Source organism: Streptomyces sp. NPDC045678 (assembly GCF_056432085.1).
Genome location: NZ_JBWKJS010000012.1, coordinates 111,762 through 169,432, shown reverse-complemented (window position 1 = coordinate 169,432; position 57,671 = coordinate 111,762). Strand labels below are relative to the sequence as shown.

Sequence of the window (57,671 nt, the reverse complement as noted above, 5' to 3'; positions counted from 1 at the left end):
CATGACGCCCAATCAACGCCGGCTGCTGGAGCGCCTGGTGCGCCGCTATCTCGACCGCGCGCCGACGGCGTACGCACGGCAGTGCTGGGACGACACCGTGGCGCGCGGTCTGGACACCGTCACCTTCGCCTGGGCCGGCGGCCGCGCGCCGGGGAACCGGCACTACTACTGCGTGCGAGCCCCCGACTTCCTCATCGAGTACGACAACACCCAGGACGACGGCAACCACGCCCACTCGGTCTGGCGCCACCTGCGCCACGACTGGGGCATCGACCTGCTCCGCGCGCACTACGCGGAGCAGCACGGGTAGGCCCCGCCTCCCGGTAAAGGACACCCCTGGCGCCCCCCGTGGGGCTCACCGACAGACCAACCGGCTCCGATATGTCAGATGTGTTCACAGTGGAGCACATTTATCACCAAAAGCGAAGAACGGGCACTTTCAGCGCTTCGTGACGGTTCCATGGATCAAAACAGTTCCATGGATCAAAGCGGCTGCACGCGCCGGGTCGGGCAGCCGCGCCCGTGGTCACAGAAGACAGGTGAGGCACATGCGAACCGAGGCTGCCAAAAGGGTCGAGCTGGTTTTCTCCCTCTTCGACGCCAACGGCAACGGAGTCATCGACTCCGCCGACTTCGACCTGATGACGGGCCGGGTCCTGGAGGCGGCGACCGCGTCGGACGACGGTGCCAAGGACGCCATTCGGGCCGCGTTCCGCCGCTGGTGGACAACGCTGGCCACTGAAGTGGACACCAACGGCGACGGTGTGATCACCGTGGACGAGTTCCGCCCGTTCGTGCTCGACCCCAAGCGTTTCGGCCCCACGATCGCCGAGTTCGCCGAGGCCCTCTCCGCACTCGGCGACCCCGACGGGGACGGCCTGATCGAGCGCCCCCTCTTCGTCTTGTTGATGACGGCGATCGGCTTCGAGGAGGCGAACATCCACGCTCTCTTCGACGCCTTCGATCCGGACGCCGAGGACCGCATCACCGTGTCCACGTGGGCCAACGGCATCGTGGACTACTACGCGCCGGACATGGCGGGGATCCCGGGCGACGAGCTGGTGGCGCCTCGGGCCGTCGCCTGACGCACCGCGCACACCGTCGCCGTCCACACGCCCTCACCATGCACACGTCTTCGCTTCCCACACGTCTTCGCTTCTCACACGCCTTCGCCTCCCACACGCCGCAGTGAGCGCTGCGGACGTCACGGTCGCGGCTTGTGCGCGAAGACCCACCGGTTCCCCTCCAGCGCGTCGTTGGACTCGGGGAGGGGACCACGCCCGTGCCGTCGGGTGAAGTCGAAGGGCGTGTGCACCGAGGCCGACCAGCCCTTGGCCGTCAGGTCGCTCACGGATCCGGGCCGTGGCCCCTTGTCGAAGAGGTGGAGCAGGTCGATGCCGATCTGCTCGCGCGTCGCCGTATAGATCGGGCTGTCGCGGTACGCCAGCAGATCCTTCTCCAGCTTGACCTCGAAGGCCAGCGCACTGCCTCCGGTGGTGAGCCTGTCCACCATGTCGATGAGGTACGTCTCGACGGGGCCCGGCAGGTAGAAGAGGAGCCCCTCGGCCAGCCAGACGCTCGGCGCGGCAGGGTCGAAACCCGCGACGGCCAGCGCGCCGACCCAGTCCGCGCGCAGGTCCACGGGTACGGGGACGCGCTTCACCTTCGGGACGGCCGACAGGCCCGTGAGCACCCGCTGCTTGAAGTCCAGCACGCCCGCCCTGTCGATCTCGTAAACGACGCAGTCGGACGGCAGGTCGAGCCGGAAGGCACGGGTGTCCAGCCCGGCGCCCAGCAGCACCACTTGGCGGACGCCGACACCGACCGACTGCTGACCGGCCGACTCCAGACCGACCGACTGCTGACCGGCCGACTCCAGACCGACCGACTGCTGACCGGCCGACTCCAGACCGACCGACTCCAGGAGGAAGTCGTCAAGGACCCTCGTCCGCAGGCCGAAGTAGCGGGCGAACCGCCCCCACAGCGGGTTGTTGTCGCCCTCCGGGACCTGTTCGATGCGCACCGGCCAGTGGGCGCAAGCCGGGGCCGCGCGCACGAAGTGCTCCGCATAGGCGTCCTGGGCCAGGCTGTCTTGGCGACGGCTCTCGATCGCCCGTGCCGCGGCGACGAGGAGGGCGGTCAGGCCCACACCTCCGTCGACGCCGTCCCTGCTTCCTCTGTCGGCGGGTGCGGGGTGATCGCTCATCGGCTGGTCCTCTCCGGGAGCAGGACGGGTTTGACCACACGGCCCGCTCCACAGTCGCGTTCGGCCTGGTTGATGTCGCCCAGTGGATAGGTGCGGATCAGCTGGTCGAACGGGAAGAGCCCGGCCCGCCACAGCGTGATCAGCCGGGGGATCAGCACACCGGGCACGGCGTCCCCTTCGCAGATGTGGCGGATGCCGCGGCCCCGGTCGAGCGTGCCCGGCTCGAGAGACAGCGGAGTGCGGAAACGCGCCACCAGGCCGAGGGTGCCCTTGGGGTGCAGGGCGTGGAGCGCGTCGTTGATGAGCGGCGGCGCGGCCGTGGTGTCCAGTGCGTACCGTGCCCCGCCGTCGGTGAGGCGGCGTATCCGGCCGGACAGATCGGGGGAGGCGGCGTGCAGCGGCGTGGCGCCGAACCGCTCGGCCAGGGTGAGCCGTTCAGAGTGCCGGTCGACGGCGAGGGTCAGCACGCCTGCGGCCGTGGCCGCCATCACCGCGGCCAGGCCGACGGCCCCCGCGCCGAAGACCACGAGCGTGTCGCCGGGCCCCGCACGGAAGGTGTTCAGGACGGCCCCGGCGCCGGTGAGGAAACCGCAGCCGAGCGGCCCGAGCAGTTCGAGGGGTAGCGCGGGGTCGACCCGTACGGCGTTGCGGACCGGAACGAGTGCGTACTGGGCGAACGAGGACTGTCCGAACCACCGGGGTGCCAGCGCCCTGCCGGCCGCGTCGGTGAGCCGCGGCGGGTGCTCCTCGCGGCCCCCGAAGAGGTTGAGGGAGGCGAAGGAGCCGCAGTAGGCGGGGGCGCCGCCGCGACAGTTCGCACAGTGCCCGCAGGAGTCGAAGCTCAGCACGACGTGGTCACCCATGTCGATCGCGGCGTCCGGACCGCCCGCCGCCCGCACGACGACGCCCGCGCCCTCGTGGCCGAGGACGGCCGGCAGGGGACTTCGCCCCCCGGCACCGCGTACCGCGAGATCGGTCCCGCACATCCCGGTGCCCGCGATCTCGACCAGGATCTCGCCCACGGCGGGCTCGGTCCGCAGCAGCACGTCCTCGACCGTGAACGGGCTCTCGTACGAGCGCAGTACGGCCGCCTGGAACTTCACGGACTCGCCTCCCGCGGTCGGTGGACGACGAACGGCCGAGGGCCGCGGCGGAATCCCCACGGCAGACCCCCCCAAGACACGGCAGCCCCCAAGCCATGGCAGACCCCCAAGACGAAACCCCACGGCAGAGCCCGCAGGGGAAGCGGGCCGCGACGCAACAAGTACGGCTGTGCGGCTGTACGGCTGCCCTCACGGGCGTTCAGCGCGCGGAGGGGGCGTCGGCGGTGTGCTCCCGCGCGTGCCGGTCCATCTCCGCCCGGAAGGCGGCCACCAGATGCGGCCGAATCCTTCCTGCGTTGCGGTCGCCGCCCTCACAGACCGCGCCCCGCACGCCCACGATGTCCGTGCCGATGCGGGTCAACGGGCCGAGGTCGGCCGCTGTGACACTGCCCGCGAGGGCCGCGCGCAGCCCGGACGCGTGGGCCAGCCGGACGAACTCGGCGCAGACGTCCGGCGGAACGTGATCGAACAACCGCGTCCCGTCCTTGACGGCGGTATCGAGCATGGCCGCGTCGGCGCCGGAGCGAGCGGCGATGTCGGGTATGGCGAGCGGATTGACGCAGCCGATCCGGTGAGCGTCGGCATAGCCCGAAGCGACGACGAGCGCGTCCGGGCGGTGATCCTTCACCGCTCGGACGACCGCGCGCATGACCTCGATGCCTTGGGCGGGCGTCGTGCACCCATAGAGGCCGACCTTGATGTACGTGGCCCCCGAGACGACGGCGCCGAGCGCCGCCTGGGCCACCGTGCCGGGCTTGTACGGGACATCCCCCACGGTCGCGGACACCGGCTTGTCCGCCGGGATCGCGTCACGGATCTCCTTGATGACCCAGGGGAAGTTCGCACCGAGCGAGCCTTCGTCGGGCTTCTTCACGTCGACGATGTCGAGATGCTCCACCGCCTTCGTGCATTCGAGAGCTTCCTCGACGCTGTCCGGGGAGATGAGAAGTAACACCATGACCTCCTTCCGCCGCCGTGCCGCCCTGTCGCTCACCGACCGAGTACGCCGAGTACACGGATACATCGAGTACGCCGATGAGCCGAGAACGTCGGGTACGTCGAGTACGCCAATGAGCCGAGTACGCCGAGTACGCCGAAGGCAGGGGGCCGCGGGTCGCCTGTTTCGTGTGCGGTGGGTTCATCATCCCCGTCACCCCGGAGGACGGGGAGGCGCACAAAGTGCTTGTTGGGTGCTCGAGGCGACGTTCGGTGCGCCGTGCACACCGGAGCGACTGGCCCCACCCGCACCGTCCGACCCGGCCGGGCGGGACCGGAGGCGGATCCGCACGAGCACGACCAGTACGGAGGGCGAGCCCCGCGAGTGGTAAGGGGCAGGGTGCACGAGGCGGCAACCGTGCCGGTCTCGGCGAGCAGAGCCGCTGCCCACGCGGGGCCGTGTCCGGTCTCTGTGGCGGGGGCTACCAGGTGGTGGCGCCGCCGTCGACGGGGAGGGTGGCGCCGGTGATGAAGGAGGCGTGGTCGCTGCAGAGCCAAGCGGCGGCCTCGGCGACTTCTTCGGGTTCGGCCATGCGGTTCTGAGGTGAGGAGGCCTTGCTTCTGGCTTCCTGGGCGGGGTGACGGGTGAACCAGTCCTCGACCATTTCGGAGCGGGCCAGGCCGGGGGCGAGGGCGTTGACGCGGATGTGGTGGGGGGCGTATTCGACGGCGGCGACTTTGGTGAGGCCGATCACGGCGTGTTTGGCGGCGATGTAGGGAGCGGCGACGGAGGTGGCGACGAGGCCGGCGACGCTGCTGGTGTTGACGATGGCGCCGCCGCCGGTGGTCAGCATGGCGCTGATCTCGGGGCGCAGGCAGTTCCACACGCCGCGTACGTTGGTGTCCATGATCAGGTCGTAGGTGCTGTCGTCCATGAGGTGCAGAGGGCTCTTCTCGGCCGCTGCACCGGCGTTGTTGAAGGCTAGGTCCAGGCGTCCGTAGGTGTCGACCGTGTGGGCGACGGCGCGTTGCATGTCGGTGGCGCTTTGCACGTCGGCGGTGCAGTAGGAGGCGTCGGCGCCGGCCGCGCGCAGTTCTTTGACCAGGGTCTGCAACCGGTCCTCGCGCCGGGCGACCAGAACCACACGGGCACCCTCGCGGGTGAAGACGCGGGCGGCGGCCGCGCCGATGCCGCTGCTGGCTCCGGTGATCAGGGCTGCCTTGCCGGCGAGGGTGCCAGGGTGCTGGGTCATGGGCCGGGGTTCTCCTTGGCTGTGGCGGTGCATGCCGGGGGCGCCGCTTCTGCGCGGGGCGGGATGATCTGCCGGTAGCCTAGTGTGCGCGTTCGATAACTGGGCTTATGTTTCCGCTTCTTGGCCTTCACCCTGTGAGCCCGGCCATCAACTCGCCCCGACGCGTCGGGTGTTGTCTGCGGGCGGCGTGTTTTCGCCTTGTCCGGTTGTCCGGTTGCCCTGCTGTCCTGCCGGGTGTCCGGTGTTGCCTGGTTGGCCTTTGCCGGTCATGCCTGGTCATGCCCGGCCGTGCCCTGCCCGGCCCCTGCCCCTGGGGTCGGCTTGCCCTGCCCTGTCCGGCCCGTTATGACCTGCCTGGCCTGGGGTGTCCGGTCCAGTCATCCCGCCCTGCCCCGATCACGGCTCGGCCCGCCCGCCCTGTTCTGCCCGTCCCATCTCGGTCGGGATCCCGGTCCCGGCCGACGTGGGATCTGTTTTGGCTGTGGCTGTGGCTGCGGCTGGGTGGTTGGGGTGGGTTGTGTGGGGTTGCAGGAGTTGGCAGAGCGTGGTGAGGGGGGTGGGGGTGTGTTTGTGGGGGTTGGTGCGGTGGAGTATTTCGTGGCCGATGGTGGTGGCGAGGATGGTGGTGGTGAGGTGGTCGGGGGAGATGCCAGGGGCGAGGGTGCGTTCGTTGGCGGCGCGGGTGGCGAGTTGGTGGAGGGTGGCGTGCCATTGGTGGTGGAGGTTGTGGGGAGTGTGGGGGCCGGCGTCGTAGTGGAGGCGGAAGGCGGCGCGGACGATGGTGTTGTGGTGGAGAAGGTGAGCCATGCGGTGGGTGAGGTCAATGAGGTTTTGGATTGCGCTGGTGTGGGTGGGGGGTGTGGCCTCGGTGGTCTGGCGCAGGGTCTGGGCGGCGGCATGTTGCACGGCGTCGGCGAGCGCTGCCTTGTTCTCGAAGTGGAAGTGGAGGGCGCCGCGGCTGACGTGGGCGCCCGAGCTGATTTCTTCGAGGCTGGCGCGTGTGTAGCCGTGCCGTTCGAAGAGCTCGGCGGCGGAGAGGATGAGGGCGTTGCGAGTGCGGGTGGCCCGTTCCTGCTTGCTCACTGGTGACTCCCGTCACGGATGGTGTCCAGACCGCGTATAAAACCAACTCGCCGGTTTGATCTCCAGGGGGAGGTCGGTCCTGGTTCTGGTATCGGTCCGGTGTGACGCATTCCGTTTGCCCCTTGGTGGGGGTCTGGGGGGTGGTCACCTCGGCGGGTGTCCGTGGGGCTGGCCGGGGGTGGCGGGGGACGCTTTGGCCGGAAGGCGGGGGTTCCGTTCCGGCTGTCCGGGGGGCCGGGTGGGGCGGTGGCTGCGGGGAACATGCCCGTGACATTAACCCCATTAAAAACCGTACGAGCGGTTTTAATGAAAGCGCGTGTCGCTTTTGGCCCTTGGGTCCGGGGTATCGCGTCGTCGCGCGCGGTGCCGAGCGAGGCGAACGCCTGGCCCGTCGCTTCGGTTCGGCTTCTGGGGGCCGCCCGTAGGGGGTGGGCTTCGCCGACGGCTCGCGCGGGTCTGGTCGATGACGTCATCGACCCGGCCGAGACCTGTGAGGTCCTCATCCGGGGCCTGGCCGTGCTGCGCACCAAACACGCCGGCCTGCTGGCCTTCGCCTGCCTTTCCTGTTCGGCCGAACACGGCAGCTTGCCCGGGTTGTTGTGTTTCTGGGGTTGTGTGTTGCGGTTGGTCGGGGGCCGGGGGCCGGGGGCCGGGGGCCGGGGGCCGTTGGTCGTGCGGTTCGGGGGTTGGCCGTGCCCGGGACGCCGCCTCTGGCCTGTTCTCCCGGTTTTCCTGGGTTCTTGGGTTGTGGGTCTTGGTGTTGTGGTGGGTGGGTGGTGGGGGGTGTGGGTGGGTGTTTTCTTGAGGTGTGGTGGAGGGGTGGTGGGTGGAATGCCGGAGGTGGGGTGTAGGGGGACTAGAAACCAGCTACGCGGTTTTGTATTGACAGGGCGTGGTGGATGGCTTTGAATCTGGGTGCGGTATAGGGGCTCGGCTCTGTGGTACGGGTGCGGGTGGCTGTGACCACTTTCAGCTTCAGGGGGATGCTGTGGATATTGGGGTGCTGGGCGCGCTGGCGGTGCGGGTGAACGGTGTGTCGATTGTGCCTACGGCGCCCAAGCCGCGGCAGGTGCTGGCGTTGTTGGCGTTGCATGCGGACCGGATGGTGCCGGTGTCGGTGCTGGCGCAGGAGTTGTGGGGTGCGGCGCCGCCGCGCAGTGCGCGTACCACGTTGCAGACGTATGTGCTGCAGTTGCGGGAGCTGATTGCTGTTGCGCTGGCGGGGGAGGAGGGTGCGGGGCGGCGTGGTGCCAAGGAGGTGTTGGTGACGATGCCCGGCGGGTATCTGCTGTGCGGTGGTGGGGGCGGCAGTGATGTGCGGGCCTTTGAGCGGTTGGCGGGGGCTGGTTACCGGGCCATGGATGCCGGGGACTGTGCGGGGGCCGCGGGTCAGCTGCGTGAGGCGCTGGGTTTGTGGTCGGGGTCGGCGCTGGCTGATGTGCAGGCCGGTGCGCAGCTGCAGATGGAGGTCAGGCGTCTGGAGGAGAGCCGGTTGTGTGCGCTGGACCGGCGTATTGAGGCGGATCTGCGTCTGGGGCGTCATCGTGAGTTGCTGGCGGAGCTGACGGTGCTGGTCAACGGCTACCGTGCCCATGAGAGTCTGCATGCCCAGTACATGCTGGCGTTGCACCGTTCGGGGCGGCGTGGTGAGGCGCTGGATGCCTATCAGCGGTTGCGGGCCACTCTTGTGCGCGAGCTGGGTCTGGAGCCCTCGGCCAGGCTGCGGCGTCTGCAGCGTTTCATTCTGGGCGCCGGCCATGACCTCGCCGCCCCCGTGGCGCCCGCGGCTGCCACGGCCGCGGTGTCCGGGGTGCCGGTGCGGCTGTTGCCCACCGGCTGAATCCTCCCCTTTTGGCCGGTGTGGCCGGCAGCGGCCGCCCCCCCCGGGCGTCCCGTCCCCGCACCCCCGTCCCGGGGCGTCCCGTCCCCGCACCCCCGTCCCGGGGCGTCCCGTCCCCGCACCCCCGCCCTGGGCGTCCTGTCCCTGTCTGTTGTCTGTTTCTTGCTTCCCTTCTTTTCGTGTATTCGGCCGCCGGGGGTTCTGCGGTGGGCGAGTCGTGTCGATGGGTGTGTGCCGCTCTTGCCGGCCATGCCGTGTACCACCGCGTACCACTGCCGGCTGTCGCGCCCCCCACCGCGCTGCCGGGGCCGTGCACCGGGCCGGTGTGCCGGCGATGAAGCCGTTCAAGGATGAAGCCGTTCAAGGACGTGAGGGCCCAGCGGGGCGAGGAGGGGGGTGGGTGATGCGGGACAGGGTTTCTTTGCCGGCTGTGCGGATGTCGTTCCGGGCCGGGCACACCCGGCCCGTGCCGCCTGCCGTGCAGGCCGCCTGCCCGCTGCGGCACCTGACGCCCCCTCACCCCGGCCCCGCCTCCCACGCCTTCCCCAGCCCCAGCCCCAGCCCCAGTCCCAGTTCCTTCCCCGGCCCCGACCCCAGTCCCAGTTCCTTCCCCGGCCCCGACCCCAGTCCCAGTTCCTTCCCCGGCCTCAGTTCCTTCCCTTACCCCGGCCTCAGTCTCTTCCCCGGCCCCAGCCCCGGCCCCGGCTCCTTTCCTCACTCCGGCCTCAGCTTCTTCCCCGGCCTCAGCTTCTTCCCCGGCCTCAGCTTCTTCCCCGGCCTCAGCTTCTTCCCCGGCCCCAGTTCCTTCCCCGGCCCTAGTTCCTTCTCCTTCTCCTTGTCCATCTTTTTCTCCTGCGCAGGGTCCTGCGCGGGGTCTCCTGCGGCGAAAGGGGGATGCTCCGCATCCGAGACGAGAGCGCCCGCGGCGACGGAATGCAGTCAAGACAAGAACTCGACGAAGTACGGAGAAAACCCATGAAGATTCAGGTTCTGGGTCCGTTGAGCGCCGAGGTCAACGGGGGATCGATTGTTCCGACGGCACGTAAGCCGCGGCAGATCTTGTCCCTTTTTGCCCTCTATCCCGGACAGGTCATGTCCGTGCCCACGCTCATGGAGGAGCTCTGGGGCACCGAACCGCCTCAGAGTGCGCTGACCACCCTGCAGACCTACATCCTCCAGTTGCGCCGGCATCTGGGTACCGCGTTGGGGCCCGACACCCCCGGCACTGCCAAGGAGGTTCTGGCCACCCGGCATGGCGGCTATCTGATGCAGATACCGGCTGAGGGGGTGGATGTGCATGAGTACGACCGTCTGGCCGCCGAGGGTCGTAGTGCCTTCGACAGTGGTGACGATGCGCGTGCTGCGGACCATTTCCGCCGGGCGCTGGCGCTGTGGCGCGGGCCCGCGCTGGTCGATGTGCGGGTGGGTCCCATTTTGGAGATTGAGGTCATGCGTCTGGAGGAGTCGCGTCTGGGCGCCGTGGAGCGGCGTATCGACGCCGATCTGCGCCTGGGCCGGCACTCCGAGCTCATTGCCGAACTCACCGAGCTGACCGCCCGCTACCCCCAGCACGAGGGCCTGCATTCCCAGGCCATGGTGGCGCTCTACCGTTCGGGGCGGCAGGCCTCGGCGCTGGAGATCTACCGCAAGCTGCGTATCCGCATGATCGAGGGACTGGGGGTGGAGCCTTCCCCGCAGGTGCAGCGGCTGCACCAGGCGATGCTGGCCGTCGATCCCCAGCTGGATGTGACCGCCGGGCCGCGGCGCACCTCCACCTTCGACCTCTACGCCGCCTGAACCACCCCCGCGCCACCCGCAGGGGCGGTCCGGGCCGGGGCGGGACGGGACACCACCCGCCCCCCCCCGGCCGGTCCTGCCCCGGCCAGGGCGGTCCTGTCCCGCCCTGGCGCGGCCAGTGCTGTCCCGGCGCGGGGCGGTCCTGCTCCGCTCTGTGCTGTCCCTGGTGCGGCCGGTTGTGCTCTGTCCCGCTCTGGCGCGGCCGGTCCTGTGCCGGCGCGGGGCGGTCCTGCCCTGCCTTGCCCTGCTCTGTCCTGTCCCGTCCTGGTGCGGCTGGCCCTGTGCCGGCGCGGGGCAGTCCTGTCCTGCCTTGCCCTGCTCCGCCCTGTGCTGTCTCCGGTGCGGGCGGTTGTGCTCTGTCCTGTCCCGTCCTGGTGCGGCTGGTTCTGTCCTGGCGCGGGGCGTTGCGGGGCGGGGCGGGCGTTGCGGGGTGGGCTTGAGCCGGGTCCGGGTGCGTATCGAGTGGGTCCGGGCAGTCTTGGGGGGATCGCTGCCGGCCGCATGCCGGGACCGCTGTCCCGCGCCGATGGCGTGCGGGGCCCGGGGGAGGGGGGGAGCTGCGCGGGCGGAGACAGGGGGGTGCGGTGACCGGGGAGCGTATCCACCAGCTGGCGCACACGGTCGAGGTGGCCGCACCCGCGCACGTCGTTTATGCGCTGGTCGCCGATCCGGAACGGTGGCCGCTGCTCCTGCCCCGTACCGTCTACGCCCAGCGCCTGGACTTCGACGGCGTCCATGAACGGCTGCGGATGTGGGCGCTGGCCGGGGGCCGGATCGCCACCTGGACCTGCGCACGGGTCCAGGACCTGAACCGCCGGCGTATCACTTTCCGCCAGGACCAGCTCATGGACGCAGCCGCCCCGATGGCCGGGGTCTGGCAGGTCCGGGCGCTGGCGCCCGGCCGCTGCCGGCTGAGTCTCAGCCATGAGTTCTCCGCCGCGCGCGAGCGGCCCCGGGACGCGCTGTGGCTTCGCGAGGTGGTCACCGCCAACAGTCTCTGTGCCCTGCGCAGTCTGCGCTTCCTGGCCGAGCAGGGGTCCCGTCTGGACCGGCTGGCCCTTTCCTTCGCCGAGTCCATCCGCGTCAAAGGGCCCCCCGAACTCATCTACCACTTCCTCTACGACGTGTCCGCCTGGCCCGGCCGCCTCGCGCATGTCCGCCGGGCCGCTGTGGAAGAGCCCTGCCCGGGCATCCAGAAAGTCGTCCTGGACCTCGCCGCGGCCGACGGCAGCACCCCCACCGTGGCCGGCCTGCGCATCTGCTTCCCGCACGCCGGACGCATCGTGCACAAGGCGACCGTGCCCCGCCCGCTGCTCGCCGCGCACTGCGGCGAGTGGTCGGTGCTGCCCGACGAGAGCGGCGTCACCGTCCTTTGCCAGCACCACGTCCTGCTGCGCGAGGACACCATCGAGCAGGTCCTGGGCCGCGGCGCGGACCTGGCCGCGGCCCACCGCCACGTCCGCGCCGCCCTCACCCACGAAAGCCGCCAGACCCTGCGCCTGGCCCGCCACCATGCCGAATCCTCCATCCGCACCCTGTAACCCCCGGCCCCAAAGGAAGAGAAAGGGGCAGGTAGGGGCAGGGGCGGGGTGGGGGTGGGGAGGGGGCGGGATGCCCGAGACGTCTCCCGCCGGACCCGCACACCCGGCACCGGCCCCTCACCCCCACCCCGTCACTACGGCAGCCAGGAGCCGCAAAGGACACTGCCCCACCACCGCCCAGCCCCTGGCCACCTGGCCCGGCGCACACTCTGCGCGCGCCCACCCTCTGCTCCCGCTACTCCTGCGCCCGCCCACGCCTGTGCCCGCCCACCCTTGCGCCCGCCCACCCCTGCGCGCGCCCACCCCCTGCTCCCGCTACTCCTGCTCCCGCCACGCCTGCGCCCGCCATGCCTGTGCCCGCCCCACCTGTGCCCGCCCACCCCTGCTCCTGCCATGCCTGTGCCCGCCCCACCTGTGCCCACCCACCCCTGCTCCTGCCACGCCTGCTCCCGCCCCACCTGTGCCCACCCACCCCTACGCCTGCCCACCCTTGCGCCCGCCCCGCCATGCCTGCGCCGGGGGAGAGGGGGTGCATGTCCCGTCCGGTGCGGGCCAGTTGGCCCTCGGGGGTGCTTCGCCCGGTGCTCCCCGCCGGTTTGCCCGGGGCCGTATCCCGGCGCCCGCCCTCGCCTCCGGGTCCGGCCCGTGGACCGCGGGTGCGGACCGGCCCGGGGTCTTCGCGGCGTGCCGGGTGCCGCCCGGGAGCCCGCCACCCGGCCCGTGACCTACGTCACTTTCAGGGGCTCTTGGTGCGGGGACGGCATCCGTGTCACTATTTCCGCACGACTTCCCTGCCCAAATCCGGTTCTGCGGCGGCGGGTCGAGCGTCGTATCTCCCGCCCCGTACGGGCCATGCCGATTTCATGCCCGTGCGGTGCTGCTTTTCCTCACCGTTATTTCTTTGCCCGTATGCCGTGATGCCGGTGCTGTGATGCCGGCGGCCCGCGGGTCACGGCGGGGAGCCCTGTTTCCCGCGGCGCCCGGCGATCCGGGTCCGAGGGGGGCGGCGTATGTGGCCCAATCGCCTGCGCAGGAAACCGAGTTCCCCGCATCGAGTCGCCTGCGCACCGTTACCCGCGCGACGGCGCGGCCGCACCCGCCGCCACCGCCTTGCTCTCTTCCCTCCCGCGCATCCCCGCCCGCCACTTGCTGCCGCCTCGGCCTTTCCCCTTCTTCCCCCCGTCCGCCCGGTCGATCCGGACCGGGCATGCAAGCGGGCGGAAGGGCGGCCCGGGCGGGCGGGGGCGGACGCTGCGCGAGCAGAGCAAGGCGGCAGCGGGGGGGGGGTGGGGGAGCGGCGGCCGGGACGGGGTTGGTCACGCGCCGGACGACCCCCGCACCCCCCGCCACCGGTGGTGGCCGCACCCCCGACACCGGCGGCTCCGGCCACCCGCCACCACAGGCCCGCCACTGCACACCCGCCCCCGCGGGGCTCGCCCCCCGCGGGGGCGAGCCCCGCGTCGTCCGAGGTCTTCGTCCCGGGGCAGGACACCCTGCCGGCCGGCACCTGGCGGCGGGCAGCCCGGCAGCCCTGCCGCGCCCACACTCCTGTCCGCAGGCCCCGGTTGGCCCTGTGATGTGCCGGGCCGGGCCCGCGCGTACCGCGAACAGCCCGTTCACCTCCCCCCCCCGGGGGGGCGCCGGGCCGGCAGCCCGGCGCCCCAAGAGCCATGCCCCAGACCCAAGGCCCAAGAGCCGAGACCTCAAGACCTCAAGGCTCAGGCCCCGAGCCGCGGTCCAGGCCACGGCCCCAAGAGCCAAGACCCCAGAAGCCCAGGCCTCAAGGCCCAGGCCCTGAGCCACGGTTGAGACCCCAGGCCCAGGCCCAGGCCCAGGCCCCAGGCCCCAGGCTCCGGGACCCGGAACCCAGGGCCCGAGGCCCGCGCCCCGAGCCACGGTTGAGACCCAAGCCCTAGGCCCCAGAACCGGAACTCAGGGCCCAAGCCCAAGGCTCCGAGCCACGGTTGAGGCCGCAGGCCGTAGGCCCCAGAACCCGGAACCCGGTGCCCCAGAACCCAGTGCCCCAGGGGCCAAGGCCAAGGTCCCGAGCCACAGTTGAGGCCGCGGATCCCAGGCCCCAGGCCACGGCCCCAGACCTCAGACCCCAGCCCCCAGACCCCAGGCCGCGGCCCCCAGGCCACGGCCTCAGACCTCAGACCTCAGACCCCAGGCCGCGGCCCCAAGGCCGTGGCCCCAAGGAGACGAGCAGGCAAGCGGGCCCCAGTAGCCCAAGTGGGCCTAAGTAGCCCAAGTGGGCCTGAGTGGGCGCGAGTGGGCGGGGGATCCGCCGTCATCTCGTGCCGCCTTCCCCGGCGCCCGCACCCCGGCCCCGCGCCCGCGCGCAGCCGGAGCGCGGGCCCGGCGAAGGCGGCACGGCCAGCGCCGTCACAGCTGCCCGTGCCACCCACCCAACCAACCGCCCGCCCGCCCGTCCGGGCGGGCGGGCGGCACGGGCAGTGCGCGAGAGCTTCATTCACGTGCAGAAGGCAGACTCTAGAGAAAGTGGATTCCCGATATGCCTAGGCTATGCAAGCCGTCGGTGCGTGTGCCGGAATACGTCATCACAGCGGAAGAGACGCTGGAATTCGCCGAGCGGGTCCACGCCGGGAAGCCGCAGCTTCCCCTGGCCCTGCGGCTGATCCGCAACACGGGGGTGCTGAAGCGGCATATCGTCCAGCCCATCGAGCAGACCCTCAAGCACCCGGGCCTGACCGAACGCAACCGCATCTACGAGGCCGAGTCGAAAAAACGCACCCCCGAGGTCGTCGAGGAGGCACTGGCCAACGCCGAGGTCACCGCCCAGGACATCGACGCGATCATCTACGTGTCGTGCACCGGGTTCCTCATGCCCTCGCTGACGGCCTGGCTCATCAACACGATGGGCTTTCGCTCCGACACCCGCCAGATCCCCATCGCGCAGCTGGGCTGCGCGGCCGGCGGCGCCGCCATCAACCGGGCCCACGACTTCTGCCTGGCCCACCCCGGCACCAACGTCCTGATCGTCTCCTGCGAGCTGTGCTCCCTGTGCTACCAGCCCGACATGGACGACATCGGCTCGCTGCTCTCCGACGGACTGTTCGGCGACGCGGTCGCCGCCGCCGTGGTCCGCGGCACCGGCGGCACCGGCATCGAACTGGAGAGCAACTCCTCCTACCTCATCCCCCACACCGAGGACTGGATCTCCTACTCGGTGCGCGACACCGGCTTCCACTTCCAGCTGGACCGCCGGGTGCCCGGCACCATGGAGCCGCTCGCCCCGGTGCTGCGCGAGTTCGCCGCCGGCCACCAGTGGGACGCCTCCAACCTCGACTTCTACATCATCCACGCCGGCGGCCCGCGCATCCTCAACGACCTGGCCAAGTTCCTGGACGTGGACCGCAAGGTGTTCCGCCACAGCTGGTCGACGCTGACCGAGTACGGCAACATCGCCAGCGCCGTCGTCCTGGACGCGGCCCTGCGCCTGTTCGAAGAGGACACCCCGATGCCGGACGCCACCGGGCTGATCGCCGGCTTCGGCCCCGGCATCACCGCCGAGATGGCCCTGGGCCGCTGGAACAGCGACACCCCGCCCGCCGGCTGACCCGCGCCCACCCCGGGCACCGCGCCGGCCCCCCGGGCCGGGCCCGCGGGCGCCCGCAGGAAAGAAGGAAACCCCACACATGACTGGCCTGATCGTCCCGCCCGGTGAGGGACGCAAGCTGATCACACCGGCGCAGGAAGTGACCTTCAAGGCAACCCAGGCGCAGGGCTCCGCCATCTCCGTCTTCGAGGTGGTCGTGCCGCCCGGCTTCGACGTCGGCGCCCACGTCCACCACGAGTCCCAGGAGTTCTTCTACGTCCTGGAGGGCGAGCTGGACCTGCTGTGCTTCGAGCCCACCCAGCGCACCAAGGACACCTGGCACCACTGGCAGTCCGCCAGCGGCGAACGCGTCATCCGCGCCGCCGAGGGCGGCTGCATGTTCGTGCCGCCCGGCACCCCGCACGCCTTCCGCAACGCCACCGACAAACCGGTCAGGATGCTCTTCCAGAGCTACCCCTCACCCGACCACGAGCACTACTTCGAAGAGATCGCCGAGATCTGGGCGCGCGGCACCACGGTCGACCCCGCCGCCGTCGAGGACATGCGCAAGCGCTACGACGTCGAGGAACTCACCCCCTTGCGCTACCAGCCGCCCGCCACCGCGGACAACGGGAAGTGAGCACCATGAACGACACGATCCCCCTGGTCCACGCCAGCCTGGGCGACCAGGAACTGGCCGCCGTCGCCGAGGTGTTCGCCTCCGGCTGGCCGGCCGGCCAGGGCCCCCGGGGCAAAGCCCTGGAAGCCCAGCTCTCCCGGCGCTACGACGCCCACGCCGTCGCGGTCAGCAACTGCGGCGCCGCCCTGCACCTGGCGCTGCTCGCCCTGGGCGTCCAGCCCGGCGACGAGGTCATCGTCGCCGACTACACCTTCCCCGCCCCCGCCCACGCGGTGCGCTACCTCGACGCCGTGCCCGTCTTCGCCGACGTACGGCCCGACACCCACACCATCGACGCGCAGGCGGTCGCCGACCTGATCGGCCCCCAAACCGCCGGCATCATCGCGGTGGACACCGTGGGCCTGCCCGCCGACTACCGCGAACTGCAGGCCCTGGCCGACCGGCACGGCCTCTTCCTCATCGAGGACGCCGCCTGCGCGGTCGGCGCCACCTACCAGGGCCGCCAGGCCGGCGCCCTGGCCGAGATCGCCTGCCTGTCCTTCCACGGCCGCAAGGGCGCCACCAGCGGCGAGGGCGGCGCCCTGGTGGCCACCGACCCCGCGGTGGCCGCCGACGCCCGGCTGCGCTCCTCCTTCGGCATCGGCAGCATCTTCGACCAGTCCAAGGTCGTGGGCCTGCCCATCCCCCAGTTCACCGAGGTCGGCTACAACTTCAAACTCTCCGACATCGCCGCGGCCATCCTGCAGGTGCAGATCGGGCGGATCGAGGAACTGCTGGCCCGCCGCGCCACCGTCGCCGAGCACTACGCCCACCTCCTGGCGCAGGAGGAACTGCTGACCCTGCCCCAGGTCCCCGACGACCGCACCCACGCCTGGCAGTCCTACCTGGTACGCCTGGACGAGGGGGTGGACCGCGCCGCGCTCGCCGCCGACCTGCGCGGCCAGGGCATCGGCTGCGGCCACGGCACCTGGGCCACCCACCTGCAGCCGGTCTTCGAGACCAAGCAGACCTGCCCCGTCTCCGCGGACCTCTTCCACCGCCACCTGGCCATCCCCATGCACGCCGAACTCACCACCGGCCAGGTCGAACGCGTCGCGGCAGCCCTACGCACCGCCCTGCGCACCCACCGCACGGGCGGCCCCGGCCGCACCGCATGAACGGCCGGCCGCCCACACCGGACCCGCCCCCAAGCCGGCGCCGGGACACCCCCGCACCGCACCGCACCCATCAAGGAGCCCAGCTGTGACATCGGTGAACGTCGCGATCATTTACTACAGTTCGATGGGGAATGTGCATGCGCTGGCGCATGCGGCCGCGGAGGGGGCGGAGAAGGCGGGCGCGCGGGTGCGGGTGCGCAGGGTGGCCGAGACCGCGCCGGCGGCGGCGGTGGCGGCCAATGAGGCGTGGGAGCGTTACCGGGCCGAGCACGCCGAGGTGGCGGAGCCGGTGCATGAGGATCTGGTGTGGGCGGACGCGGTGCTGTGGGGCACACCGACACGGTTCGGGAATCCGGCCAGTCAGCTGCGGGCGTTCATCGAGACGACGGGCCCGCTGTGGGCGCAAGGCCAGCTGGCGGGCAAGGTGTATTCGGCGTTCACGTCGAGCAATACGCTGCACGGGGGCCAGGAGTCGACGATCTTGGCGCTGGCCAACACGTTCTATCACTGGGGCGGGGTGATCGTGCCGCCCGGTTACACCGATCCGGTGCAGTTCCAGGCGGGCAATCCGTATGGCACCTCGCATGTGGTGGGGGCGCCGGGCAGTCAGGTGGCGCCCAGCGAGGTGACGCTGCAGGCGGCCGCCTACCAGGCACGCCGCGTGGTGGAAGTCGCGACCGCCCTCAAGGCCGGCCGCGCCGCCGCCTGAACCACCAGCCCCCCAGCCCCCAACCGCCCCCGGCCCGTGCGACCGGCACCGCACCGCACCGTGCCCCCGGCCGCCGCCCGGACCCGCCCGGTCCCGGCCGCTCCCGCGACGGCTGCCCCACCCGGGACACCGGACCCGCCCACCAGGACCGGGGGCGGCGGGCCAGGGCACACCACGAGGCCGGGGCACACCGCCGGACCGGGGCACACCACGAGGCCGGGGCACACCACGAGGCCGGGGCACACCACGAGGCCGGGGCACACCGCGGGGCCGCCGCACACCGCCGGCACCCGCTGCCCCCTCCGCCGGCTGCAACCGCCCCGGCCCCCGCACCGGTTGGCCTCACCCGCCGGCCTCATCCGCCGCCGGCCCCGCCCCCTCCCCAGGAGGGGGGCTGCTTTCCCCTCTACGACGACACAGCCCCGCCCCATGGGAGCCCGTCCGCTGCGCCCGTCCGCTGCGCCCGGCGGCACGGCCCCGGCAACGTCACCGCAGTGACGTCACCCAAGCGACTGCCGAAGGCGCCCCCCCCCGCACCGCCGCGGGGCCGGGCGGGCACCCCCTCGGCCGGACAAGGAGCGCCCGTGCCCCCCTTGGAACTTTCCTCCGTGGACGATGTCCTGGGCCCGCGAGCCGACCGGTTTCTGGGCGAGGGCTTCAAACAGGCCCAGCACGCACTGCGCGGCATCACCATCACCCCCGGCACCGGGGCGGGTGCGGGCATCACCGCCACCGCCCACCTCACCCCGCCCCCGGCACCGCCGCACCGCCGGGACACCGCCCCCGCCCCCGCCCGCGCTTCCGCCCCGCGGCTGAGCGCCATCGACGCGATGCTCTTCGGTGCCCAGCTCACCGGCCTGTACGCGGCCCACACCCGGCAGCTCGCCCCCGATGCCCATTTCGCCGTGCAGCACCTGGAGATGCGGGCGGGCACCGGCCCGGGACAGGACGAACCGGAAAAGTTCCCGGTCAGCGGCCGGCCCGTGCCCGCCCGGCACCCCGGCCCGCCGACAGGGACCACGCTGGACTGCCGCATCGGATCCCTCTTCGCCCAGGTGCACACCCGCCACAGCCCCGCCGGGGCCGACGGCCCGGACCGCCCCGGCGGCATCGAGCAGGTGTACGACCTGCCGCAGGAACTGCCCGGCCCCTGGAACGAGGCCCCCTACGGCATCGCGCACACCGCCCGGCAGCAACTGCTCACCCAGGCCAGCGTGCTGGTGGCCGACGGCCGGGCGTGCGCCCGCGCCACCCTGGCCCCCCACCCGGCCACCACGGTGCCCGCCGCCGCCCCGGCCACCATGATCGACGCGTTCGTCGCCGTCCTCCAGCTCGGCCAGGTCCTCCTGTACACGCTGGACGGCGTCGAGGCCGGCCACGGCGACCACCTGCGGATGCGGCGGGCCCGCATCACCGCCGCCCCGGCAGCCGCCGCACACCCCACCGACCAGGCGACGGCCGCCCTGGCCCAGGCCCAGCTGCTGCCCTCCACGGCCGGCATCTGGCGCACCGCCCAGATCCGCGGAGCCCTGCACGGCATCCAGGTGCAGGCCCACGTCGCGCACCTCCTGCCCGCCTCCTGGCCCGGCCACGACCGCCCCCGCCGACACCCCGCCACCGCGCCGGCGTGATGCCCTGGGCCCCACGGGCGGGCCAGGAGCCCCGAAACAAACGGCCCGGCCCCGGGGACCGGCCACACGGTCCCCCCCCGGGCGAGCCCGCGCCGGACCGCCACGGGCCCGAACGCCTAGGGCGTGGGCGCTTCGTGCCCGATCGCCCGTGCCCGACCGCCCGCGCCGGGCTGCCCGTGCCCGACCGCCCGCGCTCGGGGCCGTCTGTGCCTGAACGCCTAGGGCGTGGGCGCTTTGTGCTCGACCGCCCGCGCCCGGGCCGCGTGTGCCTGAACGCCTGGTGCGTGGGAGCTTCGTACCTGGCCGCCCGTGTCCGACCGACCCGGCCCGCGCCGCCCGGGCTCGGGGCCGTCTGTGCCTGAACGCTTAGTGCGTGGGCGCTTCGTGCCTCGCCGCCCGCGCCCGGGACGCGTGTGCCTGAACGCCTGATGCGTGGGGGCTTCGTGCCTGGCCGCCCGTGCCCGACCGACCGCGTCCGGTCCGCCTGTGCCTGAACGCCCGTGCCCGAACGCCCGTGCCCGAACGCCTGGTACATGGGCGCTTCGTGTCCGACCGACCGAGCCCGGGCCGCCCGTGCTCGGGGCCGCGTGTGCCTGAACGCCCGTGCCCGAACGCCTGGTACGTGGGCGCTTCGTGTCCGACCGACCGAGCCCGGGCCGCCCGTGCTCGGGGCCGCGTGTGCCTGAACGCCTGGTGTGTGGGCGCTTCGTGTCCGACCGACCGTGCCTGACTCCCCGTCTGGACATCTCGTACCTGCACCTTGCGCTCGGCGGCCACTCGGGGAACCACACCGTGGGTGGCTGCCCGGGGCTGAACCGACCAAGGCCGCCCCGAATGCCACCTTCCCCCGGCCGCCCCGAAGCGCCCGCCCCGACCGCGCCGAAGACCGCCCTCACTCCCGGTCACCCCCGGCCGCCGGCCGTCGAGCACCCCGGCCCCCGGCTGGCGGGGGCGGCTGGACGGCACGGCGTCCCCCCGCCGCCTCGCCCGCCCGGCCGCCCGGTCCTGACCGGGCGTTGTGGTGCAGTCGGCGCCGGCGCCGGGGGCGGGGGAGTCTTCCGCCCCGCCGCCGGGCCGGGCGGGAAGCGGTGCCCGGTGCCACGAGCGGCACCGCAGTCGCCCCGCCGGCCAGCCGCCCCGCCCGCACCCGCACCCGCACCCGCACCCGTACTCGTACTCGTACCTCCGTCTCCCCTTCCTCCCGGCCGCCCATCCATCCGCCACTGCCCTGGAGAGTCATGTCCCGCCGCCTGTTCACCTCGGAATCCGTGACCGAGGGCCATCCCGACAAGATCGCCGACCAGATCAGCGACACCATCCTGGACGCCCTGCTGTGCCAGGACCCCGCCTCGCGCGTCGCCGTCGAAACACTGATCACCACCGGCCAGGTGCACATCGCGGGCGAGGTCACCACCGCCGCGTACGCCGATGTCGCCACCCTGGTCCGGGACAAGATCCTCGAGATCGGCTACGACTCCTCGGCCAAGGGCTTCGACGGCGCCTCCTGCGGCGTCTCGGTGTCCATCGGCGCGCAGTCGCCCGACATCGCCCAGGGCGTCGACACCGCCTACGAACAGCGCGTGCAGGGCGAGCAGGGCGACGCGCTGGACGCGCAGGGCGCCGGCGACCAGGGCCTGATGTTCGGCTACGCGACCGCCGAGACCCCCACCCTGATGCCGCTGCCCATCGAGCTGGCCCACCGTCTCTCGCACCGGTTGAGCGCGGTCCGCAAGGACGGCACCGTCCCCTACCTGCGCCCCGACGGCAAGACCCAGGTCACCATCGAGTACCGGGACCACCGCCCCGCCCGCCTGGACACCATCGTGGTCTCCTCCCAGCACGCCGCCGACATCGACCTCGAGACGCAGCTCGCCCCCGACCTGCGTACGCACGTCATCGAGCCGGTCCTGGCCCGGCTCGCCGAGGACGGCATCAAACTCGACACCGACGACCACCGCCTGCTGGTCAACCCGACCGGCCGTTTCGAGATCGGCGGCCCGATGGGCGACGCGGGCCTGACCGGCCGCAAGATCATCGTCGACACGTACGGCGGCATGGCCCGCCACGGCGGCGGCGCCTTCTCCGGCAAGGACCCCTCCAAAGTGGACCGTTCGGCCGCCTACGCGATGCGCTGGGTCGCCAAGAACGTCGTCGCGGCCGGCCTGGCCACCCGCTGCGAGGTCCAGGTCGCCTACGCCATCGGCAAGGCCGAACCGGTCGGCCTGTTCATCGAGACCTTCGAGACCGCGACCGTCCCCCAGGAGCGGATCGAGCGGGCCGTCGCCGAGGTCTTCGACCTGCGCCCGGCCGCCATCATCCGCGACCTGGATTTGCTGCGCCCCATCTACGCGCAGACCGCCGCCTACGGCCACTTCGGCCGCGAGCTCCCCGACTTCACCTGGGAGCGCACCGACCGCGCCGAGGCCCTGCGCGCGGCGGTGGACGCGGGCTGACCACCCCGCCCCGCCCCGGCGCGCGGCGGCCCCCCCGCCGCGCGCCCCCCCCGCTCCGCGCGCCGCCCCCTCAACGCCGCCCCTCCGCGTCGCCTCCGCGCCGTCTCTTCGCTGTTTCCCGGCGTCCTTTGCCGGGTCCTGCCCGCCGCCTGCTGGTCCAAGGAGTGCTTTTTCCGTGCGTATCGCCGTGACCGGATCGATAGCGACCGACCATCTGATGGTGTTCCCCGGCCGCTTCGCCGAGCAGCTGATCAAGGAGCAACTGGAGCGGGTCTCCCTGTCCTTCCTCGCCGACCGCCTCGAGGTCCGCCGCGGCGGCGTCGCCGCCAACATCGCCTTCGGCCTGGGCCTGCTGGAGCTGAACCCGATCCTGGTCGGCGCCGCGGGCCTGGACTTCGCCGAGTACGGCACCTGGCTGCGCGAACACGGCGTGGACACCGACGCCGTCCAGGTCAGCGACACCCTGCACACCGCCCGGTTCGTGTGCACCACCGACCAGGACCAGAACCAGATCGCCACCTTCTACGCCGGCGCCATGGCCGAGGCCGCCCGCATCGACCTGGCCGCGATCACCGCCCGCACCGGTCCTCCCGCCCTCGTCCTGATCGGCGCCGACGACCCCGAGGCCATGCTGCGCCACACCGCCACCGCCCACCGCCTGGGCCTGCCGGTGGCCGCCGACCCCTCCCAGCAGCTGGCCCGCCTGGACCGCGACCAGGCCCGCCGGCTCGTCGACGGCGCCCGCTGGCTGTTCACCAACGAGTACGAGGCCGCCCTGCTGCTGGAGCGCACCGGCTGGAGCCGGCCGCAGCTCCTGGACCGCGTCGGCACCTGGATCACCACCCTGGGCGCGGGCGGCGCCGCCCTCACCCGCGCCGGCGCGCAGCGGCTGCACGTGCCGGCCGTCCCCACCGACAAGATCGCCGACCCCACCGGGGCGGGCGACGCCTTCCGCTCCGGTTTCCTGGCCGGCACCGCCTGGCAGCTGCCGCACGAACGGGCCGCTCAGCTCGGCTGCGCGCTGGCCACCACCGTCCTGGAATCGGTCGGCACCCAGGAGTACAAGCTCATCCCCGCCGACCTGATCGCCCGCATCGACCAGACCTACGGCCGCGGCGCGGCCCGCGCCATCGAAACCCGGCTCGCCCCGGCTCCGTAACCCCGACCTGCCGACCTGCCGGCCTGCCAGCCCGTCGGCCCGTCGACCTGCCGGCCTGCCGGCCTGCCGTGCCGGGCCGGGCCGACCGGCAGTGCCCCGCTCACCCGGCCCGCCCGCGCCGGCCCGCCCGCGCCGGCCCGCCCGCGCCGGGCGGCCCCCGCCCGCCAACACCCCCCCGCCCACGCCCGCAGAGGGCGCCGCCATGGGCACCGCCCCCGGCGTCCGGCCCGCCCAGGCCACCCGGGCTTCAACGGGGTCGTCCGGGTCGCCCGGGGCCGCCCCCGGCGTGCCCGTCCCGCACCGCCCCGGAGGCCCGCCCCGGGGGCCCGCCCCTGTCCACGCCGAACGCCGGAGGCCGGCAGTGACCGCACTGCGCGACATCGTCGAGGGAGAGGCACCGTCCTTCTCCTTCGAGTTCTTCCCGCCCAAGACCGACGCCGCGGCCCGCACCCTGTGGCAGACCATCCGCCGGGTCGAGAGCCTGGCCCCGGCCTTCGTCTCGGTCACCTACGGGGCCGGCGGCTCCTCCCGGGACCGCACCGTGCAGGTGACCAAACGCATCGCGGCCGAGACGACCCTGCGCCCCGTCGCCCACCTGACCGCGGTCGGCCACTCGGTGGCCGAACTGCGCCACATCATCGGCCAGTACGCCGACGCCGGGGTCCGCGACATCCTGGCCCTGCGCGGCGATCCGCCCGGGGACCCCAACGCGCCCTGGATCCCGCACCCCGACGGCTACACCCATGCCCACCAACTGGTGCGCCTGGTCAAGGAGTCGGGGGCCTTCAGCGTCGGCGTGGCGGCCTTTCCCGAACGCCACCCGCGCTCGGCGGACTGGGACAGCGACATCCGCCACTTCGTCGCCAAGTGCCGGGCGGGCGCCGACTACGCCATCACCCAGATGTTCTTCCACGTCGAGGACTACCTGCGGCTGCGCGACCGGGCGGCCGCCGCGGGCTGCACCACCCCGATCATCCCGGAGATCATGCCAGCCACCGACGTGCGCCAGATCGGCCGCTTCGCCGCCCTGAGCGGCGCCGCGTTCCCCGAACACCTGGCCCACCGCCTGGAGGCCGCCCGCCACGACCCGGCACAGGGCCACCGCATCGGTGTCGAGTACGCCACCGCCATGGCCGAACGGCTGCTGGCCGAGGGCGCCCCCGGACTGCACTACATCACCCTCAACCGCTCCACCGCGACGCTGGAGATCCACCGCAACCTGTGCACCCCCAGCACGAGCGGCGAACCCCGCGACCTCGCCGCTCCCCGCTGAGGGCCTGCGTCATGACCCCGGCCGGACCGGACGCCGGCCGCCCGGCACGCACCCCCGGGCCTGAAAGGCCAGAGGGACCGGACCCCGACGCCGGATCGCCGAAACGCCCCCGTAGCTCCCCCCGCCCCGGGCCCGAACGCCCCGGGTTCGAACGGCCCGGACCCGGACCCGGACCTCCCCGCAGGGCGCAGGGGCGGCGCTGCGGCGCCCTGCGGCCGCACGCACCAGACGACGCCCACCGGACCCGGCCGGGGCCATGAACAGGCCCTGAGGCGCGAACTTCCCGACAAGGAGGACCACCAGATGCACGACACCGAGGAGGAAGAGGCCAGGCGGTCCCGGGACGTACCGGTGCTCGCCCCGCCCCGCCCGCCGCCGCTGCGACTGGCGGGCATCGACGAGGACGACACCTGGGAACCCCACCTGGTCCGCGGCATCGACTGACCCCCGCCCCGCCCCCGGGCAACCGGCACCCCCACGCCCCCGGCCCCCGGCCCTCGGCGCCGGTGTCCCGTCCCGGGACGGGGCGCAGCCCTGCGGCGCCCCCGAACCGCCTCGCCCGGCCGGGCCTGGGGCCGGGGGCGGGATGAACAGCAGCGCACCGACCGGACCACCGCGCCCGACCACCGCGCGGGCAGGCCGGCCCACCGCGCCCGGTCAACGGGCCCGTTCCGGACAGCCGCCCGGCAGGCAACGCGCCCACCCGGCCCAGGCAGGGGGGCGATCCGCGCCCGACCAGGCCCCGGCCCCTCGGGCCGGGGGAGGGCGGCCCGCCTCGGAGACCTCAAGTCCTCCTCTGCGGGGACGGTTGAGTTCCCCCCCCGTCCGGCCCCCCCGGGGCCTCGGAGGGGGTCTGCCCCCCCCGAGGACCTCAAGGCCCCGTGCCACGGCGTCGGTCGAGCCGCCCACCCCGGTCCGCCCGCCCCGCCCTCCGTGGCCCGTCGAGCCGCCCACCCCGGTCCGCCCGCCCCGCCCTCCGTGGCCCGTCGAGCCGCCCCCGTCCGTCCGTCCGGCCCTTCCGCCCGGGCTGGCGGAGTGGGGCCTGCCCCCGATGATCCCAACTCCCCGCGCGATGGCTCTGGTTGAGCCCCCCGGGCCCGCCCGCCCCGCTCTCTCGGGCCGGGGGAGTGCGGCCAGCGCCCCCCGGGGGGGCAAGTACCCGTTGTACGGGGCCGGTTGACCCGCCCCCTCCACCCGCCCCGCCCCCCCCGGCGCCGGGGGAGTGCGGCCCCACCGCGGCCTCAAGTCCCCTCCCCCCGGCGCCGGTTGCGCCGCCCCTCGCACACCCCACCCCCCGCAATGTGAGCCACGCCACTTTCTGATGCTCTAGGCGTCGGGGCGGCGTCCGTGTCACTATTCCGGTGCGTCCCCCCTGCCCGAAAAGCCGCCGCGCGGCAGGGCGGTGGCAGGCGAAAAGGGGAGCGGGCGCCGTATCCGCCGCCGCTCCGTGCAAGCTCCGCGCAAAAAGCCAACACCCCGCCCCGCTCCCTGCGGCACGAGCCGCTGCTGTGGGCCGGCGCCCGGGCGCGCACCCCGCACCACCGTGCCGGGGCGGCGCCCCCGATTCCTCGTAACGCCGCAGACGGGCACGCCGCAGACGGGCACGCCGCTGAGCGGCCCCGCATCCCGGGTCCTTTGGCCCCGCCCCGCACCCCGCGGCCCCGCACTCCGGGTCCCGCCGCGTGCCCCGAAGGACGTGGTGCACCACGCATCCGATGTCCTGCTTCATTCCTTCCTCACAGTCTGGATGACGCGATCTCCATGCAGAAAAGACAAAGGGAGCTGAGTGCGTTGACGCCAGCGGCCTCAGCACAGCGGGCATCGCGCCGTGGCCGGGCCCGCTCGGTCGGGGTGGGCCGCGCCCACGCGAAGGCCATCCTGCTGGGGGAGCACGCGGTGGTCTACGGTGCCCCCGCCCTCGCGCTGCCGGTGCCGCAGCTGCCGGTCACCGCCAGCGCCGGATGGTCCGAGCGCTCCCCGGACGACACCGGCGATGTGTCCCTGACCATGACGGGCTCCCCGACCCGGCCGGTGGGCACCCAGGCCACGGACTGGCTGCGGCGGCTGACCGCCGAGTTCCGGGCGAGGACCGGCATCGCCGCGGACGTCCACCTGGACGTCATCCTGGACTGCGCGGTGCCGCCGGGCCGCGGCCTGGGCTCCAGCGCGGCCTGCGCGCAGGCGGTGGTCCTCGCGCTGGCCGACCTCTTCGACCATGACGTCACCCCGCAGGCCGCCTTCGAGCTGGTGCAGACCGCGGAGAACGTGACCCACGGCCGGGCCAGCGGCGTGGACGCACGGGCCGTGGGCGCCGCCGCGCCCCTGCTCTTCCAGGCGGGCCGGGCGCAGGAACTGCCCCTGGGCTGCGAGGGCCTGTTCATCATCGCCGACAGCGGCGAGGTGGGCCGCACCAAGGACGCGGTCGCCCTGCTGCGCGAGGGCTTCGAGCGCCACGCCGGGGCCCAGGAGCACTTCGTGCGCCGGGCCAGCGAGCTGACCGACGAGGCACGCCTGGCCCTGGCCGACGGCAAACCGCAGGAACTGGGCAGCCGCCTGACGGAGTATCACGAACTGCTGCGGGCCGCCGGGCTGAGCACCCGGCGGATCGACACGCTGGTCCAGGCCGCCCTGACGGCCGGCAGCCTCGGAGCGAAGATCACCGGCGGCGGGATGGGCGGCTGCGTGATCGCGCTGACCGAGTCGGAACAGGCCAGCGCCGTCACCCGGCAGCTGCACGAAGCCGGCGCCGTGCAGACCTGGGTCCTCCCGCTGAAGGCACGCGCCGGCCACAGCCGGTGACACACCGCCCCCGCCGGTGACACCGGACCCGCCCCCGCTCGTGTCCCTGTTCCTGTCCCGCCCCCGGCGGGCCGGTACGGACGCAGGCACGGGGGCAGGTGCGGGCGCGGGTGCGGGTGCGGGTGCGGTTGGAGTGCGACAAACACGATGAGAAAAAGGGTCGGTGGATAGGGCATGACCAGTGGGCCGGGCATAGGCATTCATGATCTGTCGTTCGCGACGACCGAGTTCGTGCTGGCGCACGCGGCGCTCGCCGCGTACAACGGCACGGAGATCGGCAAGTACCACCTGGGCATCGGCCAGGAGTCGATGAGCGTGCCGGCGGCCGACGAGGACATCGTCACGCTGGCCGCGGCCGCGGCCGCGCCGGTGATCGCCCGGCACGGCAGCGAGAACATCCGCACCGTGGTCTTTGCCACGGAGTCCTCCATCGACCAGGCCAAGGCGGCCGGGGTGTATGTGCATTCGCTGCTGGGGCTGCCCTCCGCGGCCCGGGTGGTGGAGCTCAAACAGGCCTGTTACGGGGCCACGGCGGGGCTGCAGTTCGCGCTGGGCCTGGTGGCGCGCGACCCCTCCCAGCAGGTCCTCGTGATCGCCAGCGATGTCTCCAAGTACGAGCTGGACAGCCCCGGCGAGGCCACGCAGGGCGCCGCGGCGGTGGCGATGCTGGTGGGCGCGGACCCCGCCCTGGTGCGCATCGAGGGCCCCTCGGGGCTGTTCACCGCGGACGTGATGGACTTTTGGCGGCCCAACTACCGCGATGCGGCGCTGGTGGACGGCCAGGAGTCGATCCACGCGTATCTGCAGGCGGTGGAGGGCTGCTGGAAGGACTACAGCGGACAGGGCGGGCACGCGCTGGAGGAGTTCGCGGCGTTCTGCTACCACCAGCCGTTCACGAAGATGGCCTACAAGGCCCACCGGCACCTGCTGGAGTACTGCGGGCACGACCACACCAAGGACGCCATCGAGGCGGCGCTGGGCCAGACCACCGCCTACAACCGGGTGATCGGCAACAGCTACACCGCGTCGGTGTACCTGGCGCTGGCCGCGCTGCTGGACCAGGCCGGGGACCTCAGCGGCCGCCCGGTCGGGTTCTTCAGCTACGGATCGGGCAGCGTCGCGGAGTTCTTCGCGGGTCACGTCGTGCCGGGCTACCGCGCCCAGCTGCGCACCGCGGAGCACCGGGCGGTGATCGAACGGCGCCGGCCGCTGGACTACGCGGACTACCGCGAGCTGCACGAGCGCTCCTTCCCCGCGGACGGCGGCGGCCACCCCACGCCGGTGCAGACCAGCGGCGACTTCCGGCTGGCGGCCCTGCACGGCCACAAGCGGATCTACCAGCGCCGCTGACGCCCGCCCCCCTGCCACCGCCCACCGGCGCCGGCCGGGCCCCTGCCCCGCCGGCCACCACCCCACCCTCGGCGCACCACGGCCGCGCCGGCCACGACCCCGCCCCGGCGCATCACGGCCGGGCGCGGCCACCACCTCGCTGGCCGGCGCATCACGGACGCGCCGGCCACGACCCCGCCCCGGCGCATCACGGCCGGGCGCGGCCACCACCTCGCTGGCCGGCGCATCACGGACGCGCCGGCCACCACCCCACCCCCGGCGCACCACGGCCCACCCTGGCCCGGTGCACCGCGACCGGGCCGGCACCGACCCCACCCCTGGCGCATCACGGCCGTCCCGGCCACCACCCCGCTCCGGCGCACCACGGCCGGGCGCGGCCACGACCCCATCCCGGCCCGGCGCACCGCGACCGCGCCGGCACCGACTTCGGCCCGGCGCACCACGGCCGGGCGCGGCCGGCCATCCGGGCCCGGCCGCAAGCAGAGCCACGAGCGGCGCTGACGCCCCCGTGCGAACGCAGCTGAAAGGAGCAGGCGCATGAGCGGCATCGCCGTCCTGGGCACGGGTGCCTACGTGCCCGAACGGATCGTCACCAGCGACGAGGTCGGAGCACCGGCCGGCGTCGACGGAGACTGGATCGTACGGAAGACCAAGATCAGGGAGCGGCGCTGGGCCGCCCCCGGTCAGGCCACCTCGGACCTGGCCGTGGCCGCCGGACGGCGCGCCCTGGCCGCGGCCGGCCTCACCCCCGGCGACCTGACCCTGATCGTGGTGGCCACCTCCACCCCCGACCGGCCGCAGCCGCCCACCGCGGCCTACGTGCAGCAGCAGCTGGGCGCGGTGGGCGCGGCCGCCTTCGACGTGAACGCGGTCTGCTCGGGCAGCGTGTTCGCGCTGTCGGTGGCGCAGAGCATGCTGGCCCACCAGGGCGGGCGGGCCCTGGTGATCGGCGCGGACCTCTACTCGCGGATCCTGGACCCGGCCGACCGCCGCACCGTCGTGCTGTTCGGGGACGGCGCCGGCGCCCTGGTGCTGGGCAGCGACAGCCCCGGCCCGCGGGTGCGGCACGTGGCCCTGCACTCCTTCGGGGAACTGTCCGGCCTGATCGAGGTGCCCGCCGGCGGCAGCCGCCACCCCGCCGACCCGGCCGCCCTGGAGGCGGGCCTGCAGTACTTCGCGATGCAGGGACGCGAGGTGCGCCGCTTCGTGGTGGAGCAACTGCCCCAGCTGACCAAGGAGTTCCTGCACGAGGCGGGCGTGGCCGCCGAGGACATCGCGCACTTCGTGCCGCACCAGGCCAACGGCGTCATGCTCGACACCGGCCTGGAGGACCTGGTGCTGCCCAACGCCACCACCCACCTGACACTGGAGCACTACGGCAACACCGGGTCGGCCTCCGTCCCCATCACCCTGGACGCGGCCGTGCGCAGCGGAGCCTTCCGGCCCGGAGACCTGGTGCTCCTGGCCGGCTTCGGAGGCGGCATGTCCGCAGGGTTCGCCCTGCTGGAATGGTGAACGGCTACCGCCCGCCCCGGGACAGCGGATGAGGGCCGGCGACGGACGAACGCGCAGCGCCCGGGCCACCGGCCCCGCCGCGCGCCGTTTCACCCGTCCCGCACGTCCCCCGCGCCCCCACCCGTGCGCCCCGGCGCGCAACAGGTGCGGGCCGCCGCCCGGCTGAGGTTCTTCCCGGGCCGGCGGGGCGTGCGCCGGAGCACCGTCGACAGCTGCCCGCGACGGTGCTCGCCGGCCCCACCCACAGCGCCCGCCGCGCACCGCGGCCGGGCCCGGCGTGGGGTCGCCGTCCCGTTGCGTGACCCAGCAGAAACGGTAGACATGTCAGCACCACAGAACACGGTGTGCGTGATCGGCGCCGGCCCGCGCGGCCTGTCCGTGCTCGAGCGGCTGTGCGCCCACGCCCGCCGCCACGCCCCCCGCACCCCCCTGCGCATCCACCTGGTCGACCCCTACCCGCCCGGTCCCGGCAAGGTGTGGCGCACCGACCAGTCGCCCCACCTGCTCATGAACACCGTGGCCGGACAGATCTCGGTCTTCACCGACGCCAGCGTGGACCTGCACGGCCCCCTGGAACCGGGACCGAGCCTGCACGAGTGGGCCGGGCAGCTGGCCGCCGGACAGATCCCCGGCGCGCACCCGGCCCCCGTCCTGGCCCAGGCCCGCGCCCTGGGCCCCGACACCTACCCCACCCGCGCGTTCTACGGCCACTACCTGCACTGGGCCTACCGGCGCGTCCTCGAGAACGCCCCGGCCCACGTGCGCATCACCACCCACCGCACCCTGGCCCTGGCCCTGGACGACGACCCCGGCACCACCCCCGGTGATGCCCCCGGCACCGCTCCCGGCACCGCTCTCGGCACCGAGGGTGCTTCCGCTCCCCGCCAGCGCGTGCTGCTGGCCGACGGCACCCGCCTGCAGGACCTGGACGCCGTGATCCTGTGCCAGGGCCACCTGCCGGCCCATGCCACCGGCGGCGAGCGGGACTTCGCCGCCCGGGCCCGCCGGCTGGGCCTGCGCCACATCGCGCCGGCCAACCCCGCCGACGTCGACCTGGACGCCCTGGACCCGGGCGCCACGGTGCTGCTGCGCGGCCTGGGCCTGAACTTCTTCGACTACCTGGCCCAGCTCACCGCCGGCCGCGGCGGCACCTTCGCCCGCGCCGGCAGCCGGCTGGTCTACCACCCCAGCGGGAAGGAACCCCGGCTGTACGCGGGCTCCCGGCGCGGCATTCCCTACCAGGCCCGCGGCGAGAACGAGAAGGGCCCGCACGGCCGCCACGAGCCGCTGCTGCTCACCCCCGCACGCATCGCCGAACTGCACGGCCGGCACCGCGGCGCCGGCCTGGACTTCGCCCGCGACGTGTGGCCGCTGATCGCCCGGGAGGCCGAGACCGTCTACTACACGACGCTGCTCACCTCGCGCGGCGACGGCGCACGGGCCGCCCGCCTCAAGCGCGACTACCTGGCCGCCGGCGCCCAGCAGGAGCAGACCGACGCCGTCCTGGAGGCGTACGGCATCGGTGACAAGGACCGCTGGGACTGGGACCTGCTCGCCCGGCCCTACCGCGACCGGGAGTTCACCGGCCCGCACGACTTCACCGGCTGGCTCCTCGACCACCTGCGCCAGGACGTGGCCGAGGCGCGCAGCGGCAACGTCGGCGGGCCCCTCAAGGCGGCCCTGGACGTCCTGCGGGACCTGCGCAACGAGATCCGCCTCGCGGTCGACCACGGCGGCCTGCACGGCGACTCCCACCGCACCGACCTGGACGGCTGGTACACCCCGCTCAACGCGCACCTGTCCATCGGCCCGCCGGCCCGCCGCGTCGAGGAGATGGTCGCGCTGATCGAGGCCGGCGTGCTGCGGGTCATCGGACCGGGCCTGCAGGTGAGCGCGGACGCCCACGGCTACACCGTCACCTCCCCGCGGGTGCCCCACTCGGCCGTACGGGTGGGGGCCCTGGTCGAGGCCCGGCTGCCCGCGATCACCCTGCGCCGCACCGGCGACCCGCTCCTGCGCCACCTGCTGGAGCACGGCCAGTGCAGCGCCTACCGCATCCGCACCCGCTCCGGCGGCACCGTGCAGACCGACGGACTGGCCGTCACCCGGCGGCCCTTCCGCCTGATCGACGCGGCCGGCCGCGCCCACCCGCGGCGCTTCGCCTTCGGGGTGCCCACCGAGTCGGTGCACTGGGTGACCGCCGCCGGCATCCGCCCCGGCGTCAACTCGGTGACGCTCACCGACGCCGACGCCATCGCCCACGCCGCCTGGGCCTGCACCCAGGCCCAGCCCGAAACCGGGCCCGGGACGGCAGCGAGCGCGACAACCGGTCCTGCAGCCGACCCTGCGCCCGGGCCGGAAACCGGGCTCGAAACCGGGCCTGCAACTTGGCCTGCGCCCGGGCCTGCGACCGGACCCGGGCTGGCAGCGGGCGCGGCGCAGGGCGCCGTTCCCCCCGGCCACGGGCCCGGCCCGGGCCGCGGCCCCGCCCCCGGACCCGTACAAGGAGCCAGCCATGCTGCCCACTGACCTTCCGCCCGGCGTCCTTGGCCGTGCCCCGCAGTTGCCGGACAGTGGTCTGCTCGCGCCGGTCTGGGCGGACACCCCGGTGGCGGCCGCGGTCGGCGACGGTGCCTGGCTGCAGGCCATGCTGGATGCCGAGGCGGCGCTGAGCCGGGCCCAGGCCCGGCTCGGCACGGTGCCCCGGCCGGCCGCCGAGGTGATCACCCGGGCGGCCCGGGCCGAAGACCTGGACCTGCACGCCCTGGCCCGCCAGGCCCGCCAGTCCGCCAACCCGGTGGTGGCGCTGGTGCGGGAGTTCACCGCCCTGGTGGCCGCGCAGGACCCCGACGCGGCCCGCTACGTCCACCGCGGATCCACCAGCCAGGACATCCTGGACACGGCGCTGATGCTGGTGGCCGGCCGGGCACTGCGGCTGATCCGCGCCGACCTGGACCGCTCCGAGCAGGCGCTGGCCGCGCTGGCCCGCACCCACCGCGACACCCTCATGGCCGGCCGCACCCTGGCCCTGCACGCGGTGCCCACGACGTTCGGCCTCAAGGCGGCCGGCTGGCGCCACCTGGTCCTGGACGCGGCGGACAAACTGCAGACCCTCGACGCCCAGGGCCCCGTCCAGCTCGGCGGGGCCGCCGGCACCCTGGCCGGATACCTCCAGCACGCCCAGGACACCGAGCCCGCCGCCTACACCACCAACCTGACCCGGGCCTTCGCGGCCGAACTGGGCCTGGCGGCGCCGCTGCTGCCCTGGCACGTGCTGCGCACCCCGGTCGCCGACCTGGCCCAGGGCGCCGCGTTCACCTGCACCGCCCTGGGCAAGATCGCCGTCGATGTGCTGTCGCTGACCCGTACCGAGACCGGCGAGGTGCACGAGCCGGCACCCGCCGGCCGGGGCGCCTCCTCGGCGATGCCGCACAAACGCAACCCCGTGCTGGCCACCGCGGTGCGCTCGGCCGCCCTGCAGGCACCCCAGCTCGCCGCCACTGTGCTGGGCTGCATGCTCAGCGAGGACGAACGCTCGGCCGGCGCCTGGCACGCCGAGTGGGAGCCGCTGCGCGCCCTGCTGCGGCTGGCCGGGGGAGCGGCCCACCAGACGGTGGAACTCGTCTCCCAGCTGTCGGTCGACCCGGCGCGTATGCGCGCCAACGCCGCACTGACCGGCGGGCGGATCGTCTCCGAGCGGATCGCCGCCGTACTGGCCCCGCTGCTGGGCAAGGACGCGGCACGAAAGCTGCTGGACGAGGCCTCGGCCCGCTCGGCGCGCACCCACACCCCCCTGGACGCCCTGCTGCGCGCGGACGAGCGGGTCGCGGCCGTCCTGGACCAGGCGCGCTGGGCCGACCTGTTCGCGCCCGAGGCCTACACCGGGGCCGCAGGACCGCTCACCGACCGCGCCCTGGCCCGCACCCGGCCCGCCCCCAACCGGCCCGCCCCCAACCGGCCCGCCCCCAACCGGTGAGCCCTCAACCGGTGAGCCCCGCCGGGCGGCCGGGCGGGCCGGCCGCCCGGCGGGGGCGTCCTTCAGCGCTGGCGCTGCAGGGCGATCACCGTGAGTTCCTCGATGTCGAACTCCGAGCGGCCCGGTGTGCCGTAACGCGTTATCTTCCCCCGGCTTACCCATTTGCGGATGGTCGCCTCGGAAACCCCCGCGGCCAGCGCGGCCACGTTCGTGGGAACGAGCCGGTGACGTGGTGGCCTGTTCATGCGGCGTCCTTTCGCTGTCGGTTCATGAGATGCCGTACGGCAAGCAGTTCGCGCATTTCCCAGGCATGCCCCGCCGAGCAGCCCAGGCCGCTCTTTCCGGCACCGCCCGGCCGCCGCGGCGACGTGCTGATCTTTCCCGGGCAGCCGGTCACGACGCACGCGATGAGCACCGCATTGTGCTCACCCGGATCGGGGTCGATGGCCCGCAGCAATTCCACGTGCAGGCTCTCGATCTCATCGGCGAATTCGGCGGCGGGCGGCCGGCCCGTCAGCCACTCCAGATGGCGCAGCAAGAAGCCCGTCAGGGCCGGGACGGAGCGGTCGGGGACGGCGGACCCGAGTTTCTCCGCGACGAAACAGGACCACGAGTCGAGGATGGCCAGACTGTTGTTCCTGGCATCCAGCGCGGACAGATTCAGATGATCCCGCTTGCGGCTGCCCGACACCTTTGTCGGGTTCCGCCGCCGGGAGGCCGACAGAATGTGGTACAGCCCCTCCTGGTGGAGGCCGGGAAGCATGCGCAGGTTACGTTCCAGCTGCCCCAGGCACGGGACACAGAGCGCGGACCCGGCGGCGGCACGGACTTCCTGGGCATGGTTCCTGGGGCATGAGTGGAACTCCATCGAATGAAATCTCCTTCATGAGCTGGCGCGCGCCCCGCAAACGGCCGGGGACGCAAAACCCCATGCCGATTGCCGCGGTAATGCAGAACAAGAGGGCCCGTGGGGGAGGGGAGTGGGGCCGGTTCCCCCGGTGGAGAGCCGCTGGAGAAAACCGTGAGAAAGGAAAAGCCCTTCACGGTCCCGTCAGGAAATCCCGGAAAAGGAATATGATTCTGGCCCGCCGCGTGCAGGCCATGGCGTGTTCAGTGAATACGGCTGCCATGCGCGTACTGTCCCCCCGCTGTTGCACAGATCCCCCGGTCCTGCCGAGCTGCAGCCAGGGGTGCACTTGGGAGAGTTCCATGAGCGGTCGGGGGTGTCAACGTGCCTCCGGCCGGGGAGAGAGCGTTAAACCAGGGCGTGTAAATTTTTCTTTTCGTAATCTAACGCCCCTAAAGGGGAATTCTAGATTCCTCTTTTCTGGAGGAGAACTCTAGTCTTCTTCAGGTTTCGGCGTGACCGGGCAGCGTCCGCCTTGTGAATACCCGCGGCGCGTGCTGTGTGCCGCCGCCGTGCGCGCCCCGTAACAACCAAGGAGATAGGCATGGTTAACGAAAAGACCACCGGGACCGATTCGGGCAGCCAGGAATTGTCCGCCGCCGCGCGCCGCACCACCGAGGAACTGCTGCAGAAAATGGAGCGGCGGCTGAGCTCGTTCCTGGCGGCCGAACGCAGGGTGTGGGGCGCGGCGGACGAGCGGGCGGCCGGCGCCGTCGACGCGGTCTCCGGCCTCGTCACGGCCGGCGGCAAACGCATCCGGCCCGCCTTCTGCATCACCGGCTACCTCGCCGCCGGCGGCGACCCGGGCAACCCGGGCATCGTGGCGGCGGCCGCCGCCGTGGAGATGCTGCACGCCTCCGGCCTCATCCACGACGACATCATCGACGCCTCCAGCCACCGGCGCGGGGTGCCCACCGTGCACGCCAAGCACTCCGCGCTGCACGAGAGCCGCGCCTGGCAGGGCGAGTCACGCCGGTTCGGCGAGGGCGTGGCCCTGCTGGTCGGGGACCTGGCCCTGGTCTACTCCGACCAGCTGATGTCCCAGGCGCCCCCGTCGGTCATCCCGGTGTGGAGCAAACTGCGCTCGGAAGTGATGATCGGCCAGTACATGGACATGACCGCGGCCGCCGAGTTCTCCGTCGACCCCGACCTCTCCCGCTGGATCGCCCTGATCAAGTCCGGCCACTACACCATCCACCGGCCCCTGGTGGTGGGGGCGAGCGCGGCCGGACGCGCCGACCTGGCGCCCGCCTTCGCCCAGTACGGCGAGGCGGTGGGCGAGGCCTTCCAGCTCCGCGACGACCTGCTGGACGCCTTCGGGGACTCCGCGGACACCGGCAAGCCCGCCGGCCTCGACTTCAGCCAGCACAAGATGACGCTGCTTTTGGGCTGGGCGATGCAGCGCGACGAACGCATCCACCAGCTGATAACGGAGCCCGGCCACACCCCCGACGAGGTACGCCGGCGCCTGGTGGACACCGGGGTGCTCGACGACGTCGAAAAGCACATCAGCGCCCTGGTCGAACAGGGCTGCAGGGCCATCGACGACGTGCCCATCGGCCCCATCTGGCGCAGCGAACTGACCCGCATGGCCAACCGGGTCGCCTACCGCACCGCCTGACCCCCCATCCCGCAGCCCCCTCCGGCCGGCCCGCCCCCGGCCGGAGGGGAACCACCCCGGCGCCGCCCGGCCGGGGGCGGTAAACGCCCCGCCCCGGGCCCGGCCGTCCCGCCACCGTTACGGCTCACAGCCCACCGACTCGGCCTCGGCGGCCAGATGCCCGCCGCACCGGGGGAGCGGGCAAGGCGTATCCGGAACCCGGCCGCCCGCAGCCGGCCGCATGGCGCCCCAACGCACACACCGCCGGGACGCACACCGGCCGTGGCCCGAGCCCCCTGAACCCCCGGCGCCGGGTGCCGAGCCTCTGAACCCCGGCGCCGGGCACCGGCCCCTTGAACCCCGGCGTGGGGCACCGGGCTTCTGAATCCCCGGCGTGGGGTGCCGAGTCTTTGAACCCCGGCGCCGGGCACCGGCCCCTTGAACCCCGGCGTGGGGCACCGGGCTTCTGAATCCCCGGCGTGGGGTGCCGAGTCTTTGAACCCCGGCGCCGGGCACCGGCCCCTTGAACCCGGGCGCCGGGCGCCGAGCTTCTGAACCCCCGGCGTGGGGTGCCGACCCCTTGACCCCGGCGCAGAGCTTCTAAGCCCCGGCGTCGAATGCCGAGCCTCTGAACCCCCGGCGTCGAGCGCCGAGCCTCGAACCCCCGGCCTTGGGCGTCGCCCCCTTGAACCCGGGCGTCGGGCGCCGGGCCTTTGAACCCCCGGCGTCGGGTGCCGAGCCTCTGAACCCCAGTGCCGGGCGCCGGGCCTCTGAACCCCCGGACTCGGACGTCGAGCCCCTTGAACCCTGGTGCCGGGCACCGCCCCCTGAACCTTGCGCCGGCACCGAGCCTCTGAGCCCTGGCGCCGGGCGACGCCCCTGCCGGGCGTCCCCCGCGGGCCGGGCACCCCCCGGCCCGCCCTCCCCGGGCGCCGTCTCCGGCCAGGCGCCCCCTCCGCCAAGCACCCCCGGGCCAAGCACCCCCGGGCCAAGCACCCCCGCGCCGGGCGTCCCTCCCGCCCCCGCGCCGGGCATCCCTCCCGCCCCCCCGCGCCGGGACGGCCCGGTACGCCCCCGGCAACATCGGGCCCCGCCCGCGCCCCGCGCCACCGTTGCCGTCCCGGGTGCCGGCTCGACGTCTGCCGCAGCTCTCGTCGGGGCGGCCTCGAGGGGGGCTCGAGGCGCTGCCGGGGCCGGCGCGGGGTGGCGGGCCCGGCGGGGGAGGGGCGTAGCGGTCCGCGTACACGGTCCCACCAGGCACGGCATCCCCCGCCCCGGCCCGCCCCGGCAGCCGGCCGCGGCCGGTGCGCCCCGGACCGGCAACCCCCGTGCCGCATGCGGGGGGCGGGGGAACCTGCCGGGGACGCGGCCGCGCGCCGCATGATGCACCCACGGATGCACCGAAAGGGCGGCCACGATGAGTCCGCACCAACGCCCCGCCGACGGCCGCGGCCACGCCGTGGTGATCGGGTCGGGCCCGGCCGGGCTCACCGCGGCCCGGGCCCTGGCCAACTCTCTGGACCGGGTCACCGTCATCGAGCGCGACCGCCTGCCGCAGGGCCCCGGCCGCCGCCCCGGCACCCCCCAGGCCCGGCACACCCACACCCTCACCGCCGCCGCCCAGCAGGGCCTGGAGCGCCTCTTTCCCGGCATCGGCCAGGACCTCGCCCGCGCCGGCGCGGTCCCCCTGCGCATGCCCCAGGACCTGCTGCTGCTCGGCCCGCACGGCTGGCTGCCCCGCTTCGACTCCGGCCTGCCGCTCCTCAGCGCCGGCCGCGACCTGATCGAGGCGGTGCTGCGCGAGCACCTGCGCACCGACCCCAGGGTGCGCTTCCTGCCGGGCCACGAGGTCACCGCCCTGCAGCCCGGCCGCAACGACACCGTCACCGGCGTCTGGGCGCGCCCGCGCGAGCGGCGGGCCCCCGACGGCCGGGGCCCGGCACGGCTGATCCGCGCCGACTTCGTGGTGGACGCCTCCGGACACACCTCCCGCGCCCCGCACTGGCTGGCCCGGCTCGGCTACCCAGCGCCTCCCGAGAGCGTGACGGCGGCCCGCACCACCTACGCCTCCGCCCTGCTGGCCCCGCCCGTGGGCCATGTCGCCGACTGGCAGGGCCTGCTGCTCATGGCCTCGCCCGACAACCCCCGCCAGGGCCTGCTCAGCCCCGTCGAGGGCGGCCGCTGGTCGCTCACGCTGTGCGCCGCCGACGGCACACCCCCGCCCACCGACCACGCCGGGCTGCTGCGCGCCGCCGGCGCCCTGCGCCACCCGCTGCTGCGCGAGGTCATCGAGGCCGCCACCCCGCTGGGCCCCCTGTACACCTGCACCCGCACCGAGAACCGCTGGCGCCACTACGAGCAACTGCGCCGCTGGCCCGACCAGTTCCTCGTCGTCGGCGACGCGCTGGCCCTCCTGGACCCCGCCCACGGCCCGGGCATGACCCTCGCCGTCCAGGGCGCCCTGGTCCTGGACCAGATGCTGGCCGGCCACGGCACCACGGTGGGCCTGGCCTACCGGCTGCGCCGCGCCCTGGCCCACCGCCTGGCCCCCGCCTGGCACTCCAGCACCCGCCACCTGCGCACCACCGGCACCGACCAGCCGGCCCCCACCGGCCTGCGCGCCCGCCTGGCCCGGCGCCACACCGCCCGCATCGCGGCCGCCGCCCCCACCGACCCGCACGCGGCGACCCAGCTGATCGCCCGGCTCCAGGCGGCCGGCCCGCTCGCCGGCGTGCCCCGCCCCCGCCACACCCCCACCCCCGCCCCCGTCCCCGCCGCGCCGCCCAGCACCACCCACGGCCCGCACGCCGGCCACCGCACCGCCGCGCCCGCCACCGCCCCCGGCGCGGCCCGCCCCGGCCCGGCCGGCCCCTTCGCGCCGTGGCCGGCCGCCCCGGCGGAGGGGGGAGCCGGACGCGGCCGGGGAAGAGCCGCGTCATAGGCTCCCGGCATGACCAAAGCGCAGCAACTGCCCCTCGTAGAAGCCGAGTTGAGCCGCCGCGGGCGGGTGTGCGGCCCCAACTTTGCGCGTAACCGTGCCCGGTTGGGTTCCCCCGCCGGGCCGGCCCGGCGGCGCGCCCGCCAATCCGCTCGAGAACCGGTGGAGTTGCGGCCGGCTTCCGGCTCGAGCACGGTTGTCCGCCCGCGGCGGGCCTCGATAGCGTTCGATCCGCTTCAGGGCACGGGCCCGTGTGCGCCGCTGCAGGCCGCCCCCACCACCGACCGCCCACCGGCCGGCGCGGGTGTGCCCGTGACGGCCGAGCGGCGAGGGGAGGGCGCGCGGGCATGAGCATCACCGAGAAGGCACCGCAGCGCGGGCAGGTGTCCAAGGGCGAGCGCATCGCCGACTACGTCGACGGACGGCTCGGCATCTACAAGGGACGCACCTTGATGCGCAAGGTCTTCCCCGAGCACTGGTCCTTCATGTTCGGCGAGATCGCGCTCTACAGCTTCATCATCCTGATCCTCACCGGCCTGTACCTGACCCTGTTCTTCAACCCGAGCATGGCCCACACCGTCTACGACGGCCCGCACGTCCCGCTGCAGGGCGTGCAGATGTCGGAGGCCTACGCCTCCACCCTCAGGATCAGCTTCGAGGTGCGCGGCGGCCTCTTCATCCGCCAGCTGCACCACTGGGCCGCCCTGACCATGATCGCCGCGACCATGGCGCACACCCTGCGGCACTTTTTGACCGGCTCCTTCCGCAAGCCGCGCGAGGTCAACTGGCTGATCGGCGTGGTCCTGCTGGTCCTGGTCACCCTGGAGGGCTTCCTCGGCTACTCGCTGCCCGACGACCTCCTCTCGGGCACCGGCCTGCGCATCGCCGAGGGCGTCACGCTCGCCATCCCGCTGGTGGGCACCTACGCGACGTTCTTCCTCTTCGGCGGCGAGTTCCCCAGCACGGACGTCATCCCCCGCTTCTACAGCCTGCACATCCTGCTGCTGCCGGGCATCATGCTGGCCCTGGTCTCGCTCCACCTGATCCTGGTCGTCTACCAGAAGCACACCCAGTTCCGCGGCCCGGGCCGCACCCAGCACAACGTCGTCGGCCAGCCGCTGATGCCGCACTACGCGGCCAAGGCGGGCGGCTTCTTCTTCCTGGTCTCCGGCGTCCTGGCCCTGATGGCGGGCCTCGCCCAGATCAACGCCGTCTGGGTGTACGGGCCCTACCGGCCCGACCAGATCTCCCAGGGCTCCCAGCCCGACTGGTACATGGGCTTCTTGGAGGGCGCCCTGCGCGCCTTCCCCGCCTGGGAGTTCGCCGTGGCCGGCCACACCGTCAACATGGGCGTCCTGATCCCGGCCGTCGTCCTGCCCACCCTCCTGATCGCCGTCGCCGCCCTGTGGCCCTTCCTGGAGGCCTGGATCACCGGGGACAGACAGGAGCACCACCTGCTGGACCGGCCCCGCGAACAGCCCACCCGCACCGCGTTCGTCTCCTCGCTGGCCGCCTTCTACCTGGTGCTGTTCTTCGGCGGCTCCAACGACATCCTGGCCGAGCGGTTCCACCTGTCCATGAACTCGATCACCTGGGGCGTGCGCGTCGGGGTCTTCGTCATCCCGGCCCTGGTCTACGTCATCACCAAGCGGATCTGCACCGGCCTGCAGCTGCGCGACCGCGACAAGCTGCTGCACGGCCGCGAGACCGGGCGCATCAAGCGGCTGCCGCACGGCGAGTTCACCGAGGTCCACGAGCGCATCGGCCGCGAGCAGGAGTACATGCTGCTCTCCCGCGACGTCCCCACGGCGCTGCCGGCCCCCGCCCGCGAGGACCGCGCCGGCATCCCCAACCCCAAATCCCGCACCCAGGCGGTGCGTTACCGGCTCAGCCGCTGGCTGACCGGCGGCCAGGTCCCCCGGCCCACCCCGCAGGAGATGCAAGAGGCCCTGCACCACCTCGATCCCGCCTCCAACGGACACCCGCGGATCGCCCCGGCCGTCCCCGACGAGGAACACGCGGCGGACCGGCAACGGCACTAGCCGCCCCGCCGCCCCGCCCGGCGCCGGGCCGGGCTGCGGGACTGCGGCGGGGGCGGCCGGGGGGCGGACCGCCCCGCCCGCAGGCCGCCCCCCCCCCCCCCCCCGCCCCCGGCGGCCGCGCCCGAACCGCGCGCCCCAACCCCGCGCCCCGGCCCGGCAGTTGACCGCCCGGCCCCGGCCATCCGTGACCCACGTCACCTCGAAGGGCCCTTGGTGCGGGGGCGTGGGCCGTGTCACTATTTCTGCAAGCCTCCCCTGCCCGAAAGCCGTGCCCCCTCCTTACGGAGCGCGGGGCCCCTCGGCCGCAGGGTGAGCCTCCCTCCCCGCCGCACCCCGCCGCACCCCGCCGCCCGGCCGCCCCCGCCCGCCGCCGCGCGCCGCGCACCGGACCGGCAGGCCCGCACGAATCCGCATACCCAATACCGCGCCCTGCCCGGCGGTAAACAGCACACGGCACACGGTGAATGCCGCATGGCAAAAACCGTGTCATGTCCGGGGCGGGCGCCCTCATCGTATTGATTTCGCCCCGCCGCACCGGGCAAGATCGAACGAGGCCGACCGGGGGGCCTTTCGGCGCCTTCTGCGCACCCCTCCCATGTGCCACCACCCGCACACGCTCAAAAAATCAAGGGGGATACCCATGTCCGATTCCGTACCCGCCGAGGGTTTTTCCGACGCCGCCGAACTGCGCCGCAAAAACCGCGCCACGGTCGAGCAGTACATGCACACCCGGGGCCAGGACCGGCTGCGCCGGCACGAACTGTTCACCGAGGACGGCCGCGGCGGCCTGTGGACCACCGACACCGGATCCCCGGTGGAGACGGTGGGCCGGGACCGGCTGGCCGAGCACGCGGTGTGGTCGCTGGGCTGCTTCCCGGACTGGGAGTGGTACAACATCCAGATCTTCGAGACACAGGACCCCAACCACATCTGGGTGGAATGCGACGGGCGCGGGAAAATCCGCTTCGGCGACTACCCGGAGGGCTACTACGAAAACCACTTCCTGCACTCCTTCGAACTGGAGAACGGGAAGATCAAGCGTAATCGCGAGTTCATGAATCCGTTCCAGCAGCTGCGCGCTCTCGGCATTCCGGTGCCCGAGATCAAGCGCACGGGAATACCCACCTGAAATTCGATACCACCGCTGGATCGGAGTACGTCATGAAAGACGTTATACGGGAGATTCGCATCCGCGGGGCACAACAACAACCCGAGTGGAGCGACCTGCCCCAGCTGAACCGCGTGGGCGAGGCCCTGGCCGCCCGCCCCGCCCTGGTCGAGGGCGACGACCTGGCCACCCTGCGCACCCTGCTGAGCAAGGTGGCCCAGGGCGAGGCGATGGTGCTGCAGTCCGGGGACTGCGCGGAGGACCCCCAGGAGTGCACCGGCCCCCAAGTGGCCCGCAAAGCCGCCCTGCTGGACCACCTGGCCGGCTCACTCGGCCTGATCACCGGCCGGCCCGTGCTGCGCGTGGGCCGCATCGCGGGACAGTTCGCCAAACCCCGCTCCAAGCCCACCGAGCACGTCGACGGCGTCGAACTGCCCGTCTTTCGCGGGCACATGGTCAACGGGCCCGAACCCGACCCGGAGAGCCGGCGCCCCGACCCGCTGCGCATCCTCACCGGCTACATGGCCGCCGGGGACATCATGGAACACCTGGGCTGGCGGGAGCGGGCCGCCGGCCGCGCCGTGGTGCAGCCGCCGGTGTGGACCAGCCACGAGGCACTGCTGCTGGACTACGAAACCCCCATGCTGCGCACCGACGACAAGGGCCGGCTGTTCCTGGGCTCCACGCACTGGCCCTGGATCGGCGAGCGCACCCGCCAGGTGGAAGGCGCGCACGTGGCACTGCTCTCCCAGGTCAGCAACCCGGTGGCCTGCAAGGTGGGGCCCTCCATGGAACCCGCCGAACTGCTGGCCCTGTGCGAGCGCCTGGACCCCTGGCGCGACCCGGGACGCCTCACCCTGATCGCCCGGATGGGCGTGAACGCCGTCGCCGACCGGCTGCCGCCGCTGGTGGAAGCCGTCCGCGAGGCCGGACACCCGGTCATCTGGCTGAGCGACCCGGTGCACGGCAACACCGTCACCGCCCCCGGCGGCTACAAGACCCGCATGGTGGGGACCGTCGCACGGGAAGTCGCCGCCTTCACGGAGGCGGTGCGCGGGGCCGGCGGCACCGCCGGCGGCCTGCACCTGGAGGCCACCCCCGACGACGTCACCGAGTGCGCCGGCACCGAGGCCGACCTGGACCGGGTCGGCGAGCGCTACCTCTCGTGCTGCGACCCGCGCCTGAACCCCGCCCAGGCCCTGTCCGTGGTCTCGGCCTGGACCGCCTGACCCGGCCGCGGCCCGCCCCACAGCGGCCCGCCGCCCCGCCCCGCCGTCCCACCGCAGCGCCGTCGTGCCCCGCACGCGCCCCGCACCAAGCCGAGGACTGAGCCATGACCGGCATACCCGCCATCCAGCCCTACCCGCTGCCCGCCCACGGCGACCTGCCCGCGGCCGCCGTGTCCTGGACCGCCCAGGCCCACCGGTCGGTCCTGCTGGTCCACGACATGCAGCGCTACTTCCTCAAGCCCTTCCCCGACAGCCTGCGCGGGCCCCTCATCGACAACGCCGCGCAGCTGCGCGACCGGTGCGCCGCCCAGGGCATCCCCGTCGCCTACACCGCCCAGCCCGGCGGCATGAACGACCAGCAGCGCGGCCTGCTCAAGGACTTCTGGGGCCCGGGCATGCGGCCCGAGCCCCAGGACCGCCAGGTCGTCGACGCCCTGGCCCCCACCGAGAAGGACTGGCTGCTCACCAAGTGGCGCTACAGCGCCTTCTTCAAGACCGACCTGCTGGAGCGGATGCGCGCCGCCGGCCGCGACCAGCTCATCCTGTGCGGCGTCTACGCCCACGTCGGCGTCCTCGCCACCGCCGTCGACGCCTTCACACACGACATCCAGCCGTTCTTCGTCGCCGACGCCACCGCCGACTTCTCCCAGGACTACCACCGCTCGGCCCTCACCTACGCCGCCGAACGCTGCGCCCGGGTCACCACCGTCAAGGGGCTGTTCACATGAGGCCACACCCCACCCCCGGCCCGGACGGGCCCGCCGACCTGCTCACCGCGGCCCTCGCCGGCCACACCGAGGCGTTCGCGCTGCTGCACCGGCCCGGCGCCGCCGGCCCCGACGTCATCGACGTGCTGACCGGCACGGTCTCCCACCCCGCCACCCTGGCCGACATCCCGCTGCCCGACACCCCCCACCCCGGACCCCACACCCGCCACGAGACGCTGGTCATCGTCCCCTACCGGCAGCTGGCCGAACGCCAATTCGCCTGCGCCGACGACGGCACACCCCTGGTGGCCATGACCGTCACCGGCCAGCAGCAGCTCCCCCTGGCCCGGGCCCTCTCCCAGATCACCGACGTGCCCACCACCCTGGCCGGCGGCGGCTTCGACGTGGACGACACGGCGTACGAGGACGTGGTGCGCCGCATCACCAAGGAGATGATCGGCACCGGGGAGGGCGCCAACTTCGTCATCAAGCGCACCTTCGTCGCCGACATCACCGCCTACGGACCGCGCAGCGCCCCGGCCCTCTTCCGCCGGCTGCTGGAGCGCGAGTCCGGCGCGCACTGGACGTTTTTGATCCACACCGGCAGCCGCGTCCTGGTCGGCGCCTCACCCGAGCGGCACATCAGCCTCAAGGACGGGGTGGCGGTGATGAACCCGATCAGCGGCACCTACCGCTACCCGCCCTCGGGCTCCACCCTCGCGGGCGTCCTTGAGTTCCTCGGCGACCGCAAGGAGACCGACGAGCTCTACATGGTGCTGGACGAGGAACTGAAGATGATGGCCCGCATCTGCGAGGGCGGCGGCCGCGTGGTGGGCCCCTACCTCAAGGAAATGGCCAAGGTCGCGCACACCGAGTACTTCATCGAGGGACGCAGCGACCGCGACGTGCGCGACATCCTGCGCGAGACGATGTTCGCGCCCACCGTCACCGGCAGCCCGCTGGAGAGCGCCTGCCGGATCATCCAGCAGTACGAGCCCGGCGGCCGCGGCTACTACAGCGGCGCCGCCGCTTTGATCGGACGGGACGGGAACGGACAGCGCGTGATGGACTCCGCGATCCTGATCCGCACCGCCGACATCAGCCCCCAAGGCCGCCTGTCCATCGGGGTCGGCGCGACCATCGTGCGCCACTCCGACCCGGCCTCCGAGGCCGCCGAGACCCGCGCCAAGGCGGCCGGCCTGGTCGCCGCCCTCAACGGCGAGGAGAAGCAACGCTTCGCCGACCACCCCAGCGTGCGCCGGGCCCTGGAGGGGCGCAACGACTCCATCGCCGGGTTCTGGCTCTCCGACACCCGGGCCCGCACCGCCCAGCGGCCCGAACTGGCCGGCCGCCGGGTGCTGGTGGTGGACGCCGAGGACACCTTCACCTCGATGATCGACCAGCAGCTGCGCTCCCTGGGCCTTGAGGTCACCGTGCGCCGCTACGACCAGGACTACACCTTCGCCGGCCACGACCTGGTCGTGATGGGCCCGGGCCCGGGCGACCCGCAGGAAGTGGCCCACCCCAAGATGCGCCACCTGCACACCGCCGTGGCCACCCTGCTGCGCGAACAGCGGCCCTTCTTGGCCGTCTGCCTCAGCCACCAGGTCCTCGGACTCCAGCTGGGCCTGCCGCTGCGCCGCAGGAGCGTGCCCAACCAGGGCGTGCAGAAGGAGATCGGCCTGTTCGGCACCACCGAACACGTCGGCTTCTACAACACCTTCGCCCTGCTCAGCGACCACGACGAGTTCACCCCCGCCGGCCCGGCCACGGGCACGGTCCAGGTCAGCCGGGATACCGCCACCGGCGAGGTGCACGCCCTGCGCGGCCCGGGATTCGCCTCCCTGCAGTTCCACCCCGAATCCGTCCTGACCCGCAAAGGACCCCGCATCGTGGGCGCCACCCTGGCCGGCCTCCTGGCCCCGGCCCGCACCCCCGACCCGGCCTGAGCGGCCACCCACCAGACCGCCGGGCCGGCGCCCACCCCCGAGCGCCGGCCCGGCCCCCGCCCGCAGACAAGGACCACCTCATGCCCGACCTGTCCCAGCCCCGCCCCGCCCAGGCGCCCGGCGACACCCCGGCGCGGCGCTCGGAGACCCTCACCGCCACCCTCGAGGTCGACTTCCCCGAGTTCCGCACCCCGCCGGCCGAGCCGATGGGCCTGCTGGCCGCCTGGCTCAAGACGGCCACCGAGCAGGGCGTGCGCGAACCGCGCGCCCTGGCCCTGGCCACCGCCGACGAGCACGGCCGGCCCTCCTCACGGATCCTGGCCGTCAACCAGATCACCGACACCGGCATCGTGTTCATCACCCACGCCGGCAGCCGCAAGGGCCGCGAACTGGCCGCCAACCCCTACGCCTCCGGCGTGCTGTACTGGCGCGAGACCAGCCAGCAGATCACCGTGTCCGGACCGGTGCGCCGCCTGCCGCAGGACGAGGCCGAGGAACTGTGGGCGGCCCGCGCGGTGTTCACCCACCCCATGACCACCGTCTCCCAGCAGAGCCAGCCGGTACGCGACCTGGACCACTTCGAGGAGATCCGCGCCCAGGCGCTGCGGCTGGCCACCCCCGCCCGCCCGCTGCCCTGCCCGCCCACCTTCGTGGGCCTGTGCCTGGAGCCCGACGCGGTGGAGTTCTGGGCCAACGGCACCGACCGGCTCCACGAACGCCTGCGCTACGAGCGCACCGGCAGCGGCTGGAGCACCACCCGCCTGCAGCCCTGAGCCCCTCCCGCCTGCGCCGCGACACCCGGAGACACCCATGACCTCGCCCCAGCCCGCCCACACCGCCCCCGCCGCCCCGGTGTTCACCAGCCACCTCGAACTGCGCGCCCGCAACCGGCGGGCGGTGGAGCAGTACATGGAGACCGGCCCCGAGGCCCGGCTGCGCCGCTACACCCTCTACACCGAGGACGGCACCACGGCCCTGTTCCACACCGACATCGGCCGGCCCATCGTGGTCCAGGGCCGCGCCAAGCTGCAAAAGCACAACGAGCTGTCGCTCAAGGTGCTGCCCGACTGGCAGTGGTCCAACGTCCAGATCTACGAGACCCAGGACCCGGCCGTCATCTGGGTGGAGTGCGACGGCGAGGGCACCATCCGCTTCCCCGGCTATCCCGAGGGCACCTACCGCAACCACTTCATCCACGGCTTCACCCTGCGCGACGGACAGATCGCCGCCAGCCGCGAATACACCAACCCCATCGAGCACATGCGCGCCCTGAGCATCGAAACCCCGCACATCAAGCGGGACTGGATCCCCTCCTGACCCGCACCCGCACAGAGCCGCGGGACGAAAAACGGGGCCGGCGGCCTGACGGCCGACGGCCCCGCGGGGCAATCAAGGCGCCCTGAGCCGGGACCGCCGCTGCGGGCGGGGGAGCCGGACAGTACGCACGGGCCCGGCTCAGGGCCGTTTCGCGGGGCCGCCCCGGGGACATCGCACCGCATGCGCGGCATGTCAGCTCCAGGCGGCCCGCGGCAGCGGCCGGCCTGGTGATCCACGAATGGAGACCACGTCCACGACATTCTCCTGGCATAGGGGTGAGCGACTTCGAAGCCGAAGTCCCAGGCGACCGGGCGGCGCGGAGCGGGCTGCCGGGGGACGGGGCCCGCACCGCATCGCGGTCTCTGCTCTGTACGACGAAGCAGACCCCCGAGATGTGAGGTGACGCGCGTCACCCCGCACTTTCACCGAGGGCCCGCCCTCACCGACCGAGAGGGACAGCATGACCAGCACCCGACCCGGGGCAGCCCCCCGCACCGACGGCGACGAGGCCGCCACCGCCCGCGCCGTCGACGGCGCGCTGCGGGAGTTCTTCACCGCCCGCCGGGCCGAGGCCCAGGCCATCAGCCCGGCCTACACGGCCGCGGTCGCCGAACTGGAGAGCTACGTACTGCGCGGCGGCAAACGCGTGCGGCCCACCTTCGCCCGGCTGGGCTGGCTCGGCGCCGGCGGCCAGGACACCGACCCCACCGCCCCGGCGGTCCTGCGCACCTGCGCCGCCCTCGAACTGCTCCACGCCTCGGCCCTCATCCACGACGACGTCATCGACGCCGCCCCCACCCGCCGCGGCGCCCCCGCCGCACACATCACGTTCGCCGACCGGCACCGCGCCCAGTGCTGGTCGGGGGAGGCCGACCTGTTCGGCACCGGCGCCGCGATCCTCATCGGCGACCTCGCCCAGGCCTGGGCCGACGACATGATCCGCACCGCCGGACTGCCCGCCCCGGCACAGCAGCGGATCGCCCCCGTCTGGTCGGCGCTGCGCACCGAGGTGCTGTGCGGCCAGCTGCTCGACCTGACCGCCGAGGCCGCCGCCGTGGAGGACATCGCCACACCGCTGCTGGTCAACCACTACAAGACCGCCTCCTACACGGTCGAACGCCCGCTGCACATCGGCGCCGCCATCGCCGGCGCCGACAGCGAACTCATCGCCGCCTACCGCGCGTTCGGCCTCGACATCGGCATCGCCTTCCAGCTGCGCGACGACCTGCTGGGCGTGTTCGGCACCCCGCGGGAGACCGGCAAGCCCTCCGGCGGCGACCTGATCCAGGGCAAACGCACCGTGCTGTTCGCCCTCGCGCTGCAGTACGCCGACGAACGCGACCCGGACGCGGCGAAGTTCCTCCGCACGAAGATCGGCACGGACATCACCGCCGGCGAACTGGACACGATGCGCGCCGTCATCACCGACGTCGGCGCCGTGGCCCACGTCGAACGCGACATCACCGCCCGCACCCGACGCGCCCTGACCGCCCTGGACACCAGCAGCGCCGGCGCCGGCGCCAAGGAGCAGCTGCGCGCCCTGGCGATCAGCGCGACCCAGCGGACCTCCTGAGGCGCCCGCACCCCTGAGGTGCGCCCGCACACCCCGACGGCCCCGGTTTCCCGGGGCCGTCATTTTTTTGCCCGGACCGGGCCGGGCCCGCCTCACGTTCTGGGGGGCTGTGTCGTCGTAGAGGCACCGGTGGGGGATCGAGTCATCCTGTTCCCCCGGCAGGTGACCCGACCGGGTCACTCGATCCCCCACCCGGACCCGCAGCCCTCAAAGGCCCCGAAGGGCCTTCACGGGCCGTGCCCCATCACCGGCGGGCGCTGCGCGCCCGGGTGACGCGGAAGTTCGCCATCATGCCCATCGCCGCGTGGTCGAACATGTGGCAGTGGTACACGTAGGTGCCCTCGTAGCCGGTGAACGTCGCCTGCACCTTGACCGTCTCCCCGGGCATCACCGAGACGGTGTCCTTCAGCCCGCTCTCGGGCCCCGAGGTGACCGGCCGGCCGCCCCGCTCCAGCACCCGGAACTGCACCAGGTGCATGTGGAAGTTGTGCGGGACGCGGGTGTTGGCGTTGCGCACGCTCCAGATCTCCGTGGCCCCGTACTCGACCTCGGTGTCGATCCGGTCCATGTCGTAGGTCTTGCCGTTGATGAGCGAGTCGGTGGTCGCCCCGCTCTCGTCCGTGTACAGCTCGATGCTGCGGTTGACCGTGGCGGTGCCCAGCGCGGGCAGCGTGCGCAGCACCGCGGGCACGGTGCTGGAGTCGGCGACCGCAGCGGTCACCCGGAACTGCAGGACCCGGCCGATCTGCTCGGCGGGATCGTCGGGATACCGCGCCGCGGTGTTCTCCAGGACCAGCGTGGTGCCGGCCGGATACCGCGAGAAGTCCACGACCAGGTCGGCGCGTTCCCCCGGCGAGAGCGGCACCGAGGTCACCTCCACCGGCTTCTCCAGCAGCCCGCCGTCACCCCCGATCTGCTGGAGCGCCGAGCCGTCGGACAGCTTGAGCGTGTAGAACCGCATGTTGGACATGTTGAACAGGCGCAGGCGGTACTTGCGGGCGGCGACCTGGAAGTAGGGCCAGGCCTTGCCGTTGGCCAGCAGCACACGGCGCTTGCGGTCGCCCATCGCGTACACGAGCTGACCGGTGTCGTCCAGGCGCGCGTCGCTCAGCGCGATCGGCACGTCATAGGCGCCCGAGGGCAGGTTCAGCTTCTGCTCCACGGTGTCGGTGAGCAGGTAGAAGCCGGTCAGCCCGCGGTAGACGGTCTCCGCCTCGTAGTGGTGGGCGTGGTCGTGGAACCACAGGTTCGCGTGCGGCTGGCTGTTGGGATAGGTGTACGTCTTGGTGGCGCCGCCGGTCGCGACCAGGTCCATGGGAGAGCCGTCGCTGCTCTCGGGCACGTGGGCGCCGTGCAGGTGGACCGAGGCGGGCACGGGCAGCTGGTTGGTCTGCTGGACCACGACGCGCCGCCCGGAGACCGCCTTGATGAGCGGGCCGGGGAAGCTGCCGTTGAAGGTCCGCACCCGGGTCGTGTAGCCGGGCACGAGCTGGGCGTCCACCTCCTTCATGGTCATCTTGTAGTAGGTGGCGGTGCTGGACACCGCGCTGGGCTGCAGCACCTTGGGCAGCGGCATCGGCTGCGTGAACTGCGCGATGGTGGTCGGGTCCAGGTCGGCGGCCTGGGCGGGAGCGGCATCGGCCTGGGCCGGAGCGGCGTCGGCCAGGGCGGGCACCAGCAGGCCCGCGCTGCCGAGCGTGCCGGTGAGGGCGGCGCCCGTCTTGAGGACGGTTCTGCGCTGGATCATGGTGTTTCTCCCCCGTGGAGTGCGGTGGTGAGGCGGGCGCGCACGGACGTGTGGCCCGCGGGGCATGCGGTGGTCGGCAGGGGTGCGTGCACCGGGCGGGGACGGCCCGCCCGCAGCACGCGCCGGGCTCTTGGCGGCCGGACGCGGGCAGCCCCGCACGGCCGCGCGGCACCGCGGCGCGGCCGGGCTGCGCCCCCGCCCGGGCGGTCCGGGCGGCCCGGGCGGCGCCGGCCCCCGGTCGAAGGGGCACGGGCCGGGCCCGGGGCAGGGGCGGACAGAGGTGCGAATACCGGTGCCGGGAGCCCGCGGCGCCCGGCAGAGAGAGCGGGCCGGCCGGGAGGCCGGCGGGGCGGGCGGCTCAGGCCCCGGCGGCCGGCACCGCCTCGACCACGTCGGCGTGCGGGGAGGGCTCCAGGAAGCGCGAGACCTCAAAGCCCGCGGTGGTGAGCAGCTCCTCGTACTCCGCGCGGGTGCGGTTGCGTCCGTTGAGGACCGTCATCATCATCAGGTCCACCGTCTTGCCGGGGTGGGGTTCGTTGCCCGCCGGGATCATGGGGTTGGCGACCAGGAGCCGCCCGTGCGCGGGCATCGCCCGGCGGCAGGTGCGCAGGATGTTCACGCACTGCTCGTCGGGCCAGCTGGCCAGCACCTGCTTGAGGAAGTAGACGTCGGCGCCGGCGGGCACGGAGACGAAGAAGTCCCCGGCCTGCGTGCTCCAGCGGCCGGCCAGGTCCGGGGTGTCCAGGACGTGCCCGGCCACCACGTTCTCCAGGTCGAACAGGACGCCCGTCAGCTGCGGGTTGCGCCGCAGGATGGAGCGCAGCAGCCCGCCCTGCCCGCCGCCCACGTCCACCAGCGTCTTGGCCTCGGAGAAGTCGCAGGCCTCGGCGATGTCGTCGCTCAGCGCCTCGGAGACCGACGCCATCGCGGTGTTGAAGGCCTGCCCGAAGTCCGGGTTGCCGGCCACGTACTTGTAGAAGGACGTGCCGTACTGGCTCTCGAAGGCGGTGGTGCCGGTGCGCACGGCCTCGTGCAGACGGCCCGCCGGCTCCCAGAAGGGCGCCTCGCCGCACACCGTGATGTACTCGCGCAGCGAACGCGGGGAGTCCGTGCGCAGCGGCTGTGCGCGCGGGGTGAGGTGGAAGCGGCCCTCCTCGTCCTCGCGGAAGACCTCCTTGGTGGCCAGGTAGCGCAGAATCCGGTAGAGGAACGGCGCGTTGACCCCCACCGCCGCGGCGAGCTCCTCGGCCGTGCGGGGCCCGTCCACCAGATGGTCGGCGACACCGAAGCGCGCGGCGCTGCTCAGCGCCGCCGAGTACATGTAGGCCAGGGAGAGTTCGAGCAGCTCGCCCGTCGCCTCAGCGCTGTCGGATGCCTGCGGGCCCTCTGCGGCCGCGGACTGTGTGACTGCCATCGACAAGGTCCTTCTCTCATCTGTCCGAATTCCAGGGGGCGCACGCAGGCGTGCGCAGACCTGGCAGGTAGATATCCAGCCTCCTTGCGGTCCGTCGGATTCCGCTCGAGAGACGCAAGAGTGCGTCCCCACGGGCAGTTCAGCGCTTCTTGACCAGGGGTCGAGCCAAGGCAACGATATTGAGCCAGAACGGTGCCGGACAGCGCACCGTCGGGCGCGCGACAAACGGACTGTTTCGCGCCGCACACCGGGGGGTTTGATGTCTGGAAAAACCGATATTAGGCGTTTGTACGCGGCGGTGGAGGAATCGGCCGGGCTGTTAGGCCTCGCCTGCTCCCGCGAGCGGATGTGGCCGGTCCTGACCGCCTTTCAGGACGTGATCGATGCCGTCGTCTTCAACACGGTGGCGGGCGAGGGCCTCTCCTTCGACTTCAGCACGCCGGTGAGCGCCGGCGACCCCTACGAACGGGCCCTGGCGCACGGCCTCGTCGAGGAGACGGACCACCCCGTGCGCGCCCTCTTCGCCGACCTGCGGGCGTGCCTGCCCGTGCACGGCTACGGCGTCGACTACAGCATCACCAGCGGCTTCAACAAGGCCTACGCGCTCTTCCCGATGGACCGCCGCCAGGAACTGGCCCGCCTGGCCGACGTCCCCGCCATGCCGCCGGGCCTGGCCGAGCAGATGAGCACGTTCGCCGCCCACGGCCTGGACGGCAAGGTCTCCGCCATCGCGATCGACTACGCGAGCCGGACGTGGAACGTGTACTTCAACGGGCTGTCCCCCCGGCAGATGGAACGCGGCGCCCTGCGGGCGATGATCGCCGACTTCGGCCTGCCCGACCCCAGCGAGCAGCTGCTGGACTTCGCCGAGGGCTCGGCGGCGCTGTATCCCACCTTCGGCTGGGACTCCGCCAAGATCGAACGGGTCAGCTTCTCCACCCGGACCACGGACCCGGCGGCACTTCCCGCCCAGATCGAGCCGCGGCTGGAGAAGCTCGCCAGGAACGCGCCCTACACCTACGAGGGCGAACGGATACTGGTGTACGCCGGGGTGCTCGCACCCGGCAGGGAGTACTACAAGCTCGCGGCCTACCACCACATGGCCTCCGCCCGCGACCGGGTCGGCACCCGCAACTGACCCGCACCGCCCGGCCCCGGGACCGACCAAGGCCCCGGGGCTGCGGCCCCGGGGTCGGGGGTCCGGGGGAGTGGTCCTGGGTCCGGGGGTCCGGGGGAGTGGTGCCGGGCTTGGGAGGCCGGGGGAGTGGTCCTGGGTCCGGGGGTCCGGGGGAGTGGTGCCGGGCCTGGGTGACCGGGGGAGTGGTGCCGGACCTGGGAGGTCGGGGAAGTGGTGCCGGACCTGGGAGACCGGGGAAGTGGTGCCGGGCCTGGGAGACCGGAGAAGTGGTCCCGGGCCTGGGACGCTGGGGGAGTGGTGCCGGGCCCGGGGGAGTGGTGCCCGGGCGCCCGCAACCGGCCCCGCACGCCCCGGTTTTGCCCGCGGTCCCCGACACTACCGCCCCGGCGCGGTACAGCCGCCGCCCTCCTGAGCCCCGCAACCGGCCCCCGGGAACCCGGAGTTCGGCAACTGCCCCTGGGGCGGCGCCGGATGGGCGATGGCCTCGTGAAAGGCCCGCCGTAGCGCCGGAAGGGACCACGGGTGCGCAACCACCCCCGAGGGAAGCGGGGTTGCCGCCGGGGGAGCGTGAACCGCTGCCCGCCGCAGTGCTGTTGACCTCACGGCTCGGCAAGCCGGCCCTCCGACGAACGGGCCCGAGGGGACGGGCCCGAGGGGGCGGGGTCGAGGGGGCGGGGTCGAGCGGCAACCGGCCCGCAGGGCACCGGAGTCGGCCGTACTCCGGGCAAGTGCCGGCAGTGCCCGCCGGCGAGGCACCAGCGCGCTTCGAGGAGCCCGCCGGCGCCGCACCGGCCGCGCACCAGGCCACCTTCCCGGCGCTCTTGTCCCGGGCGAGCCCGCCGTGTCACACTGTCTGCACGCTTTCCCTGCCCACATTCCGCCGAGCGGTGGTTGAGGTTTCCCTCCCGCCGAGCTCGGCGTTTTTTTGTCTCCGCGACCAGCACGGACCCGCACGAAGGCCCGCCCGCAGCCGGGCGGCCGACGCGTAGAGCCGGCGCGCCCGCGCCAGGCCCACACCCGCGCACCTTCCTCCCGCCGCGGTCGCACCGCCCTTCCGGCACGGGTCACCGGACCCCCTTCGACGTCCGGGCCCCGCCCTTCTTCGCTGTGCATCCGAAAGGAAACTGAGCATGAGTGATCGTCTGGTTGACTCCGTCGCCGGCGCCGCACCCCAACCGGTCACCGCCGGCGGCACCGGGCAGCGGTCCGGCGCCGAGGCGATGCGCAACCGGGTGGCACGCCACCTGGCCGTACAGGTGGACGGCGAGGGCGCCCTCAAGGACCGCTGCTCCGGCCGGATCATCGAATCCGCGCTGCTGCTGCTCCTGCTGCGCAAGGAGCGCGCGCTGCCCCGCGCCCAGAAGGAACTGCAGGAATACCTCCAGCGCGCCCAGCCCAAGGGCGCCCTGGAGGCCGTGGTCGTGGACGCGCTGCTGGGCCGGCCCTGCGACACCGGCGCCGTCCTCAAGGGCCAGGGCAAGTCCCGGCACGGCACCGGCGCCCGCAAGCGGCTCCTGCTGGACACGATCCTGGGCCTGTGCGGCCTGCTGCCCGACGGCGCCCGCCCCGACCCGCGGGACATCGGCCCCCGCCCGCAGGCGGTCTGGACGGAACTGACCCTGTGCGCGGCCACCATCCTGCACGCCCACGCCGGCTGGGGCTCGGGACCCGGCACCGCCTCCAAGGACGCCACCCACCAGCAGGAACTGCTCGAGCACCAGAACCTGCTCGTACGCCGGCTGGCCGCCTTCCCCACCCGCCGCGTGTGGGAGGGCAACGCCCTGGCCCACCTCGTGGCCCTGCACGCCCTGCACACCTACCGGCCCGGCTGCGACCTGATGCGCGACGGCATCCAGACCCTGGTCCAGCTGCGCGGCCCGGACGGCGGCGTGCCCTTCATCGACGGCCAGGAGGTCTTCGTGACCGCCCTGGCCGGCGTGGCCATCGCCGCCGCCCCCGGCCACGCGCGCCTGGCGGCCCGGATGGGTGAGTACATCGCCTCCCACCAGCAGGCCGACGGCGGCTGGGGCTACAACGAGACCACCACCCAGACCGACGTCGACGACACCGCCCGCTGCGTGGAGTTCCTGCGCCTGCTCGACCAGGACCGCTACCGGCACGGCATCGGGGGCGGCGAGGCCTACCTGCGCGCCCGGGCGAACGAGGAGGGCGGCTTCCCCACCTACCTGCGGGGCCACCCCTGGGACCTGGACATGACCGCGGGCGCCGTCATCGCCCTGCCCTGGGACAACCACGCCCACCTGCTCGCCCCCGCGGCCGAGGTGCTCATCGGCGCCCAGGACACCGACGGCAGCTTCGACCCCAGCTGGACCCTGAGCCTGCCCAGCGTCATCCTGCGCGTCCTGGACGCCCTGGCCCACATCCCCGCATCCGAGGAAGACCTGCGCCAGCGCGCCGCCGAGTGCACGGCCAAGGCGCTGGCCTACCTCGAGCGGTCCCAGAACAGCGACGGCGGCTGGGGCCACACCCCGGACAAGGAGAGCGACGTGCTCTCCACCGCCCAGGCCCTGGCCGCCCTCGTCCGCCACGCCCCGGGCACCGACCTGGCCAAGCCCCTGGCCTACCTGGAGGACCAGCAGCACGCCGACGGCGGCTTCACCTCGGTCCCCGACCAGGTCGGCCCGCGCCCGCTGCCCTTCGACTTCCCCGTCCTGGCCGACGTGCACGTGCTGACGGCACTCAACCGCGTGGTCGCCGAGGGCGCCGCCTGAGCGACCTCACAAACCCGGGCGCCGCATCGTCAGTCAAGTGTGATGAATGGCCAGGCACGTGATGGCCGAGTAACGGAAAGAAATGGGGATTTCGATGCACGACACCTCTTCCAAGGGTGCGCCCTCCCAGGCCGGGGCGGTCACGACGGCCCAGGTGGTGGACGGTCGTGGCACGGTGACGCTGATGCGGGTCGTGGCGGCCATCGGCTGTCTTGAGACGCTGGTGCAGGGCCTGTTGGCCGGCATGCTGCTCAACGGCGACGTCGACTCGATCGACCCGCACGGCGTCAACGCCTACATCTTCGAGCTCGTGGTGTTCCTCCAGGTCGTGACCGCCGTCCTGCTGTGGCGCCGCAACCGCTGGCTGACCTGGCCGCTGAAGGCGACCATCGGCATCCTGGTGTTCACCTTCACCCAGACCTTCCTGGGCCTGGAGAGCTCCCTGGCCGCGCACGTCACCCTGGGCGTGGCCCTGTGCGCGATGGAGACGGCGCTCGTCCTGCGCGTCTTCACCCTGCGCACGGACAGCACCACCACACCCGCCTGACCCCGCCGCCGGACACCAGGGCAGGCACCGGCACACTTTTCGCGGCCACGGCGGCACGACCGCCGTGGCCGCCCCCGTGCTCCCCGGCGGCCCCCACCGCTCACCGCCGGCCGCGCTGCCCGCCCCACCCCAAGACGGCAGACGCGACCCGAAAAGAGCCCCCCGCCATGAGCAGCCGATCCCCGCAGGACGACGACCGGCCGGACCCGAGCCTGAACGCGATCATGAACGAGCGGCGCCGGCTGATCAACCTCGCCTACCGGCTCCTGGGCTCGCTGGCCGACGCCGAGGACGTCGTGCAGGAGACCTACGTCCGCTGGTACGCGATGTCCCCCGCACGCCAGCAGGCCGTCGTCTCCCCGGGCGCCTGGCTGACCAAGGCCGCCAGCCGCATCTGCCTGGACCTGCTCGGCTCGGCCCGGATGCGCCGCGAGAGCTACGTGGGCGCCTGGATCCCCGAACCCGTGCCCGACCGCACCGAATGGGCCGCCGTGCGCCCCTCGGGCACCGCGACCGACCCCGCCGACCGGATCACCCTGGACGAGTCGGTCAGCATGGCCTTCCTCGTCGTCCTGGAATCCCTCACCCCCGCCGAACGCGTCGCGTTCATCCTGCACGACGTCTTCCGCTACCCCTTCAACGACATCGCCGACATCGTCGGGCGCACCCCGGCCTCCTGCCGCCAGCTGGCCACCTCCGCACGCCGCCGCATCCGCGACACCCGCGCCCCCGGCCGGCCCAGC

43 protein-coding genes (2 of these 43 cut by a window edge) are annotated in these 57,671 nt (G+C 73.3%); 33 read left to right on the top strand and 10 right to left on the bottom strand.

Annotated features, from left to right (window positions below):
* Positions 1–310 carry the 3' end of a DUF3500 domain-containing protein gene (locus AC07DO_RS35120; protein WP_479065700.1) on the top strand. Its footprint begins 662 nt before the window's first position, so only the last 310 of its 972 coding nucleotides appear in the window; its start codon lies off the left edge, out of view; it ends in the stop codon at positions 308–310.
* A 238-nt stretch (positions 311–548) separates the two neighbouring features.
* Positions 549–1,085: an EF-hand domain-containing protein gene (locus AC07DO_RS35115; RefSeq protein ID WP_479065698.1), complete on the top strand. Its 537-nt coding sequence runs from the start codon at positions 549–551 to the stop codon at positions 1,083–1,085.
* Positions 1,086–1,204: 119 nt separating this feature from the next.
* On the opposite strand, the gene AC07DO_RS35110 is transcribed toward AC07DO_RS35115, so the two are convergent.
* The 5 genes from AC07DO_RS35110 to AC07DO_RS35090 all read right to left on the bottom strand — a co-directional run bounded on the left by AC07DO_RS35110 (position 1,205) and on the right by AC07DO_RS35090 (position 6,581).
* On the bottom strand, positions 1,205–2,206 hold the full coding sequence (locus tag AC07DO_RS35110) for an SAM-dependent methyltransferase (protein WP_479065697.1): 1,002 nt from the start codon (positions 2,204–2,206) through the stop codon (positions 1,205–1,207).
* Entirely contained in the window at positions 2,203–3,309 is a 1,107-nt protein-coding gene (locus AC07DO_RS35105) for an NAD(P)-dependent alcohol dehydrogenase (RefSeq protein ID WP_479065695.1), read from the bottom strand. Before AC07DO_RS35105 ends, AC07DO_RS35110 begins: the two co-directional genes overlap by 4 nt.
* 199 nt (positions 3,310–3,508) lie before the next feature.
* Positions 3,509–4,264: a (5-formylfuran-3-yl)methyl phosphate synthase gene (locus AC07DO_RS35100; RefSeq protein WP_479065925.1), complete on the bottom strand. Its 756-nt coding sequence runs from the start codon at positions 4,262–4,264 to the stop codon at positions 3,509–3,511.
* A 463-nt stretch (positions 4,265–4,727) separates the two neighbouring features.
* The gene (locus tag AC07DO_RS35095; protein WP_479065694.1) at positions 4,728–5,498 is read right to left on the bottom strand and encodes a glucose 1-dehydrogenase; all 771 of its coding nucleotides are present in this window, start codon (positions 5,496–5,498) and stop codon (positions 4,728–4,730) included.
* 396 nt (positions 5,499–5,894) lie between these two features.
* The gene (locus AC07DO_RS35090) at positions 5,895–6,581 is read right to left on the bottom strand and encodes a ScbR family autoregulator-binding transcription factor (RefSeq protein ID WP_479065692.1); all 687 of its coding nucleotides are present in this window, start codon (positions 6,579–6,581) and stop codon (positions 5,895–5,897) included.
* 988 nt (positions 6,582–7,569) lie between these two features.
* On the opposite strand from AC07DO_RS35090, the gene AC07DO_RS35085 reads away from it, so the two are divergent.
* On the top strand, positions 7,570–8,421 hold the full coding sequence (locus tag AC07DO_RS35085) for an AfsR/SARP family transcriptional regulator (RefSeq protein ID WP_479065690.1): 852 nt from the start codon (positions 7,570–7,572) through the stop codon (positions 8,419–8,421).
* A gap of 714 nt (positions 8,422–9,135) precedes the next feature.
* Here the strand turns inward: AC07DO_RS35085 and AC07DO_RS35080 are convergent.
* Entirely contained in the window at positions 9,136–9,264 is a 129-nt protein-coding gene (locus AC07DO_RS35080) for a hypothetical protein (RefSeq protein WP_479065688.1), read from the bottom strand.
* A 132-nt stretch (positions 9,265–9,396) separates the two neighbouring features.
* Between AC07DO_RS35080 and AC07DO_RS35075 the strand changes: the two genes are divergently transcribed.
* The 16 genes from AC07DO_RS35075 to AC07DO_RS35000 all read left to right on the top strand — a co-directional run bounded on the left by AC07DO_RS35075 (position 9,397) and on the right by AC07DO_RS35000 (position 33,980).
* The gene (locus AC07DO_RS35075; protein WP_479065686.1) at positions 9,397–10,218 is read left to right on the top strand and encodes an AfsR/SARP family transcriptional regulator; all 822 of its coding nucleotides are present in this window, start codon (positions 9,397–9,399) and stop codon (positions 10,216–10,218) included.
* Between the two features lie 584 nt (positions 10,219–10,802).
* Entirely contained in the window at positions 10,803–11,759 is a 957-nt protein-coding gene (locus AC07DO_RS35070; protein ID WP_479065684.1) for an aromatase/cyclase, read from the top strand.
* A 2,515-nt stretch (positions 11,760–14,274) separates the two neighbouring features.
* Positions 14,275–15,339, top strand: coding sequence for a type III polyketide synthase (locus AC07DO_RS35065; RefSeq protein WP_479065682.1), 1,065 nt, complete (start codon positions 14,275–14,277; stop codon positions 15,337–15,339).
* A gap of 79 nt (positions 15,340–15,418) precedes the next feature.
* Positions 15,419–15,958 carry a cupin domain-containing protein gene (locus AC07DO_RS35060; RefSeq protein WP_479065680.1) on the top strand — a complete coding sequence of 180 codons (540 nt, stop codon included), beginning with the start codon at positions 15,419–15,421 and terminating at the stop codon, positions 15,956–15,958.
* 5 nt (positions 15,959–15,963) lie between these two features.
* Positions 15,964–17,115 carry a DegT/DnrJ/EryC1/StrS family aminotransferase gene (locus tag AC07DO_RS35055; protein ID WP_479065678.1) on the top strand — a complete coding sequence of 384 codons (1,152 nt, stop codon included), beginning with the start codon at positions 15,964–15,966 and terminating at the stop codon, positions 17,113–17,115.
* A 124-nt stretch (positions 17,116–17,239) separates the two neighbouring features.
* The gene (gene wrbA, locus AC07DO_RS35050) at positions 17,240–17,824 is read left to right on the top strand and encodes an NAD(P)H:quinone oxidoreductase (RefSeq protein WP_479065923.1); all 585 of its coding nucleotides are present in this window, start codon (positions 17,240–17,242) and stop codon (positions 17,822–17,824) included.
* Between the two features lie 584 nt (positions 17,825–18,408).
* The gene (locus tag AC07DO_RS35045; protein WP_479065676.1) at positions 18,409–19,455 is read left to right on the top strand and encodes an AvrD family protein; all 1,047 of its coding nucleotides are present in this window, start codon (positions 18,409–18,411) and stop codon (positions 19,453–19,455) included.
* A gap of 1,238 nt (positions 19,456–20,693) precedes the next feature.
* Positions 20,694–21,908, top strand: coding sequence for a methionine adenosyltransferase (gene metK / locus AC07DO_RS35040; RefSeq protein ID WP_479065674.1), 1,215 nt, complete (start codon positions 20,694–20,696; stop codon positions 21,906–21,908).
* Between the two features lie 175 nt (positions 21,909–22,083).
* Positions 22,084–23,067 (top strand): carbohydrate kinase family protein, encoded by a 984-nt coding sequence (locus tag AC07DO_RS35035; RefSeq protein WP_479065672.1) that lies wholly within the window; start codon positions 22,084–22,086, stop codon positions 23,065–23,067.
* A 361-nt stretch (positions 23,068–23,428) separates the two neighbouring features.
* Positions 23,429–24,340, top strand: a complete 912-nt coding sequence (gene metF / locus AC07DO_RS35030) for a methylenetetrahydrofolate reductase [NAD(P)H] (RefSeq protein ID WP_479065670.1) — start codon at positions 23,429–23,431, stop codon at positions 24,338–24,340.
* A gap of 303 nt (positions 24,341–24,643) precedes the next feature.
* Positions 24,644–24,784, top strand: a complete 141-nt coding sequence (locus AC07DO_RS35025; RefSeq protein WP_479065668.1) for a hypothetical protein — start codon at positions 24,644–24,646, stop codon at positions 24,782–24,784.
* Between the two features lie 1,347 nt (positions 24,785–26,131).
* A complete protein-coding gene (gene mvk / locus AC07DO_RS35020; RefSeq protein ID WP_479065666.1) occupies positions 26,132–27,139 on the top strand; it encodes a mevalonate kinase in 1,008 nt (335 codons plus the stop codon).
* A gap of 174 nt (positions 27,140–27,313) precedes the next feature.
* Positions 27,314–28,489: a hydroxymethylglutaryl-CoA synthase gene (locus AC07DO_RS35015; protein ID WP_479065664.1), complete on the top strand. Its 1,176-nt coding sequence runs from the start codon at positions 27,314–27,316 to the stop codon at positions 28,487–28,489.
* Between the two features lie 537 nt (positions 28,490–29,026).
* Positions 29,027–30,004, top strand: coding sequence for a 3-oxoacyl-ACP synthase III family protein (locus AC07DO_RS35010; protein ID WP_479065662.1), 978 nt, complete (start codon positions 29,027–29,029; stop codon positions 30,002–30,004).
* 321 nt (positions 30,005–30,325) lie between these two features.
* Positions 30,326–32,533: an FAD/NAD(P)-binding protein gene (locus tag AC07DO_RS35005; RefSeq protein WP_479065660.1), complete on the top strand. Its 2,208-nt coding sequence runs from the start codon at positions 30,326–30,328 to the stop codon at positions 32,531–32,533.
* A complete protein-coding gene (locus AC07DO_RS35000; RefSeq protein WP_479065658.1) occupies positions 32,520–33,980 on the top strand; it encodes a nitrosuccinate lyase in 1,461 nt (486 codons plus the stop codon). The genes AC07DO_RS35005 and AC07DO_RS35000 overlap by 14 nt, the downstream gene beginning before the upstream one ends.
* Before the next feature lie 62 nt (positions 33,981–34,042).
* Here the strand turns inward: AC07DO_RS35000 and AC07DO_RS34995 are convergent, their stop codons facing one another.
* Positions 34,043–34,225, bottom strand: coding sequence for a MerR family transcriptional regulator (locus tag AC07DO_RS34995; protein WP_365357708.1), 183 nt, complete (start codon positions 34,223–34,225; stop codon positions 34,043–34,045).
* The gene (locus tag AC07DO_RS34990; RefSeq protein WP_479065656.1) at positions 34,222–34,848 is read right to left on the bottom strand and encodes a hypothetical protein; all 627 of its coding nucleotides are present in this window, start codon (positions 34,846–34,848) and stop codon (positions 34,222–34,224) included. The genes AC07DO_RS34995 and AC07DO_RS34990 overlap by 4 nt, the downstream gene beginning before the upstream one ends.
* A gap of 583 nt (positions 34,849–35,431) precedes the next feature.
* Between AC07DO_RS34990 and AC07DO_RS34985 the strand changes: the two genes are divergently transcribed.
* From AC07DO_RS34985 to AC07DO_RS34940, 10 genes are all read left to right on the top strand, one after another.
* A complete protein-coding gene (locus tag AC07DO_RS34985; RefSeq protein WP_479065654.1) occupies positions 35,432–36,508 on the top strand; it encodes a polyprenyl synthetase family protein in 1,077 nt (358 codons plus the stop codon).
* Positions 36,509–37,904: 1,396 nt separating this feature from the next.
* A complete protein-coding gene (locus AC07DO_RS34980) occupies positions 37,905–39,428 on the top strand; it encodes an FAD-dependent oxidoreductase (protein ID WP_479065652.1) in 1,524 nt (507 codons plus the stop codon).
* A 344-nt stretch (positions 39,429–39,772) separates the two neighbouring features.
* A complete protein-coding gene (gene qcrB / locus AC07DO_RS34975) occupies positions 39,773–41,467 on the top strand; it encodes a cytochrome bc1 complex cytochrome b subunit (protein WP_479065650.1) in 1,695 nt (564 codons plus the stop codon).
* A gap of 640 nt (positions 41,468–42,107) precedes the next feature.
* Positions 42,108–42,596 (top strand): PhzA/PhzB family protein, encoded by a 489-nt coding sequence (locus tag AC07DO_RS34970; RefSeq protein WP_479065648.1) that lies wholly within the window; start codon positions 42,108–42,110, stop codon positions 42,594–42,596.
* A gap of 32 nt (positions 42,597–42,628) precedes the next feature.
* Complete coding sequence (locus AC07DO_RS34965) at positions 42,629–43,804, top strand: 3-deoxy-7-phosphoheptulonate synthase (protein WP_479065646.1); 1,176 nt, start codon at positions 42,629–42,631, stop codon at positions 43,802–43,804.
* Between the two features lie 104 nt (positions 43,805–43,908).
* On the top strand, positions 43,909–44,532 hold the full coding sequence (locus AC07DO_RS34960; protein ID WP_479065644.1) for an isochorismatase family protein: 624 nt from the start codon (positions 43,909–43,911) through the stop codon (positions 44,530–44,532).
* Entirely contained in the window at positions 44,529–46,460 is a 1,932-nt protein-coding gene (locus AC07DO_RS34955) for an anthranilate synthase family protein (RefSeq protein WP_479065642.1), read from the top strand. Before AC07DO_RS34960 ends, AC07DO_RS34955 begins: the two co-directional genes overlap by 4 nt.
* An 80-nt stretch (positions 46,461–46,540) precedes the next feature.
* Positions 46,541–47,233, top strand: coding sequence for a phenazine biosynthesis FMN-dependent oxidase PhzG (gene phzG, locus AC07DO_RS34950; protein WP_479065640.1), 693 nt, complete (start codon positions 46,541–46,543; stop codon positions 47,231–47,233).
* A 37-nt stretch (positions 47,234–47,270) separates the two neighbouring features.
* Complete coding sequence (locus AC07DO_RS34945; protein WP_479065638.1) at positions 47,271–47,777, top strand: PhzA/PhzB family protein; 507 nt, start codon at positions 47,271–47,273, stop codon at positions 47,775–47,777.
* 460 nt (positions 47,778–48,237) lie between these two features.
* The gene (locus AC07DO_RS34940; protein WP_479065636.1) at positions 48,238–49,350 is read left to right on the top strand and encodes a polyprenyl synthetase family protein; all 1,113 of its coding nucleotides are present in this window, start codon (positions 48,238–48,240) and stop codon (positions 49,348–49,350) included.
* A gap of 244 nt (positions 49,351–49,594) precedes the next feature.
* Here the strand turns inward: AC07DO_RS34940 and AC07DO_RS34935 are convergent, their stop codons facing one another.
* Together AC07DO_RS34935 and AC07DO_RS34930 are read right to left on the bottom strand one after the other, a co-directional pair.
* On the bottom strand, positions 49,595–51,097 hold the full coding sequence (locus AC07DO_RS34935) for a multicopper oxidase family protein (RefSeq protein ID WP_479065634.1): 1,503 nt from the start codon (positions 51,095–51,097) through the stop codon (positions 49,595–49,597).
* A gap of 358 nt (positions 51,098–51,455) precedes the next feature.
* On the bottom strand, positions 51,456–52,511 hold the full coding sequence (locus AC07DO_RS34930) for a methyltransferase (RefSeq protein ID WP_479065632.1): 1,056 nt from the start codon (positions 52,509–52,511) through the stop codon (positions 51,456–51,458).
* A 286-nt stretch (positions 52,512–52,797) separates the two neighbouring features.
* Here AC07DO_RS34930 and AC07DO_RS34925 point away from each other — a divergent pair, with 286 nt between their 5' ends.
* From AC07DO_RS34925 to sigJ, 4 genes are all read left to right on the top strand, one after another.
* Positions 52,798–53,649: an aromatic prenyltransferase gene (locus AC07DO_RS34925; protein WP_479065630.1), complete on the top strand. Its 852-nt coding sequence runs from the start codon at positions 52,798–52,800 to the stop codon at positions 53,647–53,649.
* Positions 53,650–54,779: 1,130 nt separating this feature from the next.
* A complete protein-coding gene (locus AC07DO_RS34920; protein WP_479065628.1) occupies positions 54,780–56,381 on the top strand; it encodes a prenyltransferase/squalene oxidase repeat-containing protein in 1,602 nt (533 codons plus the stop codon).
* 94 nt (positions 56,382–56,475) lie between these two features.
* On the top strand, positions 56,476–56,928 hold the full coding sequence (locus AC07DO_RS34915; RefSeq protein ID WP_479065626.1) for a hypothetical protein: 453 nt from the start codon (positions 56,476–56,478) through the stop codon (positions 56,926–56,928).
* 167 nt (positions 56,929–57,095) lie between these two features.
* Positions 57,096–57,671 carry the 5' portion of an RNA polymerase sigma factor SigJ gene (gene sigJ, locus AC07DO_RS34910; RefSeq protein ID WP_479065624.1) on the top strand. The gene runs 369 nt beyond the window's last position, so only the first 576 of its 945 coding nucleotides appear in the window; it begins with the start codon at positions 57,096–57,098; its stop codon lies beyond the right edge, outside the window.

Bases quoted from the DNA above. Each gene is read 5' to 3' on its own strand.
- AC07DO_RS35010 (WP_479065662.1), top strand. From the start codon at position 29,027: ATGAGCGGCATCGCCGTCCTGGGCACGGGTGCCTACGTGCCCGAACGG.
- AC07DO_RS35055 (WP_479065678.1), top strand. From the start codon at position 15,964: ATGAACGACACGATCCCCCTGGTCCACGCCAGCCTGGGCGACCAGGAA.
- AC07DO_RS34930 (WP_479065632.1), bottom strand. From the start codon at position 52,511: ATGGCAGTCACACAGTCCGCGGCCGCAGAGGGCCCGCAGGCATCCGAC.
- AC07DO_RS35095 (WP_479065694.1), bottom strand. From the start codon at position 5,498: ATGACCCAGCACCCTGGCACCCTCGCCGGCAAGGCAGCCCTGATCACC.
- AC07DO_RS35115 (WP_479065698.1), top strand. From the start codon at position 549: ATGCGAACCGAGGCTGCCAAAAGGGTCGAGCTGGTTTTCTCCCTCTTC.
- AC07DO_RS35000 (WP_479065658.1), top strand. From the start codon at position 32,520: ATGCTGCCCACTGACCTTCCGCCCGGCGTCCTTGGCCGTGCCCCGCAG.
- metK (WP_479065674.1), top strand. From the start codon at position 20,694: ATGTCCCGCCGCCTGTTCACCTCGGAATCCGTGACCGAGGGCCATCCC.
- qcrB (WP_479065650.1), top strand. From the start codon at position 39,773: ATGAGCATCACCGAGAAGGCACCGCAGCGCGGGCAGGTGTCCAAGGGC.
- AC07DO_RS34915 (WP_479065626.1), top strand. From the start codon at position 56,476: ATGCACGACACCTCTTCCAAGGGTGCGCCCTCCCAGGCCGGGGCGGTC.
- AC07DO_RS34970 (WP_479065648.1), top strand. From the start codon at position 42,108: ATGTCCGATTCCGTACCCGCCGAGGGTTTTTCCGACGCCGCCGAACTG.
- AC07DO_RS34940 (WP_479065636.1), top strand. From the start codon at position 48,238: ATGACCAGCACCCGACCCGGGGCAGCCCCCCGCACCGACGGCGACGAG.
- AC07DO_RS34920 (WP_479065628.1), top strand. From the start codon at position 54,780: ATGAGTGATCGTCTGGTTGACTCCGTCGCCGGCGCCGCACCCCAACCG.
- AC07DO_RS35075 (WP_479065686.1), top strand. From the start codon at position 9,397: ATGAAGATTCAGGTTCTGGGTCCGTTGAGCGCCGAGGTCAACGGGGGA.
- AC07DO_RS34955 (WP_479065642.1), top strand. From the start codon at position 44,529: ATGAGGCCACACCCCACCCCCGGCCCGGACGGGCCCGCCGACCTGCTC.
- AC07DO_RS35015 (WP_479065664.1), top strand. From the start codon at position 27,314: ATGACCAGTGGGCCGGGCATAGGCATTCATGATCTGTCGTTCGCGACG.
- AC07DO_RS34995 (WP_365357708.1), bottom strand. From the start codon at position 34,225: ATGAACAGGCCACCACGTCACCGGCTCGTTCCCACGAACGTGGCCGCG.
- AC07DO_RS35110 (WP_479065697.1), bottom strand. From the start codon at position 2,206: ATGAGCGATCACCCCGCACCCGCCGACAGAGGAAGCAGGGACGGCGTC.
- AC07DO_RS34980 (WP_479065652.1), top strand. From the start codon at position 37,905: ATGAGTCCGCACCAACGCCCCGCCGACGGCCGCGGCCACGCCGTGGTG.
- AC07DO_RS34990 (WP_479065656.1), bottom strand. From the start codon at position 34,848: ATGGAGTTCCACTCATGCCCCAGGAACCATGCCCAGGAAGTCCGTGCC.
- AC07DO_RS34985 (WP_479065654.1), top strand. From the start codon at position 35,432: ATGGTTAACGAAAAGACCACCGGGACCGATTCGGGCAGCCAGGAATTG.
- AC07DO_RS35005 (WP_479065660.1), top strand. From the start codon at position 30,326: ATGTCAGCACCACAGAACACGGTGTGCGTGATCGGCGCCGGCCCGCGC.
- AC07DO_RS35025 (WP_479065668.1), top strand. From the start codon at position 24,644: ATGCACGACACCGAGGAGGAAGAGGCCAGGCGGTCCCGGGACGTACCG.
- wrbA (WP_479065923.1), top strand. From the start codon at position 17,240: ATGGGGAATGTGCATGCGCTGGCGCATGCGGCCGCGGAGGGGGCGGAG.
- AC07DO_RS35080 (WP_479065688.1), bottom strand. From the start codon at position 9,264: ATGGACAAGGAGAAGGAGAAGGAACTAGGGCCGGGGAAGGAACTGGGG.
- AC07DO_RS35065 (WP_479065682.1), top strand. From the start codon at position 14,275: ATGCCTAGGCTATGCAAGCCGTCGGTGCGTGTGCCGGAATACGTCATC.
- AC07DO_RS34965 (WP_479065646.1), top strand. From the start codon at position 42,629: ATGAAAGACGTTATACGGGAGATTCGCATCCGCGGGGCACAACAACAA.
- phzG (WP_479065640.1), top strand. From the start codon at position 46,541: ATGCCCGACCTGTCCCAGCCCCGCCCCGCCCAGGCGCCCGGCGACACC.
- AC07DO_RS34935 (WP_479065634.1), bottom strand. From the start codon at position 51,097: ATGATCCAGCGCAGAACCGTCCTCAAGACGGGCGCCGCCCTCACCGGC.
- AC07DO_RS34960 (WP_479065644.1), top strand. From the start codon at position 43,909: ATGACCGGCATACCCGCCATCCAGCCCTACCCGCTGCCCGCCCACGGC.
- AC07DO_RS35060 (WP_479065680.1), top strand. From the start codon at position 15,419: ATGACTGGCCTGATCGTCCCGCCCGGTGAGGGACGCAAGCTGATCACA.
- AC07DO_RS34945 (WP_479065638.1), top strand. From the start codon at position 47,271: ATGACCTCGCCCCAGCCCGCCCACACCGCCCCCGCCGCCCCGGTGTTC.